Origin of the sequence: Neorhizobium huautlense, assembly GCF_030811685.1 — a bacterium.
Lineage (GTDB): Bacteria > Pseudomonadota > Alphaproteobacteria > Rhizobiales > Rhizobiaceae > Neorhizobium > Neorhizobium huautlense_A.
Map to the genome: position 1 here is coordinate 1 of NZ_JAUSRF010000021.1, position 56,795 is coordinate 56,795.

Genomic DNA, 56,795 nt, shown 5'->3' on the forward strand with positions numbered 1-56,795 from the left:
ATCTTCATTGCCTCATTCGAACGCGGCCGGCAAACTCGGTGGTTCGCATAAAACAAAACCCCGCCAAAAAATGACGGGGTTTGTCAGCAGTCTGAGCCCGGCGAAATGCCGGGCTTTCCGTTCGAACCTGAAAGATCAGATTAGAAGTTGCGCTGCAGACGAACGAAGCCGTCCCAACGATCGCCGTCGCCGGCAACACCGCTGTCGATGTCGACGTCGGTGTAGTTGACGGTGGTCTTGAACGCCAGGTTCTCGGTGATGGCGTAGTCAGCCGTCAGGCCTACGCGCCATGCGCTGCCGCCAACATAATCGCCGGAGACCGGCAGGATCTTGTCCCAATACTGTGCGCCCGGGGTGATCGACAGCTTGTCGGTGACCTTGATGGCGTATTCAGCGCCGATGGTCCATTCCGAGTAATCCCAGTAACGGTTCGGGCCGGTGGAGTAGACACCGAAGATGCCGAGCGAGCCGGGGCCGATTTCAGCCGTCAGGGTCGAAGCGATGACGCCGTCTTCGTTGTCGAACTCATAACCGCCGAAAACGTCGATGGAAACGCCGCCGAACTTGGCAGCAACGAGACCGTTGACGCCGATTTCGTCCTGACTGTCGTCGAGATCGGTCTTCCAGCCGGCTTCGGAGTTGAAGGCGTCAACGCCGACATAACCCATGAACGCGCCACCGTCGAAGGTGTAGCGGATGCCGTTGTTCAGGGTGTCGGTGGCCTGGTAGTCAACATAACCAGCGGCCGGACCAGCGTCGTGAAGGACGGTTTCGCCCGGAAGGCCCGTGTCGAAGTAGTTGTAGAACTGACCGACGCGCAGGCCGCCGAGTTCGATGTAGGTTTCTTCGAGGTAGAATGCGTCACCACGATCGGTGTCGTTGGTGTTGGCGCGCAGGGTGATGCGCGAAGCCAGCGTGCCGAGCTCGGTGTCGGACTTGGCTTCCAGACGCAGCTGGGCGCGGGTGTTGGTGTTGTAGCCGGCATCCTGAACGCGGCCAACGCCGTCGATATCGAAGTCGCTACGACCGCCAACCTGGGTGCGGACGTAACCACCGATCTTCAGGCAGGTTTCGGTGCCCGGGATGTAGAAGTAGCCGGTGCCGAAAGCGTCGCAGACGCGAACGTATTCCATCGGCTCAGGTTCAGCAGCAACGATGGCGTCGGCAGCCTGTGCGCCGGATACAGCAGCGAGAGCTGCTGCGGAGCCGAGAAGAAGGCTCTTGATGTTCATGGGGTGAGCTCCAGTCAGTGGTCCGGACGCGGTGTGCGTCCGATCTCAATCCGCGTTGAATCGCATTCGACGCAGTGGGTGCAATGTACGAACGGTCGTTCTGTTTGCAATCCCGGAAAGCGCTCTCAAGCGTTCTTGCCATCGTTCGATCATCACGCGTGACAGAAAAGGCACATTCGGGAGTGGCTCACATTCATGTGATTTTAGGCCGTTTTTTCGCCACAAATGCGACAAATTCAATGAAGTGAACCGTTTTTTGAGCCGTTTCGCGGGCATCCGTAAATTCATTGAGGAGCGCTTGCGGTTTTGAACGATCGTTCTTATTGTTCTGTCGTGCTGCGCTGTTTGGCGTGACGCGGGCCGATCGTTCCCCTCGGATGGCAGGCCTGACATTGTTGTGGCGATCGGAGAAAGTGCCGGCACATACCTCCACGTCGATCTCGGCCGCCCTTCTTCCCTGGAAGGGCGGCTTTTTTCGTCGTCGTGCGTTCGATTGTGTGATGTGGGAGCGTGCGGCTCGCTGCTCAGGACGGGTAGGAGGCGTAGATTTCCCTGATGTCCTCGAGGATGTCGATGCGCTCGGCATCTGTCCATGTATGGAAATTGAAGCGCTCGATGCAACTGAACCCGGTCAAGGCGAAATAGGCCATTCGTGCGGCTTTCGGCTTGGTGCCGCTCGAAATCGAATCGAGTTCGTTCGCCATCCAGTCCCGCATGAATGTCTGCAGGGCCTCGTCTCGTCCGAGCGAGACGCTGATGGTCATGGCGATTGCGCGGTCCCGTTCCAGCGGTCGTTTGCGTGCAGCCACCAGTCTGCCGAACAGTTCTGGATGGGACGATCCCGCCATGGCGCAATCTCGCACATGCGAATCGGTTGTCTGCTGGTCCCTGCGGATCTGACGTTCGACCAATGCTTCCAGAAGCGCGCATTTGGTCTTGTGGTCGTACACAACCTGCGACTTGCTGACGCCTGCCTCTTTGGCAACGGAGTCGATTGACAGGCTGGCAGCCCCCGTACGCGAAATAACGCGCTCGGCTGCGTCAAGGATATGCTCCGGATCGATCTTCCTAGGTCCCACGTATTCGTCTAGCCCCTCGTTTCTTTTGCGACCACTTATAGCAGTTATGACAACGAGTTGAATACGATTACGCAAGTGATTTCAATTTCTCGCGGACTGGTTGGGCTTTTTCCACGAGATCAGGTGCCGGCTGCGGGATATGCCTCGCAGGCATCGGCGCCGGCACCGCTTTCAGATGTCGGATCTTTATTGACGACCTTCCGGATCGTCTGGGCCGGGGCTTCCAAGCGGCCACCGTTCGCCATCGGACACGAAGGCGGTGCCGCTGCGTCGCGGAAAAAACTCGTAGGTGATGCCGACGACTTCGCCCGATGAACCGGGCCTGCTGCGGAACATGCCGACCGAGCGAAGAAAACGATAGGTCTCGCCTTCGGCGCCAACCCGGAAAATGCTGTGATAGGGGCGCTTTTCGACACTGGCGCGCTCGAAAGTCGACATGATGAAGCCGAGATCGTCCGGGTGGATCTGCGCCGACACCCGGGTCATGTCCATAGGGCCATCGCTATGTTCAAGCCCAAACAGATCGCTGAAATCGGAGCTGGCGAACATGTGGCCGCTGTCGAGGTCAAGCCGCCAGGAGCCGAACAGCCTGAAGGCGGTGATCAGTTCGATAGCTTCCGCATCGCTGATGCCGATTATGCGATGCTGATCGTTATCGCGATGTTCCTGCTCGACCCAGAAAGGCAAGACAGTGCTCCTTAACGCATGCCAGTGCCGGCTTAAGCAATCAGCTTGAGCCGGATGGCCTTAGCTACCAACTGCGTTCTGTTGACGCAATCGAGTTTGCGGATTGCATTGGTGAGATAGGCATTGATGGTGTGATCGGACAGCGAAAGGATGTTGCCGATCTCGTTGGAGGTCTTGCCCTGAGAGGTCCAGCGAACGACTTCCAGTTCGCGGGCGGTAAGGGCAGGGGCCGACGGGCGTGGCTCGTGACGGCGCAGGCGATCGAAGATATCAAAGCCATGCAGGGCAATCATGCCCAGTTCGTTCAGTTCCGCCTGGAACAAAGGCGGGCGCGTGCCGTCGAAGCGCATGATGAAGCGGTTGCCGTCGACCGAATGCAGCGGCATGGCAGCGCTGGAGGTGATGTCATGGCGCCGCAGCAGTTCTATTGTCTGCTCGTCGAATTCCAGGCTGTGATTATCGGCATGGTTGACCGACCAGCTGACCGGCAGTGCTGACCCGACAAGAAGAGAGGCGAGCGGGCAGCGGCGCATCAGCCGACGTCGATCGAATTCACGGATATAGTCGCGCGGCCATGTCGTCTCGATGACAAGTGGTGCCAGCAGAATATCATCCGGGTCCGGCGACGCGAGCAGCGTGACATGCCGGAAGCCGAATTCAATGGCGACCTTTTTCAAGGCGGAAATGACGTCCGCATGCGAATCCGACATGGAAATTTCCTTGTTCAGAGCCGCCTGCCGTTCGAGTGTGATCATGGTGGTCCCGGAACATGACACCCAGTTATGTTGGGGCGCAACGAATATACCAAAAAAGCTTTGCTGCCAGCATATTTTTTCGGATTTAAGGCTTCAAAAAGAACGTGTGTGGGCTTTTGCTCAAAATTTCATGTTATTTCAGCGATTTATGTTGAGCTTAGTTATACACTTTGGCAGTCGAAAACGCGATTTTCTGTATCCTGCAAAATATAACGGCGGATGATTCTTTCGATTGCTTTTTTCAATCGTTTAATCGCTGTTTGTGATTGATGGGGATGGCATTGCAGCGGCCCTTGCCGTAAGGGGCCGTTTCAGCGATTTTCCGCGCTCTCAGACCCAAGGAGATGCCTCTTGCCGACCGTAGCTTCCGATATCGAAATCGCGCGTGCCGCCACCAAGAAACCGATTTTCGAAATCGGTGCCCGGCTCGGTATCGCATCAGAAGATCTCGTTCCCTATGGTCACGACAAGGCGAAGGTGAGTGCGCAGTTCATTAACGCACAATCGAAAAAGCCGGACGGCAAGCTCATTCTGGTGACGGCGATCAACCCGACCCCGGCGGGCGAGGGCAAGACCACCACGACGGTGGGGCTTGGCGATGGTCTCAACCGCATCGGCAAGAATGCGATGATCTGCGTGCGCGAGCCGTCGCTAGGCCCCTGTTTCGGTGTCAAGGGTGGCGCGGCCGGCGGTGGCCACGCACAGGTCGTGCCGATGGAGGATATCAACCTCCACTTCACCGGCGATTTCCATGCGATCACCTCGGCGCATAATCTGCTGGCGGCGATGATCGACAACCACATCTATTGGGGCAATGCGCTCAATATCGATGTGCGCCGTATCACCTGGCGCCGTGTCATGGACATGAACGACCGGGCACTGCGCGAAATCGTCGGCTCGCTCGGCGGCGTTTCCAACGGTTTTCCGCGCGAAGGTGGCTTTGACATTACCGTTGCTTCGGAAGTGATGGCGATCCTCTGCCTGGCCAACGATCTGGAAGATCTGGAGAAGCGTCTCGGCGATATTATCGTTGCCTACCGCACCGACAAGACGCCGGTTTTTGCCCGCGACCTCAAGGCCGATGGCGCCATGGCCGTTCTTCTCAAGGACGCCATGCAGCCGAACCTCGTGCAGACGCTGGAAAACAATCCGGCATTCGTGCATGGCGGCCCGTTCGCCAATATCGCCCACGGCTGCAACTCGGTGATCGCCACCAGGACGGCGCTGAAGCTCGCCGACTATGTGGTGACCGAAGCCGGTTTCGGTGCCGATCTCGGTGCTGAGAAATTCTTCGACATCAAGTGCCGCAAGGCCGGTCTGAAGCCGGATGCCGCCGTTATCGTCGCCACCGTGCGGGCGCTGAAAATGAATGGCGGGGTTGCCAAGGACGATCTCGGCCAGGAAAATGTCGATGCACTTACGCGCGGTTGCTCGAACCTTGGCCGTCATGTCGCCAATGTCCGCAAATTCGGCGTGCCGGTGGTCGTTGCCATCAACCATTTCATTTCAGACACCGACGCCGAAGTGGCGGCCGTGAAGGAATATGTTGCGCATCTGGGTGCCGAGGCGATCCTCTGCCGCCATTGGGCCGAAGGGTCTGCCGGTATCGAGGAGCTGGCCTGGAAGGTCGTTGAGATGGCGCAGTCGGGGACTGCCAAGTTCGAGCCGATCTATCCCGACGCCATGCCGCTGATGGAAAAGATCGAGGCGGTTGCCGCAAAAATCTACCATGCCGGTGAAGTGACCGCGACCAAGGCGGTGCGTGACCAGCTGAAGGCCTGGGAAGAGCAGGGTTATGGCAAGCTGCCGGTCTGCATGGCGAAGACCCAATATTCCTTCTCGACCGATCCGACCCTGCGCGGCGCGCCGGAAGGCCATGTGGTGACGGTGCGTGAAGTGCGCCTCTCGGCCGGTGCCGGTTTCGTCGTCGCCATTACCGGCGAGATCATGACCATGCCGGGTCTGCCGCGCTCGCCGGCGGCAGAGCGGATAGTGCTCAATGAGCAGGGTTATATCGAAGGGCTGTTCTGAGGGTTTATCCGCGCGTGCATGAGAGGACTGCCCTTCACCCTAACCCTCTCCCGCCTGCGGGGAGAGGGGACGTGGCTTATTGAGCCTACATCTGTTGGGGCAAAGCTGTGCGGCGTATTCCCTTCTCCCCGCACGCGGCGAGAAGGTGGCGGCAGCCGGTTGAGGGGCAATTGCAACAGCGGATCACCGGCAATACCGGTAGCCGTTCTTGCGATCCAGCACGTCGAGATGCAGATGATCCTGATGCGTCGCGTCGCTTCCGGGTGAGAGCACGGTGGAAAAATACAGGCAGGCACTGGCTGTCGCGGTGCGCTGAAAAGCGCCTTCCAGCGTCGAATCCTCCTGCCGCGGTTTCATCTCCAGCGTTTCGCCATTGTCGAGCTTGAACGCGGCGACATCGATGGCGTTTCCTCGCGCGTGTTCCGACACCTTGCCGGTCGAGGCGCTGTTGCGCAGGCGGCAGGCATAGGTGGAGCCGGGCACGATGCCGGTGACCTTGCGGCCCGGCATGGCGACATTCATGGCGGGCTGGACATTGTCCTTCATCCAGGTGGCCAGCGCATGGGCGGTCTCGCAGCGCATCTGCGCGCCGCCGGTATCGACGCCGGGCAGGATTTCCTTCACCGCGATCGGCTGTTCGATGCCGCAGCCCGGTTCTTCACCGGTAATTGCCGGGATCGTCTCGAATTTCGTGCCGAGCGCCGTCAGATCGGCAAGGCAGGCCTTCAGTTCTTCCGGATCCTCCTTTTCGAGCGGCGGAGGGGGCGGGGTTTTGGCCTTGTCCTCTTCCTTCTTTTCGGCGTCCGTCTTGGGCTGGTCTGCCTTGTCCGGTTCCGCCGTTTTTGGCTCGTCATCCTTTGCTGAAGGCTTTTCTTCGGCCGGTTTGTCTGCGGTTTCCGGTTTTGCCAGTTTTTCCTTTGGTGTTTCGGGTTTCGGCAGCGGCTTTGGAACGTCTACCGCTTGCGTCTGTTCGGGGGAGGTTGCAGCAGGGTTTTCGGCCGGTAGAGGCGTCTTGTCCGCAAGCTCTGGCGGGGTCGGTTGGGTGGCCGGTGTTTCAGCCGTTACCGGTTTTGTGTCCTCTGCCTCTATTGCCGGCGAAGCGCTTTCTTCCGGCTTTGTGCCAGGCTTCGGCAGTGGAACGGGAACAGTGGCAAGCGCCGGAACGGATGGCGTTGCGTTTCGTGTTTTTGCCGGACGGGCGCGGCGGCGCTCGGAGGGTTTTGAACGGGATGATTGTTTTCTGACCCCGATATCCTTCATGAAGCGGTCAAGCGCGTTGACGGGCACCACATCCGTGCGCTCCATGGCCGGAGCCGGGAGATGGGGCGGCATGGCAGCGCCGAAGGCAAGCGGCAGGCAGGCAAAAACACAAAGGATTTGCTTCATCCTTCATTGGTCCTCTCATTTTCGGGTGAACCATTTTCGGACGCCCGGCGAGGAGGGGAACGCAAATGGCACCGATTTGGTCGCATCGAACCGGCAATAAAATTGCGGCAGGAATCCGCTTGCATGCGTTTCAAAGCCACGCTAACAATTCGCCCCATGATCAACTCGATGAACATTGCTAACTGGTGGTGGGCACGCTGACGCGGCCTTGACCAGTCATGTCCATCGACAAGACGACGACAAGCCGCCCGAACCACGAGGCGGCTTTTTTGTTGAGCCGCTTTAAGGGATCGGGCATCCAATCCAGAGGCGGAATATGGTTACGGTTATCGAAGACGACGGTTCGGAAAGCTATTCGACGCGGGGCGGCATCAATGTTCGTCGCCAGCGCCGGCCGGCGGAATATGCGACGGCGATCAGCAGCTATGTCGACCGTTTGGACGAGCGTCGCGGCGCGGTGTTTTCCTCCAATTACGAATATCCGGGCCGTTACACCCGCTGGGACACCGCGATCGCCGACCCGCCGCTGGGTTTCTCCTCCAATGGCCGAAAGGTATGGATCGAGGCCTATAACGGCCGTGGTGAAGTGCTGCTGGATTTCGTCGCAGACCGCCTCGCACGCGAAGCCGACCTGACGCTCGGTGAGCGCTCTGCTCGCCGCCTCGATCTCACCGTCAACGAACCGACCCGCGCCTTTACCGAGGAAGAACGCTCGAAAATGCCGACCGTGTTCACGGTCCTGCGCGCCGTGGTCGATCTATTCTATTCTGATGCCGACAGCGCCATCGGCCTGTTTGGCGCCTTCGGTTATGATCTCGCCTTCCAGTTCGATGCTATAAAACTGTCGCTGGCGCGCCCGGAAGACCAGCGCGACATGGTGCTGTTCCTGCCGGACGAAATTCTCGTCGTCGACCACCATGCGGCCAAGGCCTGGGTCGATCGTTATGATTTTTCGAAAGACGGCGTGACCACTGAGGGCAAGGATTCAGAGATCGCGCCCGATCCGTTCAAGCGCACCGACGTCATCCCGCAGAAGGGGGACCACAACCCCGGTGAATATGCAGCGCTCGTCACCCGCGCCAAGGAAAGTTTTCGTCGCGGCGACCTTTTTGAAGTCGTGCCGGGCCAGAAATTCATGGAGCGTTGCGACAGCAACCCGTCACAGATTTCCAATCGCCTCAAGGCGATCAATCCGTCGCCCTATTCCTTTTTCATCAATCTCGGCCATCAGGAATATCTGGTCGGCGCATCGCCGGAAATGTTCGTGCGCGTGTCGGGTCGTCGTATCGAGACCTGCCCGATTTCCGGCACGATCAAGCGTGGCGAGGATGCGATTGCCGACTCGGAACAGATCCTGAAACTGCTGAATTCAAAGAAGGACGAGTCCGAGTTGACCATGTGCTCGGATGTCGACCGCAACGACAAGTCCCGCGTCTGCGAGCCGGGTTCGGTGAAGGTGATCGGCCGCCGCCAGATCGAAATGTATTCGCGCCTGATCCACACGGTCGACCATATCGAAGGCCGTTTGCGGCCGGACATGGATGCGTTCGACGGTTTCCTTTCCCATGCGTGGGCCGTGACCGTGACCGGTGCGCCAAAATTGTGGGCGATGCGGTTTGTCGAGCAGAACGAGCGCAGCCCGCGCGCATGGTATGGCGGGGCGATCGGCATGGTCGGCTTCAATGGCGACATGAATACCGGGCTTACGCTGCGCACCATCCGCATCAAGGACGGCATTGCCGAGGTGCGGGCAGGGGCGACACTGCTCAACGACTCGAACCCAGAAGAGGAAGAGGCCGAAACCGAACTGAAGGCATCCGCCATGATTTCAGCGATCCGTGATGCGCGCGCCGGCAATAGCGGCAAGGTTGGCCGTGACGTGGCCAAGGTCGGCGAGGACGTCAAAATCCTGCTGGTCGATCACGAGGACAGTTTTGTCCACACGCTCGCCAATTATTTCCGCCAGACCGGCGCCGAGGTTTCGACCGTGCGCACGCCGGTGCCGCAGGAGATTTTTGACCGCATCGATCCCGATCTTGTCGTTTTGTCGCCCGGTCCCGGCAACCCCAAGGACTTTGACTGCAAGGCGACCATCAAGGCGGCGCGTGCCCGCAACCTGCCGATCTTTGGTGTCTGCCTCGGCTTACAGGCGCTTGCCGAAGCTTATGGCGGCGAGTTGCGCCATCTCGCTATCCCGATGCATGGAAAGCCTTCGCGTATCCGCGTGCTGGAGCCGGGCATCGTGTTTTCCGGACTGTCCAAGGAAGTGACGGTTGGTCGTTACCACTCGATCTTTGCCGATCCGGCGACGCTCGACCGTGATTTCATCATCACCGCCGAAAGCGAGGACGGGACGATCATGGGCATTGAACACGCCAGGGAACCGATCGCGGCGGTGCAGTTTCACCCGGAATCGATCATGTCGCTGGGCGGTGATGCCGGCATGCGGATGATCGAGAATGTCGTGGCGCATCTGGCGAGGAAGCGTGAGGCGGCGGTGGCGTGAGGTGACGGAAAACATCCTCATCGAACCGATCGGAGAAAATCATGTCGAGGGTTTTCGCGAGGCCCTCGACATCGTCGCGCGCGAGCGAAAATATCTGGTGTTTCAGGAGGCGCCGCCCATCGAGGCGATGCTGTCTTTCGTTCGCGACAATATTGCCGCCGGTCATCCGCATATGGTCGCGGTGGCCGATGGCAAGGTTGTCGGCTGGTGCGATATCCGCCGTGGCGCTCGGGATGCGGAAGCGCATAGCGGCGTGCTCGGCATGGGCATCATCCCCGGTTATCGCGACAGGGGATTGGGGCGCAAGCTGATGCTGGCCACGCTGGAGGCTGCGAAAGCTGCCGGCTTGCACCGGGTGGAACTGCATGCCCATGCGGACAATTTTCGAGCCATCGCCCTCTATGAGAAAGTCGGCTTCGTTCATGAGGGTGTCGCGCGTCATGCGATCAGGATCGAAGGACGTTATATCGACAGTGTGCTGATGGCCTTGATATTCGAGTGAAGCCGCTGCCTGACCCTTTGACAAATCGCCGGCCTTGAGCCATATCACCGCTCAATTCGAAACCGCCGCCGCGAGACGATCTCGCTGCGGCGGTTTCGTCGTTTCAGGCATGGCGTTCTGCAAATCATTCGCAGACGCATTTGGGGATTTTTCGACGTGGTGAAGGACGACAAAACCGTCGAGCGGCTGGCGATGTGGGGCATTCCGATCTCCATCGGCGTGCTCGGATTGAAGCTTGCAGCATGGTGGGTGACCGGTTCCGTGGCGCTTCTGTCCGATGGCCTGGAATCGCTGGTCAATGTGGCGGCGGCCTTCATCGCCTATTTCGTCATCCGTTATGCGCAGCGCCCGGCCGATGACGATCACCAGTTCGGACATCACAAGGCCGAGTATATTTCGGCGGTTCTCGAAGGTGTGCTGATCGTCGTTGCGGCGTTGCTGATCATTCAGGAAGCGTCTCAGGCTGTCATGCGACCTGCCATGCCGGACGCGCCATGGCTTGGTCTCGGCATCAACGCCATCGCGGGTGTCATCAATGCCGTTTGGGCGACGACGCTGATCCGCGCGGGCAGGGCGCATCGTTCGGTGGCCCTGACGGCAGATGGCCAGCATATCATGTCGGACGTGGTGACCTCGGCCGGGGTCTTTGTCGGTCTCGTTCTGGCAGTGCTGACCGGTTATGCCATCCTCGATCCGCTGCTTGCGATCTTTGTCGCCATCAACATTCTATGGCAGGGTTACAAGGTCATCACCCATTCACTGGGCGGCTTGATGGACAAGGCGCTGGAGCCGGAGGAAGAAGCGGCCGTGCGCGCGGCGATTGCCGCCCATTGCGGTGGTGCGCTGGATGTCCATGACCTGAAAACGCGCCAGGCCGGAAAAGCCGCCTTCATCGATTTTCATCTCGTGGTGCCGGAGAAAATGTCCGTTCGTGAGGCGCATGAAATCTGCGACCGCTTGGAAGATGCGATCAAAGAGGTTATTCCCGGCGCCACATTGGCGATCCATGTCGAGCCCGAGGGCGAAAATGCGCATGGACAGACGGTCTCAATCGAAGGACCTATGAGTTCGGAAGGAATGGGCAAATGACGATGACGGATGTCAGCGGGCTGTCGCAGCTCGGCAAACAGGTGGATGCACCCAAAAGCCCGGAAGAAGCCGTGCTGGAGCGCGTGCCCAACAGCAATCAGGGCATGGATTACGTGACGCGTTTCACCGCGCCGGAATTTACATCGCTTTGCCCGATGACCGGCCAGCCGGATTTCGCGCATATCGTCATCGATTACATTCCGGATGCCTATCTGGTGGAATCGAAGTCGCTGAAACTGTTTTTTACCTCGTTCCGCAATCATGGCTCGTTTCACGAGGATTGCTCGGTCTATATCGCCAAGCGGCTGGTCGAACTGCTCAATCCGAAATGGCTGCGGATCGGCGCCTACTGGTATCCGCGTGGCGGCATTCCGATCGACGTGTTCTGGCAGACGGGTGATGTTCCGGCCGGCGTCTGGCTGCCGGATCAAGGCGTGCCGACCTATCGCGGGCGTGGGTGAAAGCCGTGTGGCCTGCCGTTCGCGTCCGCGTGCGGGCGGCAGGCTTTCTGCCTGAGCCTTGGCCTGATCAGATATCCATGCATGCTGGGGATAAAGCGAGGATAAGGAATTCACCTTAAGCCCATTCGCACATTGTTTTAACGACGCGAACGCATTATGTCCGGTATCGACACGTCCATGCTGGAGACAATGATGAACGACGAAAACGACGACGACAAGACGAAGGAATTGCCGCTCGGCAAGGAGACTGAAGCCAATCTCTTCAAGTCCCGCTCGATCTTCATCTATGGCGGCATCACCCAGGAACTGGCGCAGAAGGTCTGCACCCAGCTGGTTGCCCTTGCTGCCGCCGGCGACGAAGACATCCGTATCTACGTGAATTCGCCCGGCGGTCACGTGGAATCGGGCGATTCGATCCACGACATGATCAAGTTCATCAAGCCGAAGGTCTGGATCATCGGTACCGGCTGGGTCGCTTCCGCCGGCGCGCTGATCTACGTTTCTGTTCCGAAGGAACGTCGTATCGCTCTGCCGAACACCCGCTTCCTGCTTCATCAACCGTCCGGCGGCACGCGCGGCATGGTTTCCGATATCGAGATCCAGGCCCGCGAAATCATCAAGATGAACCAGCGCCTGATCAAGATCTTTGCGAAGGCCACCGGCCAGTCGGAAGAAAAGATCGCCAAGGATATCGACCGCGATTACTGGCTCGGCGCAGAAGACGCCGTCGAATACGGTCTGGTTTCCAAGATCGTCACGAGCCAGTCGGAAATCTGATCCGGCCCGCGTCGAGCGAACAATAAAAATCCCCCGTCGGCATTGCTGGCGGGGGATTTTTTATGTCCGTAGATGGTGGCTGATCACGCCGAATGGCGGGCGTGGGAAAAGAGGTCGCCGCGTTCCGCCTGCCAGTTTTCGGCAAATTCCACGAAAGATTCGGCACACATCGGTTTTGCGAAGGCATAACCCTGCAGAACGTGACATCCGAGATTGCGCAGGATTTCGACATGCTCCGTCGTTTCGACGCCTTCCGCGACGATCTCGATGCCCTGGCTGCGGCCGATCTCGATGATCGAGGCCACAAGACGGTGTTGCGAACCGGAAGCCTGCAGCGGCATGATCAATCGGCGGTCGATCTTCAGGCGTTTGGGGTCGAGATCGAGCAAGCTGACAATCGAGGCATGGCCTGAGCCAAAGTCATCGATCTCGATATCGATACCGAGTTTTTTCAGCTGGCCGATGACCGAGCGCAGTGCCTTGTCCTGACCATCGAAGGAAATCGATTCCAGAAGTTCGAAGGACAGGCTGCCCTTGGGGATGTTGAGGCTTTCAACCTGCGCAAGCAGGGTTTCGTCTTTCAGGCGCTGCGCCGAGACATTGACCGACACATGCGGGATGTTGAGGTCGCGGGCCCGCCAGCGGGTGGCCTGGAACAGCGCTTTCTGCAGGATGATGGCGTCGATATCGCCCGAGCGATGAAGCCCCTCGGCGATATCGAGGAACTTGTCTGGCGTGAGGATGCCGCGGGTCGGATGTTGCCAGCGTGCCAGCGCTTCGACGCCGACGATATCGAGCGTCTGCGCATCGAACTGCGGCTGGAAGAAGGGTACGATCTGATCGTTCTCGATCGCCACCAGCAGCTCGTCGGAGCTGCGCTTGGTGTGGATGGCGGCCAGCAGCAGGTTTTCCGAAAAGATCTCGGCACGGTTGCGGCCGCGTTTCTTCGCTTCGTACAGGGCGACATCGGCATTGATCAGCAATTGCCGCGGATCCTCGCCTGCTGCCGTCTGTACCGCGACGCCGGCACTGCAGCCGACATGGCATTCATGCCCATCGATAACGATCGGCGTCGCCAGTGTTTTGACAATGGCGCGGCCCAGTTCCATCGCGCGTTCTTCCGGCTCGGCACCGCTGGTGACGAGAACGAATTCATCACCGCCGATACGCGAGGCGAATTCGTCGCCATGGAGAAGGGTCTGCAGCCGGGTCGTCGCCTGGCGCAGCACTTCGTCGCCGGCGGCATGGCCAAGCGTATCGTTGACTTCCTTGAAGCGATCCATGTCGAAATGGATGAAGGCCAGCTTGTGATTGGGGGAGGGCGAGCCGGATGCATCCATGAACTGGTCTAGGAAGCGGCGGTTCGGCAATCCGGTCAGGGCGTCGTGCAGAGACTGGTGTTCCAGCGTGCGGCGGGTGGCGCGCAACTGTTCGTTCTGTGCCTCGGCGCGGGTGCGGGCGTCGCGCAGTTCCGTCTGCAAAGTGATATCGCGGGTGACATCCCAATTGGCGCCGACCAGTCGCTCGATGCCGCCCTTGGTCATGTAGGACTTGCCGTTCGAGCGGATATGACGGATTTCGCCATCCGGCGTGACGATCCTGAATTCGGGCGTGTAGGGCACGGAGTTGTCCGGCCTGTTCAGGATCAGGGCCTCGATGGCTTCGATATCATCGGGATGAACACGTCTGCGCCAGTCTTCGTAGGAGAATATGTCGCGGTCCTCCGGCGCGGCATAGAGCTCGCGAAGTCGGCGGTCCCAGAACATGCGTTGAGTAGACGGTTCGTATTCCCACACGCCGACTTCCGATGCCTCAAGAGCAAGGGCGAGGCGATGATGCAGCCCTTCGAGCTGTTCTTCGCGTTGCTCCAGCGTTTCGACGTGGCCATGGCGCTGGCGCATCAACAGGCCGACCCAGATCATCGGGGCAATGACGGCGATGCCGATCAGGGCGCCATAGACATAGAGTTTGCCGATCCGCGGTGGTGTGGTCTGCCAACCGGCCTTCGGCACAGCCGCCAGATACCAGGTATCGTAACCGAGTTCGATCGTCGTGCGCACCGTATCCTGCGAGAACAGGGAGACATCGCCGAAAAACGCATCCCTGGCTTTCGGATGCGGACGGCGGGCGATGGTGATGTCCAGCTGTTGCCGCTGTGTGGTGATATCGCTGTCGCGCAGCAGGCGATCGACATCGATGACGGTGGAAATGATGCCCCAGAAATGACCGTTGGACGCGGTGAAGACCGGATAACGGGCAAACAGGCCCATGCTGCCGCCCTGAACCAGAGTGACCGGTCCGGCCACCGTCGTCTTGCGGCGCTTGATGGCTTCGAAGACAGAACCGGCCCGCTTGGGATCGGCCTGGTAATCCTGTCCGAGGATTTCCCTGTTTTCGGCAAGCGGATAGATCATCCGCACGACGAGATCGGGCGCGGCGGCAACATTCTTCAGCTGCGAGGGATTGGAGAAGATGTTTTCGGCAAGCGTTGCAAACTGTGCCTGGGTGATGGATGGATTGGACGAAATGGCCGCGACCAGACCCTGGATTAGATTGACATTGCCATGGATGTTGGTTTCCAGTTTCGCGGCAACCTGTGACAGTTGCTCCGACGCTGCAAGCCGTTGTGCGGACTGGAACCGCTCATGCTCGTCCTGGACCGCGCGCACAAAACCCAAGGCCACGATCATCACGACCAGGACGGTCGGCAGAAAGTAGCCCAGGTGGTACAGACGGCCGGAAAAGAGCGTTTTGAGCGTGGTCGTCGACGACAATAGAAACATCCAAATGTTCGATGAAATATGTCGGCAATATCGGGTAGAGAATTTAATTTATTCTGATGTTTGTTTGTCGGAACTGATATGCCCGCATGTATAAGGCGGCGCTGATGTTTCAGGCTGTGGAAAAGCTTTCTGTTCGGTCGGCGTACCCGAGCGTCTTCGGGCGGACTTGCCTGCCGTCAAATCCTGTGCTCCTGCTGTCTCCCTCTAGAGACGGATCCCCCCGATGCTGAAAGACTTTTCCGTACCCGCTCTGCTGATGGGCCTGTTGACCGCGTTTGTCGGTTTCGTCAGTTCCTTTGCCGTCATCGTGCAGGGGCTTGGCGCGATGGGCGCCACGCCCGATCAGGTGGCATCAGCGCTGCTTGCCGTCTGCGTGGCGCAGGCCGTGTTGGCCGTATTCTTTTCGGTTCGCCATCGCATGCCGATCATGATGGCGTGGACGACGCCGGGCGGCGCGCTTCTGGCAACGACCGGCATGATCGAGGGCGGATTTCCGGCGGCTGTGGGTGCCTTTGTCATCTGCGGCCTGCTGATTGCGCTGACAGGATTGTTTCCGATTTTCGGCCGGGCCGTGCGGCAGATCCCGACGCCGCTTGCCAATGCCATGCTGGCCGGCATTCTGCTGGGCCTGTGCCTTGCGCCGGTCAAGGCCGTGGCCTTCAATCCGTGGTTTGGCCTGCCGATCGTGCTGGCATGGATGCTGGTGGTGACCCGCTGGCGGCTATGGGCGGTGCCCTCGGCACTGGCGGCCTTCATTCTGGTGCTGATTTTCGGCGTCGACCTGCCGTCGGATGCGATGGCGCGGGTCGGAGCCGCCATTCATCCGCAACTGGAATTCGTGATGCCGGTGTTTACCTGGCACGGTTTCGTCTCGGTGGCCCTGCCGCTGTTCATCGTCACCATGGCATCGCAGAACATTCCGGGTATCGCCATCCTCAAAGCGCATGGTTATGAACCGCCGCCGGCGCCATTGTTTGCCTCGACGGGTATCTTTTCCAGCATCATTGCGCTGTTCGGCAGCGTGCCCGTCAATCTGGCCGCAATCACCGCTGCGATGTGTGCGAGCGAGGATGCGCATCCCGATGCGAAGCGGCGTTACTGGGCGGCGATCGTCGGCGGCAGCGCCTATATCGTGCTTGGCCTGATCACCGGCGGCATCATCGCCTTCGTGTCACTGGCGCCGCCGATCCTGCTGCAGGCGGTGGCGGGGCTCGCCCTGATCGGCGCGCTCTCGAATGCGGCACATGCCGCCTTTCATGACCCGGCGGCACGGGAAGCGGCGGCGATCACCTTTCTGGTGACAGCGTCGGGAACGACCTTTGCGGGCATTTCCGGGGCTTTCTGGGGGCTGGTGGCCGGTGGGCTGATGCTGGCTTTGCAGCGGGTGATGAAACGGCCGGTTTGACGTGAGCGTACCAAAAGTCAAAAAGCCGTTCTTGCCACATCCGTTCCTCACCGCTATAGATTCGCCCATGACCATGACAGGCGCGATCATGTTTGACCGTTTTGCCGCCCGCAGCACCGCTGCCGGGGCGACGGTTTTCGCGCCTCTCTCGCTTCTTAGCCTCGACCTTACACTCGGTTGCCGGGTCCGTTGAGGAGCGCCCGGCGGCCGACAAAGCCCGCCGGCGTAAGTGCTCCTCGCATCAAATCCCTGAAATGAAATAGGACCATAAGGTCCAGAATCCGCAGTCGGAATGCCGTTGATGGCATCGAGCAGATTGCTCCTGCGGAGAGTGAGCGAAGGACGAAAGACATGGACAGCAAGATTTCCGCATCCAACAAGGGCATGCAGTCGGCAGGCGTAAAATACCGCCCGTATCCGGCCATCAACATTCCTGATCGCACATGGCCCTCGAAGGCGATTGAGAAGGCTCCGATCTGGTGTTCCGTCGATCTGCGCGACGGCAACCAGTCGCTGGTCAACCCGATGGGCCATGACCGCAAGGCACGCATGTTCAAGCTGTTGCTGGACATGGGCTTCAAGGAAATCGAGATCGGTTTCCCATCTGCCTCGCAGACCGATTTCGACTTTGCCCGCTGGTGCGTGGAAGAGGGCGGTGTGCCGGAAGATGTGTCCCTGCAGGTGCTGGTGCAGTGCCGTCCGGAACTGATCACTCGCACGTTCGAATCGCTGGAAGGTGCGCACAAGCCGATCATCCATTTCTACAACTCCACGTCAGAATTGCAGCGTCGCGTGGTGTTCGCGAAGGATGTCGGCGGCATCAAGCAGATCGCTGTCGATGCAGCCAAGATGATCACCGACATGGCTGCCAAGGCCGGTGGCGGTTACCGTTTCGAATATTCGCCGGAAAGCTTTACCGGTACAGAGCTGGAAGTCGCTCTGGAGATCTGCAACGCGGTCATCGCTGAAGTGAAGCCGACGGCCGATAACAAGCTGATCCTCAACCTGCCGTCCACCGTCGAAATGGCGACGCCCAACATCTATGCCGACCAGATCGAATGGATGTGCCGCAATATCGACAACCGCGAAAACGTCATCATCTCGGTGCATCCGCACAATGACCGTGGCACGGGCATTGCCGCGACCGAACTGGCATTGATGGCCGGCGCCGACCGTGTCGAAGGCACGCTGTTCGGCAATGGCGAGCGCACCGGCAATGTCGACGTCGTGACACTCGCCTTGAACATGTTCACGCAAGGCATTGATCCGGAACTGGATTGCTCCGACATCGAACGTATCAAGGACGTCTACGAATATTCTAATGAAATGGTCATTCCGGAACGTCACCCTTACGTCGGGGAACTGGTCTATACCGCCTTTTCCGGCTCGCACCAGGATGCCATCAACAAGGGCATGAAGGCCATCAAGGTTGCCAACCATCCGGTCTGGGAAGTGCCTTACCTGCCGATCGATCCGCAGGATGTCGGCCGCTCCTATGAGGCGATCATCCGCATCAACTCGCAGTCGGGCAAGGGCGGTATCGCCTACATTCTGCAACAGGATTACGGCATCAACCTGCCGCGCAATCTGCAGGTGGAGTTCCGCGAGGAAATCCAGCGCATCACCGACGAAGAGGGCAAGGAGCTTTCTTCCAAGCGCATCTATGAGCGGTTCATCGAGCGTTATGTCGAGCAGCCTGAAGGTCGCCTGAAATTCATCGATCACCAGACCTTTCCGGCCGGTCTCGAGCACAAGGGCGTGCGCGTCGTTTCCGCCGAGATCACCGATAATGGCGTGGTGAAGACGATCGAGGGCAAGGGCACCGGTCCGATCGACGGCTTCATCAACGCGCTGTCCAACTATCTCGGCATCGAGCTGTCGGTGAACGACTATTCCGAACATTCGCTGCAGCACGGTTCGAACGCATCGGCCATCGCTTATGTGGACATGCAGCATCCGGGCGGAAAGCTGTTCGGTGCCGGCGTGAACACAAACATTGTCGCGGCATCGCTAGAAGCGATCGTTTCGGCGGCCAACCGGGTGATTGCCCAGCGCTGATCGTTGTCAGGAAGATTGAAACCAAAACGGCCCGGAATCACTTCCGGGCCGTTTTGTTTGAATATTGCAAATGTCAGATCTGGCCTGCCACCTTTGCGGCGATGGCATCGAGGGCCGGATCGGCCGATGGACCGGTGACGACATAATCCGTCTGGTCGCGATGCCATGCAATCAGGCCGATATCGTCGCGGATCTGTTCGGCCATGTTCTGTTCGTTGCCGATGAGGTTGCGGCCGAAGCAGATGGATATGACATTGCCGTCCTCGTCGCGGTAGACGAGTTGTCCGACGGGCCGTCCGGCTGCGGAAAACAGGCGCCCGCCGAGAAAATCCAGCTTGTCGGCGCTCAGATCCGGTACGCGGAAGGAGACACCGGTATTGGCCATCAACCAGTCGACCAGATGCGGGCTGTCGGACGCCGGCACTTCGACGAGGTGATCCGTCTGGCGTGAAAAGACCCGGTGATGGGTGGCAATGTCTTCCAGCCAGCCGCTGGTGACGGGCATGGCAAGCTGGGCAAAGGTTTCCATCTGCGGCCGGCTGCCGATCATGTAGCCGATGCCGCCGGCGGCCAGCACGAGCAAGGCGCAGGCCGCGTATGCCTGACGCTGTGTCGGCTTGAATTGAAAAGCGGGGCGCTGCGCCTGCGGCAGGCGCACGGCCTTGCGTGGCGGCGTCGCGGTCTTGATATTGCGCACCAGCGTCAGCGGCACCGGCTCGCGCAGAACTTCGGCAAAAGCGTGCATGCCGAAATCCGTTCCCCGCCGCATGTCGTCCTGCTCGGCCCGCAATTGCGGGTCAGTGGCCAGGCGTGCGTCGAGTTCGGCCTGTTCTGCCTCGCCGAGTTCACCATCCAGTGCGGAAGAGAGGTGTGTGTCCAGAGCTGCGTCGCGCTTATGCGGCATTGATCAGGCTCTCCGCTCGGCGTTGTCGACGGTCAGGCCGGCAAAATGCTGACGCGCGAGAAGCATGTTGGCGGCAACGGTTTCCGTATCTACCGCGAGAACCTCGGCGGCCTGAGCGTGGCTGTGTTCTTCCACGGCAACGAGCAGAAAGCTCGCCGCCGCCATGGCCGGAAGGCTGAGAATGCTCTGATGCTGCGCGAAGCCGTTTGCCTGCGCGTCCTCGCCACGGAACGTATTCTTTTTCGAGTCTTCGCCCCACGCAGTGCGAATGAGCGAAAACACCCAGCTTTCCAACCGGGTTTCCTGTGCGAATTGCGGTGCATTCAGCACCGCGCGGGCACAGGCCCGACGCACCAGTTCATCGACCGCAGCGGGCTGCCCGCAATAGGCCAGCGCAAAACGGCGCAGCCGTGGCAGGAGCGTTACGAGATCGCGTCTGATGTCTGTCGGGTCAGTCATGTCCGTCCGATGCATTGAGAGGGTGGTCTGGCATGGGAATGGGGAGAATTTGCGATATCAGAACATTTAAGGCTTTCGCCAAGCTGTAATATGGCGCCAGCCGGTCATGTGGATAACTGCGGCACCACTTCCGGCAACGGCATTGTCGGTGTCTGGCGCGGGTCATGGCCATAGAACAGTCTGGTGTGATCGAGCCCGATTGCGTCTGCGGCTTCGGTTAGCCCGTGACGTTCGCAAATCAGGTTCCATGCACCGGGCTCGCCGGTCAGCGTGAAAAGATTGTAGGCCGCGCGCGGCTTGTGTCCGCCCGGACCTTGTGAGGCCGATGCAATGCCGACGACCGGGATCTGCCCGCCGCTGTGGGTTTTCAGGAAATGGACGGTGTCGAGATGGGTGTGACCGTGCAGGATCAGTTCGGCACCGCCCATTGACATGGCCGCGTTGAAGCGGCGGATGCCGATCATCCGCTTGTGGCGCGCGGCGGCACCTCTGATGGGCGGATGATGAATAAGGACGACGCGAAAAAGACCTTCTTCACCGGCTTTTTTCAGGAGTTCGACGGTTTCACGCGCTTGTCGTGAGCTGAAAAAACCGGTGGCGGAAAAGGGTGGTGTCGCCAGCGAGGTTGAACAGCCGATGATCGCGATCGGTCCGCGACGGCGGTAGGTCGGAAAAACGTGGTCGTCGTCCGGCCAGTCCTTCGGGCTGTCGTCGCCGGCGATGAACGGGTACCAGCGCTTGACCGATTTGTCGTGCGCGCCGGGCACATAGGCATCGTGATTGCCGGGAACAACGGTGGTTGCCAGCGGTTCGCCAACGCTTTCCAGCCATTCTCCCGCCAAGCGGATTTCGATATCGGTCGCAAGGTTGACGAGATCGCCGGTGATCATCAGGTGGTCCGGGTGGTGATCTCTGATGTCGCTGAGCAGCAGATCCAGCGTGTTGACAAGCAGATGCTTGCGCCGGTTGCGGTGCCAGTTGATGAAGCCGGTTATCCGCTTGGAAAACAGCTCGCGCAAGGTTAACTGCGGAAGTGGGCCGAGGTGGATGTCGGAAATATGCGCGAACCTGTACATGGGGTCATGACATAGGGCTGTCTGGCCCAAGGAGCAAGCTTGATGAGTGACGAAGGCGTCCCGGAAATTTCCCGTAAAAGCACGCGAATGATGGTGTGGTTGCTGCACCGTTATTTCCTGCTGACCCGCAGCATGACGCTTGGCGTGCGGGCGGCGTGTTTCGATGATGAGGGGCGGATATTCCTGGTGCGCCATACCTATGTGCCGGGCTGGTATCTTCCAGGTGGTGGTGTCGAGCGTGGCGAAACAGTGCAGGCGGCGCTTGCGAAGGAATTGCACGAAGAAGGGAACCTGGAAATTCTTGGGAAGCCACAGCTTTTTTCAAGCTATTTCAATCGTAATGCCAGCAAGCGCGATCATGTTCTTTTGTATCGCGTGAATGTCAAGCAGACTTCTGTGCGTTTACCTGACAAGGAGATCGCGGAGAGCGGTTTTTACTCTCTCGACGCTTTGCCGGAAGGGATCACCAAGTCAACCTTGAAGCGTTTGAAAGAATTATCCGGCAAAATAGAAGTTGAAGACTACTGGTAGGATACTTAAGTCGATACATATTCAGCTAGCGGTTGCTTGCAACTGTAGGTGTCATTGATCATCATGTCCTAATAAGCGGGGAGCTGGACATGACCAAAATCGAGATGGCGATCGACCACCTGATGGCGACGCACAAGCTGGCAGTGCAGGAGCACGAGGTGATGCTGGCCTATTTCATCGGCCTTGCATTGGAAGAAGCGAGAGAGGAGCTGGCGCGCCGCCGCAGGACGCGCGTCGCGCTCAACTGAGCAAAATCCCGCTGCCCGGTTCGGTGCCTCTATCTGGTCCCCACTACACTTTCGCGTGTGTGGGGCAGGGAGAGGTCCATGGCAGGACCTGCCGGCACGATGCCGGTCGGGTTGATCGTCTTGTGGCTGCGGTAATAGTGGCCCTTGATGTGCTCCATGTTCACCGTATCGGCGATGCCCGGCTGCTGGTAGAGATCGCGCAGGTACCCTAAGAGATTGGGGTAATCGGCGATGCGGCGGATATTGCACTTGAAATGGCCGACATAGACCGGATCGAATCGCACAAGGGTGGTGAACAGCCGCCAGTCGGCTTCCGTTGTCTTGTCCCCGAACAGGTAGCGGCTTGAAGACAGCCGCTCTTCCAGCATGTCCAGCGTTTCGAACAGTTTGACGACGGCCTCTTCATAGGCGTCCTGCGTGGTGGCGAAACCGGCGCGATAAACGCCGTTGTTGACGGTGGTGTAAATGACCGCGTTCAGGGCATCGATCTCTTCGCGCAGGCCTTGCGGATAAAAATCCTCCGTCGAGCCGGTCAGGCCGTCGAAGGCGGTGTTGAACATGCGGATGATTTCCGCGCTTTCATTGGAGACGATGGTCTGCTGCTGCTTGTCCCACAGGACGGGCACCGTGACGCGGCCGGAATAGTTCGGATCGGCCTTCAGATAGATCTGGTAGAGATAATCGAGGCCAAAGAGATCGTCGCCGGTGGCGCCTGCCGGCTTTTTGAACTCCCAGCCGTTTTCCAGCATCAGATAATCCACGACCGACACGGAGATCAGGTCCTCGAGTTTCTTCAGCTTGCGAAAAATCAGCGTGCGGTGCGCCCAGGGGCAGGCCAGCGACACATAGAGGTGGTAACGTCCGGCCTCGGCCTTGAAGCCGGCCTGGCCCGTGGGGCCGGCAGATCCATTCGATGTCAGCCAGTTGCGGAACTGGGATTGCGACCGTTCGAACCGGCCCTTGGTCGCCTTGGTATCGTACCACACGTCCTGCCACTTGCCGTCGACGAGCATGCCCATGATGAAATCCTTGTGTGTCCTTTTGGTGTAGATACGACAACAGCCAGGAATATCGAGGCATGAAATTGCGAACGCTGTGTTTTTAGATTGGACGGGCGAAAAAAATCCTGCTACCCGGCTTTTCATAATTTTTCGGAAACCACACTTCATGACCCAAGCCAGAGCCCTGCGACGACGCTGATCCTCCGACAAGACGCTTATCAAGCGTCAACGAGATCACTTGTCCTGTCCGCTCTTTTTTCTACGGCTTCGGTTCATCATGGCTCCGCAACTCCTCGCAAAGCACGACCTCGTTTACCTCACGGAAGACGCATCTCATGACGACGTCATCGAACTGATAAATGCCGAGGCTTTTGGGCCCGGCCGGTTCGTCAAGGCGGCGGCACGTATCCGCGAGCAGGGGCCGCATGACCGGTCGCTGTCCTTCGTCTGCACCGATTATGGTGAAACCATCGGTTCGGTGCGGATGACGCCGGTTCTGGCCGGGGCTGTGAAGGCGCATATGCTTGGGCCCTTGGCCGTGCGGCCTTCCCACAAGAACATGGGCATCGGCCGGGAACTGGTGCGCATCGCCATTGAGGCGGCGCGGCGCAAGGGGTCTGAAGGTGTGATCCTTGTCGGTGATCCGCCCTATTATATGCCGCTCGGCTTCGAGAAAGTGCCTTGTGGCGCGCTGGAATTCCCAGGTCCCGTCGATCCCGGTCGCGTGTTGATCGTGCCGATGGCATCTGATCTCACCGAACGGTTACACGGCAAAATCGGCTGGCGCCCGTAAATCAAACCCTCTAAATCTTGCCGCGCATCACGTCGGGCGAAACGTCGCCGACGGATAATGCGCGCCGGAGGGGCTTTGGAATGACGGGAATTTCCATCGATGCGGCTTTGGATCGGGCAGGGACGGGGGCCTATCAGCGCCGCCTGCTCGGAATTTTTGGCCTCGTGTGGACAGCCGATGCCATGCAGGTTCTGGCGGTCGGTTTTACCGCCGCCTCGATTGCCAAGAGTTTTGGCCTGACGGTGCCGCAGGCCTTGCAGGCCGGCACTCTGTTCTTTCTCGGCATGCTGATCGGCGCTGCCGTCTGCGGCAAGCTGGCGGATCGTTACGGCCGCCGTCGTGTGCTGATCTTCACCGTCTGCTGTGACGCTCTGTTCGGCACGCTTGCCGTGTTTTCTCCCGATTTCACCAGCCTCGTCGTTTTGCGTTTCCTCACCGGTTTTGCCGTTGGTGGTACGCTTCCCGTCGATTACGCCATGATGGCGGAATTCTTGCCGGCGAAAAACCGCGGGCGCTGGTTGGTCATGCTCGAAGGTTTCTGGGCTATCGGTACGCTGATCGTGGCGCTGACGGCATGGGCCGTAAGCCTTGCCGGTCTGGAAGACGGCTGGCGCTACATTCTTGCCATCAACGCGGTGCCGGCGATCATCGGCATCGGCTTGCGTTTTCTCGTGCCGGAATCGCCGCTCTATCTTCTGCGCAGCGGGCGCGGGGAGGAGGCAAAAACCGTTCTCAACCAGATCCTGTCCGGCAATGGCAAGCCGCCGCTTGGGCCGGAACTCACCATTGTCAGTCCGCCACCGGTCAAGAACATCGGTCTGTTTTCGCCAAAACTGCGCCAGCGCAGCATCATGATGCTGGCGATCTGGTTCCTCGTGTCGATTTCCTATTACGGCGTCTTCACCTGGATGCCGCCGAAACTGGCGGCGGACGGATTTGGTTTTGTGCGCGGTTACGGCTTTCTGGTCCTGGTCGCGCTGGCCCAATTGCCGGGTTATGCGCTGGCCGCTTACGGTGTCGAGGCATGGGGAAGGCGGCCGACGCTGGTGGCCTTCTGCCTGCTTTCGGCGCTGGGCTGCCTTTTGTTCGTGGTCGGTAGTGGCATCATGATCGGAGCCGCGTTGCTGCTAATGAGCTTTGCGCTGCTCGGGACCTGGGGTGCGCTTTACGCCTACACGCCGGAACTTTATCCGACCGCATCGCGTGCCACCGGCATGGGGGCGGCGGGCGCGATGGCAAGGCTCGGAGGTCTTCTGGCGCCGTCGCTGATGGCGCTGGTGATTTCCGATGGGCTTGTGCTGGCGATCGGCATATTTGCCGGTCTGCTGGTGGTGGCCGCGGCTGCGGCGCTGATGATCGATGCCGAAACCAAGGATCTTTCGCTGACCTGATGTGATCCGTCAGTTGGGCGTCAGAGCGTTTTCGACAGCCATGTCAGCCCGTTGCCGGCACTGAACGGGCCGACACCGCCGGCGATTTCATAGCCGTATTTCCGATAGGCGGCCACGGCGTCGGGGTTCATGCTGTCGATATAGGCGCCGGTGCAGCCGCGCGCCTTGGCTTCGGCTTCTGCCTTGGAAAGCAGTTTCCCGGCCAGACCCTGACCGCGCAGGTGTTCGGGGATGAACAGCATCTGCGTGTAAAGCCAGCCGCGGCCGGTTTTGCCGATCAGCCCGCCTTCGATCTTCCCATCTGCATCACGCAGAAAAATGCCGATATTGGTGAATTCCGGCTGGCCGAAACGGGCGACATTGTAGGCGACGAGGCTGTCATGGATGAGTTTTTCATCCTCAGGCGCCCACGTGTCGGAAATTGTCAGTTCGTGGTCCACGCTGTTCTCCCCATCGCATCTTTGCCATCGGCGATACCAGAGCGTTGGGGCAGGCGTAAAGTGCCCGCCGTTATGGCGGACATTGCGTCGGGTCAGCGGCCTTCGCGCCACCACATGGCGGAGACGGCCAGCAGCAGGGCGGCAAGGCCTGCAAAACCGGCGAACAACGGCAGCGTGTTGATGCCGCGCAGCACGGTTTCATCGGTCATGCGGATGGTCATGCGGTTGGCATCGGCGACACGCACGGCACCGCGCACCGGCAGAATATCGGGCAGGCGGATACCGTCCTCACTGGCAACGCGGGTGACGAGACCACGGGTCTGTTGCGCATAGGGCGCCAGCGTCTCTTCGGTCGAGACCATGGCCTTGAACTCCGGCGCATCGACGGCACCGACGTGAACGAGCGTTGAAAACTCGCCGTTCGAGACTTCGAACAGGCCGGTTTCATCCATGCGCTTTTCGAGCCTGTAGAGGCCGGGGCCGGACTGGGTAAATGGCAGGCTTTCCGTCTTGCCCGACGGATATTTTATCGTTGCCGGACCCGGATCGTCGCCGATCGTCTGGCGGGTGGCTTCCAGCGTACGGCCGGATGCACGAGCCGTGAGCGCTTCCTCTTCCAGTTCCGGTTCCTTCATCAGCCAGTGGGCGATGCGTCTATAGAGATCCACATGCGGGCCGCCACCTTCGAAACCGCGCGCCCACAGCCAGCCCTGATCGGAGAGCAGCATGGCGACACGGCCTTCGCCCTGTCGGTTGAGGACGAGGAGGGGGCGATCACCATCGCCTTCCATCACCGTCTGGCCGCGCGGCTGGGAAACATCGACGGTGCGGAACCAGCGGCCCCAGGCCGGCGGATTTTGAGTCGCGCCTTCAAGGCCGCGTGTGACCGGGTGTTTCTGGCCGGCGGCAGAGAGGTGTGGATAGAAGCCGGCATTGTGCATTTCGCCCGTCGGCGACGCGGGCAGGACCTGTTCCAGCGGCGTCGAGGCGATCGAATCCTGCCCGGCATGTTCCGGACCGGCGGCGATCAGCAGCGCACCGCCCTTTTCGACATATTGGGCGATGTAATCGTAATAGAGGATCGGCAGCACGCCGCGGTGCTGATAGCGGTCGAAAATGATCAGATCGAAATCGTTGATCTTTTCGACGAACAGTTCGCGGGTGGGGAAGGCGATCAATGAGAGTTCGTTGATCGGTGTACCATCCTGCTTTTCCGGCGGACGCAGAATGGTGAAGTGGACGAGATCGACGGAAGCATCGGATTTCAGCAGGTTGCGCCATGCGCGTTCGCCGGCATGCGGTTCACCGGAGACGAGCAGCACGCGGAGATTCTGGCGGATGCCATCAATGACATGGACGGCGCGGTTGTTGGCAGTGGTGACTTCGCCGGGAAGCGCCGCGACCGAAAATTCCATGACATTGTTGCCGCCGCGCGGCACGGTGAAGCTGAATGGTGTTTCGGCACCCGGAGCAGCCTGCAGGGTCGTGACCTGTTCGCCGTTGATGCGCACCGTTACCTCGGCCGAGCCTCCCTGTTGACGGCCGTCGTCGAAGACGCGCAGCGTCATGTCCTGACGTTCGCCGACAATGCCGAAACGCGGGGCCTTCACCACTTCGATGCGGCGGTCGAATTCATCCGGCTGGCCGGTGATCAGGCCGTGGATCGGAGCGTCGAAACCGAGATCCTGATTGATGCCGGGCATGTCGTGAATCTGGCCGTCGGACAGGAAAATGGCACCACCGACGCGACCGGGCGGTACGTCGGAGAGCGCTGCCGAGAGTGCGCCAAAAAGCTGGGTGGAAGGCGAGTCGGAATCCGGGTTGTCGTTGACCTCGACGATACGCGGCTCGATGCGGGGGAAACGCGACAGGCGTTCCTTCAGGCCTTCCAAAGCCTGTTCGGTCTGCTCGGTGCGGTTGGCGGTCTCCTGGCTCTGCGAGCGATCGACGATGACCGGCACGATGGTCGACAGCTGGTCGCGGTCTTCCTGCGTCAGCAGCGGATTGGCGATGGCGAGCAGCAATGCCACGAGCGCAAGAGCGCGTAAAAGAGCGCCGCGCAGGCCGCGCCACAGGCTCAAGACGACGAGAATGGCGGCAAACACGCCGAGGCCGGCGAGGATGGGCCATGCGAAGAAGGGGGCGAATTCGATGGTCATCGGTAGCTCCCTTTATTGTCCGAGACGTTCGAGTAGGGCGGGCACATGCACCTGGTCGGCTTTGTAATTGCCGGTCAGCATGTACATCATGATGTTCACGCCGCTTCTGAACGCGTGTTCGCGCTGCATGTCGTCCGGCGGCACGGTCGGCAACACGGAATTTCCCTGCGTATCCACGGCCCATGCACCGGCAAAATCATTGCCGGTGATCAGGATCGGGGTCACGCCGTCGCCGGAAGACGAGAGGCCGGTGCCCTGATTGCGGGCATCCTGACGAGCTTCCACCCAAAGCGGGCTGCCATTGTAGCGGCCGGGGAAATTGTTGAGCAGGTAGAAGGAGCGGGCGAGAACGTGGTCGTTCGGCGTCGGTTCCAGCGGCGGGATATCGATATTGGCGAGGATCTGCTGCAGGCGTTCGCCATTGGGGCTGGTGCCGCCGCTATTGTCGAGTGAGCTGAACTGGTCACGGGTGTCGAACAGCACCGTGCCGCCGCTGCGCATGTAGGCGTCTATGCGGGAAATGGCGGCGGCCGACGGCATGGGGGCGGTGGCGGATACCGGCCAGTAGATGATCGGGTAGAAGGACAGTTCGTCCTTGGTGATATCGACGCCAACCGGCGCTCCGGGTTCCAGCGTGGTGCGATAGGTCATGAACTGACCGAGCCCATCCAGACCCTGTTCGGAAATGCGGTCGACATCGCCTTCGCCGGTGATGACATAAGCGAGATGGGTGGTGTCGAGGCGTTCGAGAATGGCCTCGTCGCCGGGTTTTGCGTGTTCGATCGGGGCGTTCGGATCGGGCGTCTGCTGGCTGGCTGCCGGGGGGGCGGGCTGCTGTGGCGTCTGGGCGTGCAGATCACCGGTCGGAGCGAAGGCAAACGCGCCGACCATCACGGCTAGCATGGCGGCGGAACGGCTGGCGCGGGGCAGGCGGGCAAAACCACCGTTCATGAACAGCACGATCAGCGTATCGAGGAGCAGCATGAAGAAGGCCGCGGCAAACAAGGCCGGGCGCAGTGACCATGCTTCACCACCGGCAAGACCCTGCCGGACGATCGGGAAAGTCGCGGCAGAGGGATCGAAGGGCGCAAGTGTGGTGTTGGCGGGCAGCAGGTTCACAGCGGTAAAACCTTCCTCCGAGCCGTAAAGGCCGGGGGGATTGTCGAGGCTGGCGACCGGCGTGACGCCGACCTTGACGGCCAGTGGACGGGCGCTGCCGACTTCGGTGGAGAGAATGCCGTCAGCGGTCAACAGGCGGTAGGGCGGCAGAGCCGGGGCACCTGCAGCGCCTGCCTGCGGTTCGGCGGCACCACCGGCGCGCGACAACTGTACGAGACGGCGCAGCATTTCGACAAAATTGCCGGAGATCGGCAGGTTCGACCATGTCGCATCGGCGCTGACATGGAACAGCACGATACGGCCGGCCTCGACATCGCGGGTGGTGACAAGAGGCGTGCCATCGGCAAGGCTTGCCCATGTGCGTTCGTTGAGATCCGGCGTCGGTTCGGCCAGAACCTGTCGCCGTACGGTTACATCTGTCGGCGACGCCATGCCTGCAAACGGGCCGAAATTCGGGAAGGCGGCGAGCGGCTGCGGCTCCGCCCATGACAGCGCACCACCCAGCGCACGTTCCCCCTGGCGCAGGCGTACAGGCACCAGTGGATCATCGGCGGGGGCGGCGGCAAGGCGCGGGCCGGCAAAACGGATCAGCGTGCCGCCACGGTTCAGCCATTGCTGCAGCGGTGCGTAACTTTCCTCCGGCAGGCGTCCGACATCGGCCATGACAATGGCGGATGGATTGCTGGTGAGGATTTCCCGCAGCGATGCGGCGAGATCGCCACCGCGCGGCTGGATCAGGTCGGCATAGGGTTCGAGCGCGCGGCTGATGTAATAGAGTGGCAGAAGCAGCGGCTGAAAATCATTGCCGCTGTCGCCGGAGAGGAGCGCGATTCGGCGACGCTTGAAGCCGTCGTCGAGCAGATGCGTGGCGCCGGCGGTGGCGATGCCTTCGACCGAGAGACGGGCGAAATCGTTGCGCAGTTCGAACGGGGCGTTGATCGTTGCCGTGGCGGTGTTGGCACCAGCCGCGAAATCGAGCGTGCCGGTGGCGAGCGAACGGCCCTGCTGGTCGAGTGCGTTGACGGAAAAGTTCTGGGCGGTTTCGGTTTTCAGGCGCGTCGCCGCGACCGACATGGCGGCGGCATTGTTGGTGGCGCCGGTGAGGGCCAGCGACTTCTGGCCGTCGCCTTCGATCAGCTGCATGTCTCGCGGTGACAGGCTTGCCAACGCCGTCAGCATGTCGCCATCGGTGGGCGTGGCTATGCCATCGGAAAGGTAAGCGAGCGTGCCGGGCTGCGTGCCGTTCAGCGCTTCGGCCACGGCGCGGGCGGCGCGCAGGCGGTCCGGCACAAGCGGTTTCGGGCGGGCAGCGGCGAGGCGTTCGCGGGCAATAATGGCGCTGGTCGGGACGGCGTCGTGGGTGGCTTCAGCGGTGAAGGTGAGCGAGACCGGGATTTCTGCATCGGCTGCGTCACCGATCATCAGATCGGCGGTCTGCACGCGGCGTTCCCAGTCCTCGGCGCTTGCCCAGCTGTTATCGACGATCATCACCAGTGGACCGCCGGATGCGAGCGGATTGTTGCGCGGGTTGATGACCGGATCGGCAATCGCAAGGATGACGGCGGCGGCGAGCAGGATGCGTAAAAGCGTCAGCCACCACGGGCTTTGCGCCGGGGTTTCCTCGCGTTTCAGCACGGTCGCAAGAATACGCAGTGGCGGAAACACTTCGGAGCGCGGACGCGGCGGTGTGAGCCGCAGCAGCCACCAAATGGCCGGCAGCGCGATCAGCGCGAACAGGATGGCGGGGCTGGCGAAAGCAAAACCACTCATGCGCCCACTCCGGCAGATGTATTCGGCACGATGCGCGGCGGATTGCCGGAGAGATAACCGTGGACGGCACCCAAGGCTTCCGAAGCCAGATGATCGGTGCGGTGGACGATAAAACTCCAGCCCATGCGGCGCAGTGCCTGACCCATGGTTTCGCGGCGCGCCAGATAGGCGGTGCGATAAATCTCGCGCACGGATTCGGCGCGGCCCGATGTCAGCTTTTCGCCGGTTTCGGGATCGGTGAATTCGGTGCGGCCGCTATAGGGAAAGATCTCTTCGGCCGGATCGGCGACTTCGATGACATGACCGCGCAGGCCACGACGGGCGAGCGGCGCGACACGCTGCATGATGCGGTCGGCATCGTCGAGAAAATCGCCGATCAGCACGATATCGCTCGCACCCCGGATCATCTCCGTCTGCGGCAGGCCGGTGGACGGCGGGGCGTGGACCAGCGCCGTCGCCAGCCGTTCGGCGGCGTTGCGGGCAGAGACCGGCTCCATGATGCCCGGACATCCGATGCGCTCACCCGAGCGGGCCAGCACTTCGGCGAGCGCCAGCATCAGCACCAGTGCGCGGCTTTCCTTGGAAACGGAAGCATAGGTGGATTTGTACATCATCGACGGCGACATGTCGGCCCAGAGCCACACGGTGTGGGCGGCTTCCCATTCCTTGTCGCGGATATAGGTATGGTCGTCGCGGGCCGAACGACGCCAGTCGATGCGGGCAAGGCTTTCGCCATCCGCATAAGGCCGGAACTGCCAGAAATTTTCGCCGATGCCGCGCTTGCGGCGACCGTGCCAGCCGGAAATCACCGTGTTGGCGATGCGGCGGGCCTCGACCATGCAGTCAGGCACGAGTATGGCCCGCTGGCGGGCACGGCTGAGGATTTCTGCGCTCGGCGTCTGGTCGACGATCTCACCGATGGATGCCACGCGTATTCCTTTCGGTCGAGACGGCGTCAGCCGCGAACCTGTTTTGCCAGGCCGGAAATCACATCACGCACGGTCATGCCTTCGGCGCGGGCCGAGAAGGTGAGCGCCATGCGGTGCTGCAGGACGGGTTCGGCAAGGGCTGCGATATCATCCAGCGACGGGGCAAGGCGGCCTTCGTAAAGCGCGCGGGCGCGGGCGCAAAGCATGAGCGCCTGACCGGCGCGCGGACCGGGACCCCAGGCGACGTGACGGTCGGTCATGGTATTGCCGTGGCCGGGGCGGGCGGAGCGGACGAGCGAGAGGATGGCATCGACAACCTTGTCGCTGACCGGCATCTGGCGGATGAGCGACTGGATTTCGAGCAGGCGGGCGGCATCGATGACGCCGGATGCGGTGGCTTCGGATATGCCGGTCGTGCCGAGCAGGATCTGTCGTTCGGCGTCGAGTTCCGGGTAAAGCACATCCACCTGCAGCAGAAAGCGGTCGAGCTGGGCTTCCGGCAGCGGATAGGTGCCTTCCTGCTCCAGCGGGTTCTGGGTGGCGAGAACGTGGAACGGGCCGGGCAGGTCATAACGCTGGCCGGCGACGGTAACGTGATATTCCTGCATCGACTGCAGAAGTGCCGACTGGGTGCGCGGCGAGGCGCGGTTGATTTCGTCGGCCATCAAAAGCTGGGCGAAAACCGGTCCCTTGACGAAGCGGAAGGAACGGCGGCCGTTGTCGTCCTGATCCATCACTTCGGTGCCGAGAATGTCTGATGGCATCAGGTCGGGCGTGAACTGGATACGGTTGCCATCGAGGCCCAAAACGGTGCCGAGCGTGGTGACGAGCTTTGTCTTGGCGAGGCCCGGCACGCCGACCAGCAGCGCATGACCGCCGGACAGAACGGCGAGAAGGGTGTTTTCGACCACCTGCTCCTGACCAAAGATCACCTTGCCGACTTCGGCGCGAATGGCGGCGATATCGGACAGCGCCTTTTCGGCTGAGGCGATGATGGCTTTTTCATCGAGTGGAGTTTCTGTGGACGTCATCACACCCATTTGGGTCTCCATCTATCGGTTTTTGTGCGGCTTCCGCCGAAGCTCGGTTCAGTAATCATATCGGGAATGCTGCACCTGCGCACTATCGCAATGAACTTATTCCCAGTTTGACGGCTGACAAGGACGTCATGAATGACTATCTCGTGACTCTTCTGTCCTTAACGGTGGAACCGGGACACAATCATGGCGACGGAACGGATAAATCAGGCGGCGGATGCCGCAGGTCTTGCGGCGATGATCGCACGTGCTTCCGAGCAGACGGGCGAAGGCGCACGCGGCCTGCCGCCGGTGGAACGCTGGAATCCGCCATTCTGCGGCGATCTCGACATGGAAATCCGCGCCGACGGCACATGGTTCTACATGGGCACACCGATCGGCCGCGCGCCGCTGGTGCGGCTGTTTTCCACGGTTCTGCGCAGGGACGAGGACGGAAAAACCTATCTCGTCACGCCTGTGGAAAAGGTCGGTATCCGCGTCATCGACGCGCCTTTCGTGGCGGTTGAGATGCAGGTGGGGGAACGGGAAGGTGCTGCCATCCTAACCTTCCGGACCAATGTCGGCGATGTGGTGGAGGCTGGTGCCGATAATCCGCTGCGATTCGAGATATCAGGTGAGAACCGCGAACTGAAACCCTATCTTCTGGTGCGTGGCCGGCTGGAGGCGCTGGTGTCGCGGGCCGTGATGTATGATCTGGTCGCGCTTGGCGAAACGCAGGATGTCGACAGTGTGGCGATGTTCGTGATCCGCTCCGGCGGCACGGTGTTCCCGGTCATGCCGCAGGCCGAACTGGATGCGCTTGTCCAATGACGCAATACCCGCTTTTTTCCGCAGCCGATTTTCGCGCCCGGGCGCAGGACCAGATAGGGCTTCCGCTTGAAGAGGCTTGGAAGGCGCATGGTGATCATGCGCTCAATCCGCTTTTCGTGGCGCGGGCGCAGGAACTGAAACTGCGCGATGCCGCCGTGCTGATCCCCGTTATCGATGATGGCGAAAAGGCCAGTATCATCCTCACCCAGCGCACCACGACCTTGCGAAAACATTCCGGCCAGATCGCCTTTCCGGGCGGCTCCATCGACCCGGAAGACAAGTCGCCGGAAGATGCGGCTTTGCGCGAGGCGGAGGAGGAGATCGGCCTGTCGCGCATGTTCGTGGAGCCGGTCGGACGTCTGCCGACCTATTTTACGCCGACGGGATTCCGCATCACGCCGGTACTTTCGGTGGTGAAGCGCGGTTTCGAGCTGAAACTCAATCCGGCCGAGGTGGATGATGTCTTTGAAGTGCCGCTGCCATTCCTGATGGACGAGGCCAATCACCAGCGCGGCAGCCGTGTTCTCGATGGCGTCGAGCGACATTTTTTCCTGATGCCCTATGGCGAACGCAATATCTGGGGCATTACGGCCGGGATTCTGCGCACGCTCTACGAAAGGCTTTATGCATGACCGGTCCGACACAGAAAAACATCGCCGACGAGGACTGGTTCAACAATCCGGCGCTGAAGCGTGTGCTTGATCTCCTGAACGTTGATGGTGGCGAAACCCGTATCGTCGGTGGTGCCGTGCGCAATGCGCTGATGGGCCTGCCTATCCAGGATGTGGATCTGGCAACGACGCTGCTGCCGGCCGAGACACAGGCGCGGGCGGAAGCGGCCGGCATCAAGTCGGTGCCGACAGGCATCGCCCATGGCACGGTGACGCTGGTGGTCGATGGCCAGCCTTTTGAGGTGACGACGCTGCGGCGGGATGTTTCGACCGATGGCCGTCATGCGGAAGTTGCTTTCGGCACCGACTGGCAGGCCGATGCGGAACGGCGCGATTTCACTATCAATGCGCTGTATGCGGATCGCAACGGTCATGTCGTCGATATGGTCGAGGGTTTGCCGGATATCGAGACGCGCACCATCCGTTTTATCGGCGATGCCGCGACGCGGATCGCTGAGGATCATCTGCGCAGCCTGCGCTTTTTCCGCTTTTTCGCCTATTACGGTTCCGGCCGTCCGGATGCCGACGGTCTGCGTGCCGTTGCCCGCGCCAAGGACAAGCTGTCGACGCTGTCCGCCGAGCGCATCTGGGCGGAAACGAAAAAACTGCTGACCGCCACCGATCCTTCAAGGGCGCTGTTGTGGATGCGCCAGACCGGCGTGCTGACGGAAATTCTGCCCGAGACGGAAAAATGGGGCATCGATGCCATTCATGGCGTGGTGGCAGCGGAAGCGGCGCTGGGCTGGAATCCGGATCCGCTATTGCGGCTGGCGGCTATCGTGCCGGTCGATGCTCCGCGCCTCGCCGATATGGCAAAACGATTGCGCATGGCCAATGCCGAAGCCGTGCGTCTGGAAAATTGGGCGACGGCGCCTGTTCTGCCGGATGAAGTGACCGATGTCGGTTTCGACCGCATTCTCTATCGTGCCGGCCGTGATGGTCTGGTCATGCAATTGAAGCTGGCGCTGGCTTCGGCGCGGGCGAATGCCGAGGGTGATCCCATCACCATGCGCAAGGCGGCGCGTCTATCGGTGCTGGTGACGCGGGCGGAAAACTTTGAGAAGCCGGTGTTTCCGTTGAGCGGCGGCGATGTGATCGCTGCGGGAATGGAGCCGGGGCCGAAGGTTGGCACCCTGCTGGCGGAAATGGAGACGCTCTGGGTCGAGCGCAATTTTTCCCTCGACCGGGCAGCGCTGACCGCCCGGCTGGCAGAGATGGTGGGCAAGGCGGATTAGGCTGCCTTGCTGCCCGGTTCGTCGCGCACACGGGCCTTGATATTATCGACCATGTTTTCGCGGATGAGGGTTTCGCCATGGGCGGAGCGCATGTGCTCGACGGCACGGCGCACCACTTCGGCATCCTCGTCAGCCCGCGTATGCCACTCGCATCCGGGAACCAGCGTTCCGCATTCGAACAGTCTCATGATGTTTCCTCCTTGGACGGGGCAGGGCCGTGTTTTTGTGTTCGGCCTGTCCTCCAAGGATAACTAGGAGCATGGTCGTTGGTTTCCATCGGCTCGCCGATTCAATCTACGATTGATTTTTATCATCTAATGGCAACTTGACGATTTTGGATGGAATCTGTACGTAAATCGGTACATGTTTTGCTGGAGATGATGATGGCAAGCGTTCGCTTCACCGAATTCCGACAGAATTTTGCAACGCATTTCGATGCGGTTCTGGAATCGCGCGCGCCACTGCTGGTGACACGGCAGGGCAAGGAAGCCGTCGTCGTTCTGGCGGAAGGCGAATATGAAAGCCTGCAGGAAACGCTGCATCTTCTTTCCACGCCCGCCAATGCTGATCGTCTGCGGGAAGGCCTCGAACAGTCGCGCGAGGGACAGTTCATAGACAAAGACCCGACCGCCGAATGAAGCTGGTCTGGACGCTGCACGCCTGGAACGATTACGAGTTCTGGCAGCGCAATGATCCCAAAATGGTGGAAAAGATCAACGAGCTGATCAGGAGTGCCAAGCGCACACCGTTTGTCGGCCCGGGAAAACCCGAGCCTCTCAAGGGCGATCTTGCCGGTTTCTGGTCCCGGCGGATTTCAGGCGAACACAGATTCGTCTATCGCCTGGCCGGCAGCGGTGACGACCAGCGGTTGGAAATCCTGCAATGTCGTTTCCACTACCGGAAATAGCGTCTGGTTGTCGCTATTCCGCCAGCGCCCAGGCGTGGAAAACGGAACTGTGTGTCGGTGCGATCGGTCCTTTTGGCAGGTCATTGGTCGCCGGCATCTGTGACGGTTTGCCGGCCAATTGCCGCCGCACCTGCGCGACATAAAAGGAATGCGGGAAATCCGGATCGCTGCGTGCCCGCAGATCGGCCGCCATGCGGTTGACCAATTCCTCGGTGGCAATGCTGCGTTCAGTCTTTTTATGCTGCTGCGGTATGCTCTGCGATGCGACCATGGCGACATCCTCCCTGTGCTACCGGCCTTGACAGCCATCAGGACGCTAGCACCGGAAGATGTGATTTGGATATCGCTTTTGTTAACTGATCGCTAAATTATGATCGAGGTATTTACGGTCAGGGCCAGCGCACCATCGGCGGCAGCGAGGAAAGGATGGCTTCGACATTGCCGCCGGTCTTCAGGCCGAACAATGTGCCGCGATCGTAAAGCAGGTTGAACTCGACGTAGCGGCCACGGCGGACAAGCTGCTCGTCGCGATCTTCCTGGGTGAATTCGGTGTTGAAATTGTTGCGCACGATCTGCGGGTAGACGGTTTCGAAGCTGCGGCCGACATCCTGCACGAAGGCGAAATTGGCGTCCCAGCCGCCTTTGCTTTGCGGCGGTGTCAGCCAGTCGAAAAAGATGCCGCCGATGCCGCGTGCCTCGTTGCGGTGGGGCAGGAAGAAATATTCGTCGCACCATTTTTTATAGCGATCATAATCGGCAATGCCGGCATGGCTGTTGCAGGTGTTTTCGAAGGCTTTATGAAACTGTTGGCTGTCGGCATCTTCCTGGGTGCGGCGACGGTCGAGCACCGGCGTCAGGTCAGCGCCGCCGCCGAACCACTGGCTGGATGTGACCACCATGCGGGTGTTCATGTGCACGGCCGGCACGTTGGGATTGACCGGGTGGGCGATCAGCGAAATGCCCGACGCCCAGAAACGCGGGTCCTCGTCGGCGCCCGGCATCTGCTTGCGAAAATCCTCCGAAAACTCGCCGTGGACCGTCGAGGTGTGGACGCCGACCTTCTCAAAAACGCGGCCTTCCATCATCGACATGCGACCGCCACCACCGGCGCCGCCATCACGTTGCCAGTCTTTTCCAACGAAGCGGCCGGGTGTGCGGTCGGCGAGGGGGCCGGAGACTTCGTCTTCCAGCGCCTCGAAGGTGGAACAGATCGTGTCGCGCAGGCTTTCGAACCACGCTCTTGCGGTCGCCTTCTTGTCCTCGATGCCCTCGGGCAGGCCCTTTTCGAGTTGCGGCCGTTCCATGTCGTTCCTTTCGGTCATGTTCAGTTCCCTTGGATGCTGCTGCCCGGAGGCGCTGCGCGGAAACGGTATTGCCCAGCCTATAACCCTTTCAGAATCGACTCGCAAAGCCTGCATTCTCGCATTACCTTGCATTCCGAGAGGTAGAGCGAATGACGAGAACGAAAGTCCCGCCGCTCGACGGCCTGAAGCGCAGGATGGATCGCCATCGCCTGGGAAAGGCGACGGCGGCGAACGGTCATTTCGTGCGCGAGACCTTTTGCCTCTCTAGGCCGGAAGCGCGCGAAAAGGCCAAGGAATGGTTCGATGCCTTTCCCAAGGCCGCTTACTGGACCGAAGTGGAAAGCTGGCGTCAACTCGAGGGCGACCAGATCGAGTTCACCATGCGGCGTTTGCCGACCGCCGACTGAGCCTCAAAATCCTGTCTGTCGCAGGGCCTCGCCGACGATCATTGCCGCCGACATGGCGACATTGATGGAGCGCTGACCTTCGCGCATGGGGATGAGCACGCGGGCATCGGCCGTGTCATGCACATTGTCCGGCACACCGGCACTTTCGCGACCGAACAGAAGAATGTCGCCCGGCTGATAGGCGAAATCGACATAGGGCAGGGCGGCCTTGGTGGAGCCGAGCACGAGGCGGCGGTTTTCCGTCCGGCGCCATTCGTCGAACGCCTGCCAGTTGACGTGACGCACCAGCGAGACCGCGCCGAGATAATCCATGCCGGCGCGTTTCAGGTTGCGGTCCGAAATGTCGAAGCCGGCCGGCTCGATGATATCGACACCGAAACCGAGGCAGGCGGCAAGCCGCAGGATGGTGCCGGTATTGCCGGGAATGTCGGGCTGGTAGAGAGCGATGCGCAGGTCTGTCATGGCCATCTCCTTAAGCGAAAATGGCATTTCGGCTCAAGTGGTGTGTTTACCGACCGGTTTTTCATTGTACGTGCAGGCATGTAGGCGTTTTTTGAACAATGGCGGCGGCTTTGCTCTTTCCAATTTGCTGATGTGAGGGTAAAAGACCATCCAACCGAAACGCCAGCCAGGGAGGCCCACATGGATATGACCGTGCGCACACGCCTTCAGGCCCGGATACTTTCCGCCTAGGCGTTTCGCGGTTCTCCTGAACTTTCCCATTCTGATCGTTGCGTGGCCGTTATAAGGCCGCGATATCTCGTTTTCCGGCTGTTCGCCGTCGCATGCATCGATGATGTGTGAAGCGGAACAGCCGTCTGACCGACGGAGCTTTTTTCATGTTTTCCTGGTTCGAACGGCGCATCAATCCGTATCCGGATGTCGCCCCGACCCTGCCGCCAAAAGGGCTTTTTGCCTTCTGCTGGCATTACACCAAGCCGGTCTGGCCGTGGCTTGTGCTGATGTCGATCCTGACGACGCTGATCGCGCTCGGCGAAGTGGCGCTGTACCGCTTCCTCGGCGATATCGTCGACTGGCTGTCGACGGCCGATCGCGAGACTTTTCTGGCGCAGGAAGGCATGAAACTCGTCATGATGGCGCTGGTCGTGCTTGTGGCGCTGCCGCTCGTCGCCACGCTCAACTCGTTGATCATGCACCAGATCATGATGGGCAATTTTCCGATGGTCGCCCGCTGGCAGATGCATCGGTATCTGCTGCGTCACTCGATGACCTTTTTTGCCAACGAGTTCGCCGGTCGCGTTTCGACCAAGCTGATGCAGACGGCGCTTGCCATCCGCGAAGTGGTGATGAAGATCCTCGACGTCTTCGTTTACGTTGCCGTCTATTTCGTCTCGATGATCGTCGTTGTCGCTGCCGCCGATATGCGGCTTGCGATCCCGCTGGTCGTGTGGATCATCGTTTACGGCCTGACGGTTGCCTATTACGTGCCGCGCCTGCGAAAAATTTCGGCGGCGCAGGCGGATGCGCGCTCGATGATGACTGGCCGCGTGGTCGACAGCTACACCAATATCGCCACCGTCAAACTGTTCTCGCATACCGGTCGCGAAGAAAGTTACGCGCGTGATGCCATGCAGATGTTCCTCGGAACGGTGCATGACCAGATGCGCAAGGTGACGATGTTCCAGGTGCTGGTCTATTTCTACAACTGCGCGGCACTGTTTGCCGTGGCAGCCCTGTCGATCTGGTTCTGGCTGGACAGCGCTATTTCCATCGGAGCGATCGCAATCGCCATCGGTCTTGCCATGCGTATCAACGGCATGTCGCAATGGATCATGTGGGAAGTCTCGGCGCTGTTCGAGAATATCGGCACGGTCTATGACGGCATGGAGATGATGACCAAGCCGCATGACGTGACCGACAAGCCGGCTGCGCCAAAGCTGAAAGTGCCGGAAGGGGCGATTTCCTACGACAACATTCGTTTCCACTATGGCAAGAACAAGGGTGTCGTCGAAAACCTGACGCTCAATGTCGCAGCCGGCGAGAAGGTCGGTCTGGTCGGTCGCTCGGGTGCGGGCAAAACGACGCTGATGAACCTGCTCCTGCGTTTCTACGATCTGGAAGGCGGGCGCATCACCATCGACGGGCAGGATATTTCGACGATCTCGCAGGAAAGCCTGCGGGCCAAGATCGGTGTGGTGACGCAGGATACTTCGCTGCTGCACCGTTCGATCCGCGATAATATCGCTTACGGTCATCCCGGTGCTTCGGATGAGGAGATTATTGTCGCGGCGAAACGCGCATCGGCCTGGGACTTCATCGAAACGCTGGCCGACATGCAGGGCCGGGTCGGTCTCGATGCCCATGTCGGTGAGCGCGGCGTAAAACTCTCTGGTGGCCAGCGCCAGCGTATCGCGATCGCCCGCGTCTTTTTGAAGGATGCGCCGATCCTGGTGCTGGACGAGGCCACTTCGGCACTGGATTCGGAAGTCGAGGCAGCCATTCAGGAGAACCTGTTCTCGCTGATGGAAGGCAAGACGGTGATCGCAATCGCCCACCGCCTGTCGACGCTGACCGAGATGGACCGTCTGGTCGTGCTCGACAAGGGCAAGATCATCGAGACCGGCACGCATCAGCAACTGTCCGTGAGCGGCGGCATCTATGCCGATCTGTGGCAGCGCCAGTCGGGTGGTTTCCTGGGCGATCACACGGAGGATGCCGCGGCGGAGTGAGATTTCGCCTTGCATCATGCTTCAAGAAAGGCCCGCAACATTCCGGTGTTGCGGGCCTTTTTGCGTCCGTTTGGCACGATTGAAACCATTGCCGGCGGGCCTTGTATCGCGCCATAATTTCGGGGTTGCTTAAATGGTTTTTCGCAACCAAAGCTAAGTCAAAAAGTAAGTCTTTGTTTATGGAATGGTGAAAGAACTGAACGTGTATTCCTTTTTGTGTCTCACGCTGCGGTTTTCACATGTTCAGATCCATCAAGATCAAGCTTCTTTTGCCCATTCTCTTCGGTTCGGTTGTTTTCGTCGCCATTTTGCAGGGCGCTCTTGCCATGCGTTCTGTCAATCAGATGGATATGCAGGCCGATAATCTCGGCCGCCGCATGGAACAGTCCGTCGCCATGGCCAACATGGATCGTTTGCTGGCCGATGTGCGCCGTCTGGTCCTGATGGCGCTTTCCGGCAGCAATGCCGGCGAACAGAAGAAGTGGCTTGGTCAGCTTCAGGAAAAGACACAGGAGCGTGCGGCGGCCTTTACCGCATTCGGCGCACAGATCACAGACCCCGCCGCCAAGGCGAAGTTCGATGACCTGCAGAAGGTCGTCGGCGAATATGACGTGATGGGCTCGAAGTTTATCGAGCTGATCAGCACGTCGCGCGTTTATGAAGCAAAAACCCTGATCGCACAGATGGTGCCGAAGGGCGGCGAGGCAGGCACGATCCTGACCCAGATGATCGAAGAGAACAATGCGCTCGGCAACGCGGACCGTCAGGCCGCAAATGCCGCCGCGCAGTTTTCTTCCATGTCCACGATGGTCGGCATCGTTCTGGCCGTGCTGGTTGCCGTCGCGGCCGCAGCTCTCAGCGTCTTCCGTATTGCCCGGCCGATCGACAACATCACCCGGGCGATGAACGTGCTTGCGTCCGGCGATACGCAGGCGCAGATCCCGCATGCCGGACGTCATGACGAAGTGGGCGAGATGGCCGCAGCCGTCGCCGTGTTCCGCGACAATGCGATCGAACGCGAACAGCTGGAGCGCGAGGCCGAGGCCAACCGGTCGATGAGCGAGAGCGAGCGCATGGCCCGCGAAGAGCAGAAGGCGCGGGAAGCCGCCGATGTCGCCTTTGCCGTCGATGGTCTCGCGCATGGGCTCAAGAGCCTTGCCGATGGCGACATGACCTATCGTCTGGCCCAGCCGTTTGCCGGCCAGCTCGATCAGTTGCGTGTGAATTTCAACGAATCCGTCTCCGGCCTTCAGCATGCCTTGCAGGCTGTCGGTGAAAATGCCCGCATGATCGATGCCGGTGCCAACGAGATCCGCGCGGCTGCCGACAATCTTTCCAAGCGCACCGAACAACAGGCCTCTTCTGTCGAGGAAACGGCGGCGGCGCTGGAACAGGTGACGACAGCGGTCAAGGATTCGGCGATCCGTGCCGGCGAGGCGGGTAATCTTGTCGATCATACCCGCGCCGATGCCGAGCGGTCCGGCGAGATCGTCAAGCAGGCGGTCAATGCCATGGAAGCGATCGAAAAATCGTCGAACGAGATCGGCAACATTATCGGCGTGATCGATGAGATTGCCTTCCAGACCAACCTTCTGGCGCTGAATGCCGGCGTGGAAGCCGCGCGTGCGGGCGATGCCGGCAAGGGTTTTGCCGTTGTGGCACAGGAAGTGCGCGAGCTGGCGCAACGCTCCGCCAACGCAGCGCGTGAGATCAAGGCGTTGATTTCCGCGTCTGGAGGCAAGGTGCGTGACGGCGTGAAGCTCGTCGATCAGACCGGTGAGGCCTTGGAAACGATCGTTGCCAACGTGCAGCGGATTAACGGCAATGTCGCCTCCATCGTGACCTCGACCCGCGAACAGTCGAACGGCCTCACCGAGATCAATACCTCCGTCAACCACATGGATCAGGGCACGCAGCAGAATGCCGCCATGGTCGAGCAGACGACGGCGGCAAGCCATCGTCTTGCATCGCAGGCGGCCGCGTTGAACGCGCTTCTGGCGCAGTTCAAGTTGGATGATGGCAGGGCGGAGGTTCGCGTGGCGTCTGCCGATACACGTCCCGTCTCTTCGCCGGCGCGTGCAATCAACAACCGTATCGCGGCTGCCTTCGGTGGCGGCGCGGCTGCTGCCAGACAGGAATGGGCGGAGTTCTGATCCGTCGCTAACGTGTTGAATGGAAACGGCGGCTTCGGCCGCCGTTTTGCGTTTCCGATGCTGCTTTTTTGATGCCTGCGGACATGTGATCGATTGTCAATATTTTACTACTTTTGATTTTATTGAAATCATCTGCAATTTATCGTCACCTCTATTATCCATTCGTTAAGCCTTATATTTGAACATCCTCATATCAACGCATGGTTTTGCTTCGTTGATTTTTGCAATCGCATGCCATAGGGCGTCGCGACGTTTCCCCCCCAACGTCCCGGCGCCCTTGGCGTTTCCAGGGGATGATCATGCGATACCTGTCACAGATGCGCATTCGGGTTCTTCTTCCGGCTCTGTTCGGGCTGGTTATCGTCATCGCCTTTGCCCAGGGCGGCATGGCACTTTTTTCACTTTCAACGCTGAAACAGCAGGTGCACGAGATCGGCCGGGAGCGCATGCCGCGCAACACGCTGATCGCCAAGATGGATCACTCGATCAGCGTCATTCGTCGTTCCTATGCCGATCTTCTGCTGGCCGATGATGCCGAGGAGATCAAGGTCAACGAGCAGACGATCGCGACGCGCATGAACGAGCGTGATGCTCTGATCAAGCAATATTCCGACATGATCACGTTGCCGAAAACACGCGAACTGTTCTCGACCTTGCAGAGCGGTGTGGGTGCATACGACGCCGCCGCCAAAACGCTTGTCGGACTGGTCGAGGCCGGTCGTCACGAGGAAGCGCAGTCTGTCTATCGCGGCCCGATGCGTGATGCGGCCAAAACGATGACCGATGCGCTGGATACGACTGCCGCCAACAATCAGGCGATCAGCGACGAAGCGCTGATCGCAGCGGATGCCGCCTATGACCAGGCGTTGGCAAGCACCTATCTGGCGCTTGCGCTGGCCGCCATCATCGCCATCGGTGCCGCCTGCATTTCCTTCTTCCGTGTTGCCAAGCCGATCGATGCCATAACCCGGTCCATGGGGCTGCTTGCCGGCGGTGACAACGAACGCCCGATCCCCTTTATCGAACGCCGCGATGAAATCGGTTCGATGGCGGCGGCTGTCGAGATCTTCCGCGTCAATGCGCTGGAGCGTATCCGTCTGGAGCGTGAGGCGGACGACAATCGCGATCTGATGGAACATGAACGCGGTGTTCGTGAACAGCAGAAGATGGTGGAGGCTGGCCATGTGAAAGTGGCGGTCGACGGACTCGGTTCGGGTCTGTCCAATCTCGCCGACGGCAATCTCGGTTATCGCATTGCCACACCGTTCCATGGCGAACTCGAAGCATTGCGGACCAACTTCAACGCCTCCATGAGCAAATTGCAGGCGACGATGGTGTCGGTGGGCGAAAACGCCCATGCGATCAATGCGGGCACAAACGAAATCCGCAGTGCCGCCGATGACCTGTCGCGCCGCACCGAGCAGCAGGCCGCTTCCGTGGAAGAAACCGCCGCCGCTCTCGAGCAGGTCACCACCGCCGTCAGTGACAGCAGCCGTCGTGCCCGTGAAGCTGGCCAGCTGGTCGAAAAGACCAAGAATGGCGCCGAACATTCGGGTGCCATCGTCCGGGATGCCGTTGCGGCCATGGAAGCGATCGAGCAGTCTTCGACCGAGATCGGCAACATCATCGGCGTCATCGATGACATTGCCTTCCAGACCAACCTTCTGGCGCTCAATGCGGGTGTCGAGGCGGCGCGGGCAGGGGAGGCCGGCAAGGGTTTTGCGGTCGTTGCTCAGGAAGTCCGCGAACTGGCCCAGCGCTCCGCCAATGCCGCCAAGGAGATCAAGTCTCTGATCAACCGCTCCGGCGAGCAAGTTCGCAACGGTGTCGCACTGGTTGGCGAAACCGGAACGGCGCTCAAGGAAATCGTCTCCGAGGTTCAGCACATCAATCGTCTGGTGGCAGAGATCGTGACAACCGCGCAGGAACAGGCGACCGGGTTGAAGGAGATCAACACCGCCGTCAACACGATGGACCAGGGCACTCAGAAGAACGCGGCAATGGTCGAGGAAACCACGGCTGCAACCCACAGCCTCGCTCGCGAGGCGGCTGGCCTGATCGATCTGCTCGGTCAATTCCGTCTCGGTGATGCGGCACCGCAAGCCCCGGTTCGGGCGGCGGCTCCGGTGGCGGCTTCCCCGGCATCGCGCCCGGCAGCATCGCCGGCCCGTGCGCTCGGTCACAAGGTTGCTGCGAGTTTTGGCGGGGCGGCACCGCGCGGCGAAGACTGGTCGGAATTCTGATCGGGTCTCGGCCGAGTGAAGTTCTCTTCATGTAATGCGCCGGTTCTGCAATCATCAGTCGAAATATAGACATGCAAAATGCCTCCACATCCAAGCGGGGGCATTTTGTCGCATTAAACTTTTATTTATGTAGATTTGATCGTTGTTGGCCAGTTTTTCGATGTTTCCTGCAATATTGATGGTTGGAAGGGCGGTGATTTCATCGAATTCTAGCGTTAATCATCCAGTCCGCAGATTTGTCGGTAATTTTTTGTTTAGGCAGCCCTGAGAGAAGCCCGGCTCCAATCGTTCGGGATTTTTCTTCACGGGGGTCGCCACATGTTGAAATCTGTAAAAATCAAAATTCTTCTGCCGTCACTGTTTGCCCTGACCGTCCTGCTCATCGTCCTTCAGGGCGTGCAGGGCATGCGGTCTGTCTCGGAGCTGGAAACTCAGGCCGACAATATCAGCCGCCGCATGGAGCGGTCGCTGATGGTCGCCGACATGTACAGTTCGATGGGCGATGTCAGGCGCCTCTATCTGATGGTGCTGGCGACCGACAGTGCATCCGAGCGCGCCAATCTCTTCCGGGAGATCGAGGCGGCGACGGCAAAGCGGGCTGCCGAATTCAACACCTATTCGGCCTCGATGAAGATCCCGGCCGCAAAGGCGAAGTTTGCCGAACTGGAGACGCTGGCTGCCGATTTCGACCGGCTGGGTGAAGAGTTTTCCGCCCATGTCGCCGCATTCAGAATGGCGGAAGCGCGTGGCGTTGTTGCGCGGATGTCGGACAAGGGTGGCGCTGTTGGAAAAGGTCTGCAGCAGCTGATTGCCGACAACAACCAGCGTGGTCAGGAAGACCGTACCGCTGCCAAGGATGCCGCGCAATTTGCCTTCTCCGCGACACTGGTCGGCATCGTGTTTGCCGTTCTGGTTTCCATCGGCGCCGCTATCGCCAGCATTTTCCGTGTCACCCGGCCGATCAGCGCCATCACCGCGTCGATGAACACACTGGCTGCCGGCAACAACAAGGTCGCAATTCCTTATGCCGACAATACCGACGAGATCGGTGACATGGCCGCAGCCGTTGCCGTATTCCGCGACAACGCCCTGGAGCGCGAGCGTCTGGAGCAGGAGACAGAAGCCAACCGTTCGATGAGCGAGCGCGAACGCATTGCCCGCGAGGAGCAGAAGGCACGCGAGGCCGCTGACGTGGCCTTTGCTGTCGATGGCCTGGCGAGCGGCCTGAAGAGCCTGTCCGATGGCGATATGACCTTCCGTCTGGCCCAGCCGTTTGCCGGCCAGCTCGATCAGTTGCGTGTCAACTTCAACGAATCCGTCGGCAAGCTGCAGGGCGCACTTCGCGCAGTCGGCGACAATGCCCGCATGATCGATGCCGGCGCCAACGAGATCCGTGCTGCCGCCGACGATCTGTCCAAGCGCACTGAACAGCAGGCCTCTTCCGTCGAGGAAACCGCGGCGGCTCTGGAAGAGGTGACTACGGCCGTCAAGGATTCGGCCGTGCGTGCTGGTGAAGCCGGCAAGCTGGTCGAGCACACACGCGTGGGTGCCGAGCGGTCCGGTGATGTCGTTCGTCAGGCGGTTTCCGCCATGGAAGCGATCGAGCATTCCTCGAACGAGATTTCCAACATCATCGGTGTCATCGACGATATCGCCTTCCAGACCAACCTGCTTGCCCTGAATGCCGGTGTGGAAGCGGCGCGTGCGGGTGAGGCCGGCAAGGGGTTTGCCGTCGTTGCACAGGAAGTGCGCGAACTGGCGCAGCGCTCCGCCACCGCTGCCCGTGAGATCAAGACACTGATCGGTGCATCCGGCGACAAGGTGCGTGATGGTGTGGATCTGGTCGGTCAGACCGGTGCAGCACTGGAAGCGATCGTTTCCGATGTGCAGAAGATCAACCAGAATGTCGGCACGATCGTGATGTCGGCGCGCGAACAGTCGACCGGCCTTGCCGAGATCAACACCGCCGTCAACCAGATGGACCAAGGCACGCAGAAGAATGCCGCCATGGTGGAACAGACAACGGCTGCCAGCCACAGCCTTGCCAAGCAGGCGGCGGCCCTGACGGAACTGCTCTCGCAGTTCAAGCTGGACGAGGGACGTGCGGATGTTCGTCACGCCACGCCGGCATCGCGCCCGGTCGCATCGCCGGCGCGCGCAATGGGTGCCCGCATCGCCTCGGCCTTCAGCGGCAATGCGGCGGTCAAGCAGGAATGGTCGGACTTTTAAGAACGGCAACATGAAATAGGGAAATGCCGGCCTCGCGCCGGCGTTTTTCGATTGAGGAAAAGAGTTTTAGACCTTACCGAAATGTAAGCCGCCCTGACCTTTGCCAGTCGCTCCGCAGCCGCTATATCGCTGGCATGGCCATTACCCGTCTCTTCCGCTTTTTCGAAAACTGGATTTCCCCATTCGCCCGGAAAGACGATCTGCGTCCGCCGGCAACGACGCTCGGTTTTATCTGGTTTTATCTCAACCAGGCGAAAGCGCCGTTTTTCGCCATGCTGGTTCTGGGCGGCCTGACGGCGGCAATCGAAGCGGCGCTGTTCTGGTTCGTCGGGCGGTTGATCGACATTCTGGCGACCATCAAACCGGCAGACGGCTGGGGCGGGCTTCTGGCCGCGCATGGCTGGGAACTGGCCGGCATGCTGGTGCTGATCGGCGTGGTGCGCTTCGTGGTCACGCTTTTGACCGCGCTCACCGACCAGCAGATCATCACGCCCGGTTTCTACAACATGGTGCGCTGGCAATCCTACATGCATGTGGCGCGGCAATCGCTGTCCTTCTTCCAGAACGATTTTTCCGGCCGCATCGTCAACAAGGTCTGGTCGGGCGGCCAGTCGGCCGGAGACCTCGTCACCTCGCTGATGGAAAGCGTCTGGTTCGTCGGCATCTATTCCGTTTCGATGCTGTTTCTGGTCGGCAGTCTCGACTGGCGTCTGGCCGTTGTCGTCTGCGTCTGGGTGTTCATCTTCTCGCTTCTGGCGCGGTATTTCGTGCCGCGCATCCGCCATCATTCGCGAGAGACGGCGGAAGCGGCATCCATGCTGAACGGCCGCATGGTCGATGCCTACAGCAATATCCAGACGCTGCGCCTGTTCGGCCATGACGATGCCAATGACCGCTACATGCTGCAGGGTTTCGAGACCTTTCAGAAAACCACCATCATGTTCACTCGGTTCATCACCGGGGTGAGGGCATCGATGGCGCTGCTGTCGGGCATCATGATCACCAGCATGGCGGCGCTCTGCATCGACCTGTGGCTATCGGGCAAGATCACCTCGGGTGCCGTTGCCTTCACGCTGGCGCTGGTGCTGCGGCTGAATTTTCTGCTCGGCCGGCTGATGACGCAGTTCAACGGCATCATGCGCAATTTCGGCGTCGTGCAGAATGCCGCCGAGCTGATCTCGCAGCCGATCGGTCTTGTCGATGCGCCGAACGCGGGGACGCTTTCGGTGAAACAGCCGGGTATCGTGTTCGACAATGTCAGTTTTCATTACGGGCGTGGCAAGGGCGTCATCGAAAACCTGTCGCTGGAAATCCGTCCGGGTGAGAAGGTTGGCGTGGTCGGGCGGTCCGGTGCCGGCAAGTCGACACTCGTCAATCTGCTGCTGCGTTTCTACGACGTCGAGAGCGGCCGTATTCTCATCGACGGGCAGGATATTTCGCAGGTTACCCAGGAAAGCCTGCGACGGCAGATCGGCATGGTCACACAGGATACCGCGCTTCTGCACCGCTCGATCCGCGAAAACATCCTGTTCGGGCGCGATAATGCCGGAGAGGAAGAACTGGTGGCGGCAACGCAGCGGGCCGAGGCGGATGAGTTTATTGCGCGTCTGGAAGATCAGCGCGGCCGCACCGGTTTTGACGCGCATGTGGGCGAGCGTGGTGTCAAATTATCGGGTGGCCAGCGGCAGCGTATCGCCATTGCCCGCGTCATGCTGAAGAACGCGCCGATCCTCGTGCTGGATGAAGCGACTTCTGCGCTGGACTCGGAAGTCGAGGCCGCGATCCAGGCCAATCTCGACCGGCTGATGGAAGGCAAGACGGTGCTGGCCATCGCGCACCGGCTGTCCACCATTGCCGCACTCGACCGGCTGATCGTCATGGATGGCGGGAAGATCGTCGAGCAGGGCACGCATGCCGAACTGATCGCGCGGGGCGGGCTTTACGCATCCTTCTGGGAGCGGCAGTCTGGCGGCTTCTTGGGCGCGGAAGACTGATCCCTATTCCGGAACGACGAATTCCGCCATCAGGCCGTAATGGTTGGAGCCCATCGAATCCGGGATACGGCTGACCGACTTCATGCCGAGCGGCGCGCGCACCATGACATGGTCGATGGCGATGCCGAAGCGGCCGAGACGCACCGGCCATGTGGGGATTTCCGGCGCGATGGTGCGCAGGTCCGTCCAGCGCATGAACTGCTGCACGTCAGGCGCAATGCTGGATGAGTTGAAATCGCCGGAGAGAAGCAGCGGTCCCTTGCGATTGTTGATGATCCGCGCGGCGTTGGTCAGTTCCATCTTGTGATAATTGTCGAAATACGGCTTGCTGAGATGCATGGCGACCACATGCACGGTGGTGCCGCCGACATCGACATCCGCCAGCATGAAGCGATCCTTACGCAATTCGCTGAGGCCCCCGACGCTCAGATTGCTGAGCGGCAGTTTCGACAACATCATCATGTCGCAGATATCCGTCTCGCGGCCGCAGCCGATGCGATAGGGATAGACCTTGTCGAGTTCGGCCAGATACGGCGCCAGAGGCGGCATTTCCATGATGTTGACGACATCGGCGCCGGAGTTGACGATCGCCTGATAGATGCGTTCACCATTGCGATAATTGCCGCCAAGGATGTTGAAATGCATCAGCCTGATCGTCTTGCCCGATTGCGGCGCCGGATCGGCGTCGAACTCGTAGGGCATGATCCAGGCATGCACGGCGATGCCGATCGAAGCGATAAGGAGAAGGCCGGTAAATACGTTGCGACTGATGAGCAGAGCGAGAATCATTGCCAGCGCACAGGCAATGGCGGCGTGAAGTTGCAGGCTGTGGAGTGTTGCAAGCATCCATTGCGGATGCACATAACGTGTGGCTATTGCGCCCAGCACAAGCGACACAATGACGCAGATGGCAACCGAGATCGTGTGTTTCATGTGCTCTTGCCCGGAAGTCGCCACGTCTGGGGACCGGTTAGCATAAAGCATGTGTGCGTTGCAACACGCGGAAGTGGCGGTGCTGCAAGGCGCTTGATTCAGATCAAGTTGGCATTTGATTCCTCTGCGTAAATCGCCCCGAGCGGCGTGATGACCGGTTTGTCATGGCGTGCACGAAGCAAAGCGGGGCGAAGCTGCCGGAATTCACGCGGTTTACTGGCCGCAGCCCTTGCCAAAACAGGAGTTTATCTGCGATCAAAAGGTGTATTGCGCCGACTTGCTGGGGACTCGTTGTTCGCATTATGGTGGACGCGATTTCGACCCAGCCTGGAGGAGGCTTTGTGCGGTTGATCGGGATGCGTGAGAGGATGGTAAAACCGTGAGTGAAAACACATCGAACGGACAGGCGTCCGGCGAGCCGACTCGCCGTGACTTTCTATATCTGACCACGGGCATGGCGGGCGCAGTCGGCGCCGTCGCTGTCGCGTGGCCCTTCATCGACCAGATGCGGCCGGATGCATCGACGCTGGCGCTGGCCTCGATCGAGGTCAATGTCGCGGCGCTGCAACCGGGCATGTCGTTGACGGTGAAATGGCGCGGCAAGCCCGTGTTCATCCGCAACCGGACGGAAAAGGAAGTGGAAGAGGCGAATGCCGTCGCACTGTCCGATCTGAAAGACCCGATTGCGCGCAATGCCAATCTGGGCGCAGATGCCGCAGCCAGCAGCATCGACCGTTCGGCCGGCGAGGGCAAGGAGAACTGGATCGTCATGATCGGTTCCTGCACCCATCTCGGCTGCGTACCGCTCGGCCAGGCCGGCGAATTCGGCGGATGGTTCTGTCCCTGCCATGGCTCGCATTACGATACGGCGGGTCGCATTCGAAAGGGCCCGGCGCCGGAAAACCTCGCCATTCCGACCTTCGCTTTCACCAGCGATACCGTCATCACGATCGGATAAGGGGGGATTTTCAACATGAGCGGTCATTCGTCTTACCAGCCATCCACCGGCATCGAAAAATGGATCGACTCGCGGCTTCCTTTGCCGCGCATGGTCTATGACAGTTTTGTCGCCTATCCGGTTCCGCGCAACCTCAACTACGCCTACACGTTCGGCGCCATGCTGTCGGTCATGCTGATCGTGCAGATCCTGACCGGTGTCGTGCTGGCCATGCATTATACGGCCTCTACCATCGGGGCATTCGACTCGGTCGAAAAGATCATGCGCGACGTCAACCACGGCTGGCTTCTGCGCTACATGCATGCCAACGGCGCGTCCTTCTTCTTCATCGCCGTTTATCTGCACATCGCCCGCGGGCTCTATTACGGCTCCTACAAGGCGCCGCGCGAAATCCTCTGGATCCTCGGCGTGGTCATCTACCTGCTGATGATGGCGACCGGTTTCATGGGCTATGTTCTGCCCTGGGGCCAGATGTCCTTCTGGGGCGCGACCGTCATCACCGGCTTCTTCACCGCCTTCCCCTTGGTGGGTGAGTGGATCCAGCAGTTCCTGCTCGGTGGCTTTGCCGTCGACCAGCCGACGCTGAACCGCTTCTTCTCGCTGCATTACCTGCTGCCCTTCATGATCGCGGGCGTCGTCGTCCTGCATATCTGGGCACTGCATGTGACCGGCCAGACCAACCCGACCGGTGTCGAGGTCAAGACCAAGACCGATACGGTGCCGTTTACGCCCTATGCGACGCTGAAGGACGCGTTTGGCGTGTCGGTCTTCCTGATCGTCTACGCATGGTTCGTGTTCTACATGCCGAACTATCTCGGCCACCCGGACAACTACATTCCGGCCAACGCGCTGAAGACGCCCGCCCACATCGTGCCCGAATGGTATTACCTGCCGTTCTACGCGATGCTGCGTGCCATCACCTTCAATGTCGGCCCGATCGACTCGAAGCTCGGCGGCGTTCTGGTGATGTTCGGTTCGATCATCATCCTGTTCTTCCTGCCCTGGCTGGACACGTCGAAGGTTCGTTCGGCAGTCTATCGTCCCTGGTACAAGCTGTTTTTCTGGCTTTTTGTCGTCAACGCCATCTTCCTCGGCTGGCTCGGCGCCATGCCGGCGGAAGGCAGCGGCCTTATCGGTCTTGTGTTCTTCGGCGATCTGGCTGGCAACTATGTCGGTTATTCGCAGCTCGGAACGCTGTATTATTTCGGCTTCTTCCTCGTCATCATGCCGGTTCTCGGCCTTGTCGAGACGCCGCGGCGCATTCCGAATTCGATCACCGAAGCCGTTCTTGAGAAAAAGAACGGTACGCCCAAGGCCGAAACGGTCGCCTGAGCCAGCGAACAAGGAAAATCATCATGAAAAAGCTGACCATGAGCTTCCTGTCGCTGGGCCTTCTGGCGGGGATTGCCATCCTCCCGGCCTCGGCGCAGGAGAACCACGATAATGCAGCTTCCGGCGGTGCTGCCGCCGAGGAGCACGGCGCAACCCCGCATTATCCGATCAAGAAGCCGCACCAGGTGGATTGGAGTTTTGCCGGCCCCTTCGGTCATTACGACAAGGGCCAGTTGCAGCGCGGGCTGAAGATCTACACGGAAGTCTGTGCCGCCTGTCATTCCATGAAACTGGTGTCTTTCCGCACGCTGGAAGACCTCGGTTATTCGGAAGCGCAGGTAAAGGCGTTTGCGGCCACGCATGAAGTGCAGGACGGGCCGAACGACGAAGGCGAAATGTTCACCCGCAAGGCCGTGCCTTCGGACCATTTCCCGTCGCCGTTCCCCAATGAACAGGCCGCCGCCGCCGCCAACAATGGTGCGGCCCCGCCGGACTTCTCGCTGATCGCCAAGGCGCGCGGCATCACGCGCGGCTTCCCGACCTTCATCTTCGACATGTTCACCCAGTATCAGGAGGGTGGCCCGGATTATATCCATGCGCTGCTGACCGGTTACCAGGAGCCGCCGGAGGGAACGGAAATCGCGGAGGGTACCCATTACAATCCGTATTTCGCCAATGCTGCGGCCCTTGCCATGGCGCCGCCGCTCTCTGCCGATCAGGTGACCTATGACGATGGTACGCCGCAGACGCTGGAGCAGTATTCGCAGGATATTTCCGCATTCCTGATGTGGGCGGCCGAACCGCATCTGGAAGAACGAAAGCGCACCGGCTTTATGGTCATGGTGTTCCTGGCGATCTTCACCATGCTGATCTATCTGACCAAAAAATCGGTCTATGCCAGCAAGGAGCACTGAGCGGCTCTTGATATACGGGAGAGGCGGCTGCGGCCGCCTTTTTCATGTCCGGCACCTGTCTGACTTGGGGACGGGGCGCCAGGGGAGGCCTGTGCGGCGATGCGGAACTTTACAGCGCGGCCATTGCACGCCAAGGTGCCGCCTCAAGAACACGGATACAAGGTTCCCATGACTGCCTCCACCAAAGACATCCTTTCCGCCGCCATCCGCTCGATCCCGGACTATCCGAAGCCGGGCATCATCTTTCGCGACATCACCACGCTGCTGGGCGATGCTCAGGCGTTCCGGCTGGCGGTGGATGAGCTTGTCAAACCGTATGAAGGTCTGGGCGTCGACAAGATCGCCGGCATGGAAGCGCGCGGTTTCATTCTCGGCGGCGCCATGGCGCATCAGTTGTCCGCCGGTTTCGTACCGATCCGCAAGAAGGGCAAGCTGCCTTACCGGACGGTCAGCATGGCCTATGCGCTGGAATACGGTACCGACGAGATGGAAATCCATGTCGATGCGGTGAGGCCCGGTGAAAAGGTCATCCTCTGCGACGACCTGATTGCGACAGGCGGCACGGCCGTGGGCGCCGTGCAGCTGCTGCGCCAGATCGGCGCGGAAGTCGTCTCCGCCTGCTTCGTCATCGACCTGCCGGATCTCGGCGGCCGCAAGAAGCTCGAGGCTCTTGGCGTCGAAGTGCGGGTGCTGGCGGAGTTTTCGGGTCACTGATTTCGATCAGGCCACGGACCCCTCGTTTTCCATGATTGCGCAGGTTTTTGCCCGCGTTATCCTGCATGTTCTGAGCCGACGGGGCCGGGACACCAGCTTGGGGGATTTTGCATGGACGTGGCGACGCTTGCGGCCTTTGCCGTGGCTTTCTTCGTATTCGCCGCAAGTCCCGGCCCGGACAACATGACCATCGTGGCAAGGACGCTGTCGCATGGCGCTGCGTCGGGCATTGCTTATGCCGCGGGCAAGGTGGCAGGTATTCTCGTGTGTCTGGCGCTTGCCGTTTTCGGCCTCTCCGTCATTGCCACCGAAATGGGTGGCGTGATGACCGTGCTGCGCTACGCCGGTGCCGCCTATCTGATCTGGATGGGGTATCGCCTATGGACTGCCGATCCGGTTCTTCCGGAGGCGTTGCCGGCCAGCGATCGGCGCGACCTGTTCAAAACCTTCATGACCGGTATTGCGCTCAATCTCGGCAATCCAAAAATGCCGCTGTTCTACATGGCGCTGTTGCCGCATGTGGTCGGGCCGCAATTGACGCTGGCTCAAGGCGCAATGCTGGCGCTGACTATCCTGCTGGTCGAGGTGGTGGTGATTGGTGTCCATGTGGCGGCCGCCAGCCGGGCGCGAAAAATGCTGCGCAGTCCGGTGGTGATGCGACGTGTTAACCGTGCATCGGGAGCGATGATGGTTGGCGCAGGCGTTGCGGTGGCGGCGTCGCGCTGAGCCGCCTATTCGAATTCCAGAACGCTGCCTTCATAACGCATCACCAGTTGGCTGTCCTGATTGACGCCCTCGTTGATCGTGCGGTTGATGAAGGTGCCCGGACGGGTGGCGAGCGGGCGGCTGTCCACCAGCGTCACCGAATAGGTGATCGTATCGCCGGCATAGACCGGGCGCAGCCATTGCAGGTTTTTGAAACCGGGCGAGGGGCCGAGTTTTGGCGGTACCTGACCCTCGCTGATCAGGCGGGCGCTCTCTTCTGCCCAATAGCCAAGAAACGTCTTCATCCAGCCAGCGCAGGTATGCCAGCCAGAGGCGCAGAGCGCGCCGAAAACATAGTTCTTCGCCGCTTCCGCATCGACATGGAACGGCTGTGGATCAAACTGTTTTGCAAACCGGATGATGTCTTCCGGCGTGAACAGCATCGTGCCGGTCACAACCTTTTCTCCGGGCGGGGAAAGCTCGATCAGCCGCATGCCGGCACCTCGGATGCAGGTGCGCGCAGACGCATCATGATCGGGTTTTCGCCGCGCATGACGACTTCGCCGCGCTGGTTCTCCACCTCGTGCAGGAATTTGACGAGGCCGATGCCGGGCTTGGAGCGCAGCGTGCGGGCCTCGATGACGGTGGAGCGGCCGGAAAGGGTGTCGCCGGCAAGAACCGGCTTTTTCCATTCCATATATTCGATGCCGGGCGAACCTTCGGATGATGAGCGCGACAGCCAGCCGTCATACATCATGCGCATGAACAGGCTCGCCGTGTGCCAGCCGGAGGCCGAAAGCCCGCCGAGAATGCTGGCCTTGCCGGCCTCTTCGCTCAAGTGCATGGGCTGCGGATCGAATTCCGAGGCGAAGGCGATGATCGCCTCCGCCGTAACCTTGGCGCTGGCCAGGGCGAAAACGCGACCTGTCTCGAAATCTTCGAAATGAAACTCGATCGCGCTCATGGTCCGTTCGTCCGCTTTTACGTGTTGAAGCGGAAGTGGATCACGTCGCCGTCGTTGACGACATATTCCTTGCCTTCGTCGCGGCCCTTGCCGGCTTCCTTGGCCCCGACTTCGCCCTTGAAGGCGATGTAGTCGTCATAGGAGATGGTGAAGGCGCGGATGAAGCCGCGTTCGAAATCCGTGTGGATGACGCCGGCGGCAGCAGGTGCCTTGGTGCCGCGGACGATCGTCCAGGCGCGGCATTCCTTCGGGCCGACGGTGAAGTAGGTGATCAGGTCGAGCAGGTTGTAACCGGCGCGGATCAGGCGGTCGAGCCCGGCTTCTTCGAGGCCGAGCGCGCCAAGAAACTCCTTGGCTTCTTCATCCGGCAACTGCGCGACTTCGGATTCGATCGCGGCCGAGATGATGACGCATTCCGCACCCTGCGCCTTGGCCATTTCGGCGACGGCCTTGGTGTGGTCATTGCCATCGACGGCATCGCCTTCGGCGACGTTGCAGACGTAGAGGACCGGGTGCGAAGTGAGGAGGTTCAGACCCTTGAGGATCTCGATCTCGTCTGCGGCAAGCTTCTTCAGAAGAAGACGGGCGGGCTTGCCATCCTGCAGAAGCGCGATGACCGCTTCCATGACCGGCAGCTGGGCAACCGATTCCTTGTCATTGGTCTTGGCGCGCTTCCGGGTCTGTTCGACGCGGCGCTCCAGGCTTTCGAGGTCGGCGAGCATCAGCTCGGTCTCGATCGTGTCCGCGTCACCGACCGGATTGATCTTGCCTTCGACATGGGTGATGTCGTCGTCTTCGAAGCAGCGCAGTACATGCACGACGGCATCGACTTCTCTGATGTTGGCCAGGAACTTGTTGCCGAGGCCTTCACCCTTCGAAGCACCGCGCACGAGGCCGGCGATATCAACGAAGGAGATGCGCGTCGGGATGATTTCCTTGGAGCCGGCGATCGCCGCCAGTTTTTGCATGCGCGCGTCTGGAACTGCGACTTCGCCGGTGTTCGGCTCGATCGTGCAGAAGGGAT

51 protein-coding genes (1 of these 51 running past the window's edge) are annotated in these 56,795 nt (G+C 60.2%); 28 read left to right on the forward strand and 23 right to left on the reverse strand.

Annotation, left to right across the window (positions count from 1 at the left end; all coding sequences use genetic code 11):
* Window positions 1–140 precede the first annotated feature (140 nt).
* The 4 genes from J2T09_RS23285 to J2T09_RS23300 form a co-directional block, all read right to left on the reverse strand.
* Window positions 141–1,232: a porin gene (locus J2T09_RS23285; protein ID WP_306839084.1), complete on the reverse strand. Its 1,092-nt coding sequence runs from the start codon at window positions 1,230–1,232 to the stop codon at window positions 141–143.
* Between the two features lie 524 nt (window positions 1,233–1,756).
* Entirely contained in the window at window positions 1,757–2,311 is a 555-nt protein-coding gene (locus J2T09_RS23290) for a TetR/AcrR family transcriptional regulator (RefSeq protein WP_306839086.1), read from the reverse strand.
* Between the two features lie 186 nt (window positions 2,312–2,497).
* A complete protein-coding gene (locus J2T09_RS23295; RefSeq protein WP_306839088.1) occupies window positions 2,498–2,998 on the reverse strand; it encodes a PAS domain-containing protein in 501 nt (166 codons plus the stop codon).
* A gap of 32 nt (window positions 2,999–3,030) precedes the next feature.
* A complete protein-coding gene (locus J2T09_RS23300; protein ID WP_306839090.1) occupies window positions 3,031–3,753 on the reverse strand; it encodes a helix-turn-helix transcriptional regulator in 723 nt (240 codons plus the stop codon).
* A gap of 351 nt (window positions 3,754–4,104) precedes the next feature.
* On the opposite strand from J2T09_RS23300, the gene J2T09_RS23305 reads away from it, so the two are divergent.
* Complete coding sequence (locus J2T09_RS23305) at window positions 4,105–5,784, forward strand: formate--tetrahydrofolate ligase (protein ID WP_306839092.1); 1,680 nt, start codon at window positions 4,105–4,107, stop codon at window positions 5,782–5,784.
* Window positions 5,785–5,967: 183 nt separating this feature from the next.
* Here the strand turns inward: J2T09_RS23305 and J2T09_RS23310 are convergent, their stop codons facing one another.
* Window positions 5,968–7,170, reverse strand: a complete 1,203-nt coding sequence (locus J2T09_RS23310; RefSeq protein ID WP_306839093.1) for an extensin family protein — start codon at window positions 7,168–7,170, stop codon at window positions 5,968–5,970.
* 316 nt (window positions 7,171–7,486) lie between these two features.
* Between J2T09_RS23310 and J2T09_RS23315 the strand changes: the two genes are divergently transcribed.
* From J2T09_RS23315 to J2T09_RS23335, 5 genes are all read left to right on the forward strand, one after another.
* Window positions 7,487–9,676 (forward strand): anthranilate synthase, encoded by a 2,190-nt coding sequence (locus J2T09_RS23315; protein ID WP_306839095.1) that lies wholly within the window; start codon window positions 7,487–7,489, stop codon window positions 9,674–9,676.
* A 1-nt stretch (window position 9,677) separates the two neighbouring features.
* The gene (locus J2T09_RS23320; RefSeq protein WP_306839097.1) at window positions 9,678–10,178 is read left to right on the forward strand and encodes a GNAT family N-acetyltransferase; all 501 of its coding nucleotides are present in this window, start codon (window positions 9,678–9,680) and stop codon (window positions 10,176–10,178) included.
* Window positions 10,179–10,370: 192 nt separating this feature from the next.
* Window positions 10,371–11,267 carry a cation diffusion facilitator family transporter gene (locus J2T09_RS23325; RefSeq protein WP_306839262.1) on the forward strand — a complete coding sequence of 299 codons (897 nt, stop codon included), beginning with the start codon at window positions 10,371–10,373 and terminating at the stop codon, window positions 11,265–11,267.
* Entirely contained in the window at window positions 11,264–11,728 is a 465-nt protein-coding gene (gene queF / locus J2T09_RS23330) for a preQ(1) synthase (RefSeq protein WP_306839099.1), read from the forward strand. Before J2T09_RS23325 ends, queF begins: the two co-directional genes overlap by 4 nt.
* Window positions 11,729–11,920: 192 nt before the next feature.
* A complete protein-coding gene (locus J2T09_RS23335; RefSeq protein WP_306839101.1) occupies window positions 11,921–12,505 on the forward strand; it encodes an ATP-dependent Clp protease proteolytic subunit in 585 nt (194 codons plus the stop codon).
* 83 nt (window positions 12,506–12,588) lie between these two features.
* On the opposite strand, the gene J2T09_RS23340 is transcribed toward J2T09_RS23335, so the two are convergent.
* A complete protein-coding gene (locus J2T09_RS23340) occupies window positions 12,589–15,279 on the reverse strand; it encodes a bifunctional diguanylate cyclase/phosphodiesterase (protein ID WP_306839103.1) in 2,691 nt (896 codons plus the stop codon).
* A 232-nt stretch (window positions 15,280–15,511) separates the two neighbouring features.
* Here J2T09_RS23340 and J2T09_RS23345 point away from each other — a divergent pair, with 232 nt between their 5' ends.
* Window positions 15,512–16,693 carry a benzoate/H(+) symporter BenE family transporter gene (locus tag J2T09_RS23345; RefSeq protein WP_306839105.1) on the forward strand — a complete coding sequence of 394 codons (1,182 nt, stop codon included), beginning with the start codon at window positions 15,512–15,514 and terminating at the stop codon, window positions 16,691–16,693.
* 351 nt (window positions 16,694–17,044) lie between these two features.
* On the forward strand, window positions 17,045–18,751 hold the full coding sequence (gene leuA / locus J2T09_RS23350; RefSeq protein ID WP_306839107.1) for a 2-isopropylmalate synthase: 1,707 nt from the start codon (window positions 17,045–17,047) through the stop codon (window positions 18,749–18,751).
* 73 nt (window positions 18,752–18,824) lie between these two features.
* Here leuA and J2T09_RS23355 read toward each other — a convergent pair whose 3' ends face one another.
* From J2T09_RS23355 to J2T09_RS23365, 3 genes are all read right to left on the reverse strand, one after another.
* Window positions 18,825–19,655 (reverse strand): anti-sigma factor family protein, encoded by an 831-nt coding sequence (locus tag J2T09_RS23355; RefSeq protein ID WP_306839108.1) that lies wholly within the window; start codon window positions 19,653–19,655, stop codon window positions 18,825–18,827.
* Between the two features lie 3 nt (window positions 19,656–19,658).
* A complete protein-coding gene (locus J2T09_RS23360; RefSeq protein ID WP_306839110.1) occupies window positions 19,659–20,114 on the reverse strand; it encodes a sigma factor in 456 nt (151 codons plus the stop codon).
* Window positions 20,115–20,218: 104 nt separating this feature from the next.
* Complete coding sequence (locus J2T09_RS23365; protein ID WP_306839111.1) at window positions 20,219–21,190, reverse strand: metallophosphoesterase family protein; 972 nt, start codon at window positions 21,188–21,190, stop codon at window positions 20,219–20,221.
* A 42-nt stretch (window positions 21,191–21,232) separates the two neighbouring features.
* Between J2T09_RS23365 and J2T09_RS23370 the strand changes: the two genes are divergently transcribed.
* Window positions 21,233–21,721 (forward strand): NUDIX domain-containing protein, encoded by a 489-nt coding sequence (locus tag J2T09_RS23370; protein WP_306839113.1) that lies wholly within the window; start codon window positions 21,233–21,235, stop codon window positions 21,719–21,721.
* A gap of 89 nt (window positions 21,722–21,810) precedes the next feature.
* Entirely contained in the window at window positions 21,811–21,969 is a 159-nt protein-coding gene (locus J2T09_RS23375) for a hypothetical protein (RefSeq protein ID WP_306839115.1), read from the forward strand.
* A 29-nt stretch (window positions 21,970–21,998) separates the two neighbouring features.
* Here the strand turns inward: J2T09_RS23375 and J2T09_RS23380 are convergent, their stop codons facing one another.
* Entirely contained in the window at window positions 21,999–22,988 is a 990-nt protein-coding gene (locus J2T09_RS23380; RefSeq protein ID WP_306839118.1) for a glutathione S-transferase family protein, read from the reverse strand.
* Window positions 22,989–23,247: 259 nt separating this feature from the next.
* Here J2T09_RS23380 and J2T09_RS23385 point away from each other — a divergent pair, with 259 nt between their 5' ends.
* Together J2T09_RS23385 and J2T09_RS23390 are read left to right on the forward strand one after the other, a co-directional pair.
* A complete protein-coding gene (locus tag J2T09_RS23385) occupies window positions 23,248–23,763 on the forward strand; it encodes a GNAT family N-acetyltransferase (protein ID WP_306839120.1) in 516 nt (171 codons plus the stop codon).
* 80 nt (window positions 23,764–23,843) lie between these two features.
* Window positions 23,844–25,154, forward strand: a complete 1,311-nt coding sequence (locus tag J2T09_RS23390; RefSeq protein ID WP_306839122.1) for an MFS transporter — start codon at window positions 23,844–23,846, stop codon at window positions 25,152–25,154.
* Window positions 25,155–25,174: 20 nt separating this feature from the next.
* On the opposite strand, the gene J2T09_RS23395 is transcribed toward J2T09_RS23390, so the two are convergent.
* The 5 genes from J2T09_RS23395 to J2T09_RS23415 form a co-directional block, all read right to left on the reverse strand.
* Window positions 25,175–25,594 (reverse strand): GNAT family N-acetyltransferase, encoded by a 420-nt coding sequence (locus J2T09_RS23395; protein ID WP_306839124.1) that lies wholly within the window; start codon window positions 25,592–25,594, stop codon window positions 25,175–25,177.
* A 92-nt stretch (window positions 25,595–25,686) separates the two neighbouring features.
* Window positions 25,687–27,753, reverse strand: a complete 2,067-nt coding sequence (locus J2T09_RS23400; protein ID WP_306839126.1) for a hypothetical protein — start codon at window positions 27,751–27,753, stop codon at window positions 25,687–25,689.
* A 12-nt stretch (window positions 27,754–27,765) separates the two neighbouring features.
* Entirely contained in the window at window positions 27,766–30,642 is a 2,877-nt protein-coding gene (locus J2T09_RS23405; RefSeq protein ID WP_306839128.1) for a DUF4159 domain-containing protein, read from the reverse strand.
* The gene (locus J2T09_RS23410) at window positions 30,639–31,571 is read right to left on the reverse strand and encodes a DUF58 domain-containing protein (protein ID WP_306839131.1); all 933 of its coding nucleotides are present in this window, start codon (window positions 31,569–31,571) and stop codon (window positions 30,639–30,641) included. The genes J2T09_RS23405 and J2T09_RS23410 overlap by 4 nt, the downstream gene beginning before the upstream one ends.
* A 26-nt stretch (window positions 31,572–31,597) precedes the next feature.
* A complete protein-coding gene (locus tag J2T09_RS23415) occupies window positions 31,598–32,611 on the reverse strand; it encodes an AAA family ATPase (protein WP_306839133.1) in 1,014 nt (337 codons plus the stop codon).
* Window positions 32,612–32,794: 183 nt separating this feature from the next.
* Here J2T09_RS23415 and J2T09_RS23420 point away from each other — a divergent pair, with 183 nt between their 5' ends.
* From J2T09_RS23420 to J2T09_RS23430, 3 genes are read left to right on the forward strand one after another with little or no spacing between them, the layout of a single operon-like run.
* Window positions 32,795–33,418 carry a DUF1285 domain-containing protein gene (locus J2T09_RS23420; RefSeq protein ID WP_306839135.1) on the forward strand — a complete coding sequence of 208 codons (624 nt, stop codon included), beginning with the start codon at window positions 32,795–32,797 and terminating at the stop codon, window positions 33,416–33,418.
* On the forward strand, window positions 33,415–34,050 hold the full coding sequence (locus J2T09_RS23425; protein ID WP_306839137.1) for a CoA pyrophosphatase: 636 nt from the start codon (window positions 33,415–33,417) through the stop codon (window positions 34,048–34,050). The genes J2T09_RS23420 and J2T09_RS23425 overlap by 4 nt, the downstream gene beginning before the upstream one ends.
* The gene (locus J2T09_RS23430; protein ID WP_306839138.1) at window positions 34,047–35,324 is read left to right on the forward strand and encodes a CCA tRNA nucleotidyltransferase; all 1,278 of its coding nucleotides are present in this window, start codon (window positions 34,047–34,049) and stop codon (window positions 35,322–35,324) included. The genes J2T09_RS23425 and J2T09_RS23430 overlap by 4 nt, the downstream gene beginning before the upstream one ends.
* Here J2T09_RS23430 and J2T09_RS23435 read toward each other — a convergent pair.
* Window positions 35,321–35,512, reverse strand: a complete 192-nt coding sequence (locus J2T09_RS23435) for a DUF1059 domain-containing protein (RefSeq protein WP_306839140.1) — start codon at window positions 35,510–35,512, stop codon at window positions 35,321–35,323. The two genes, J2T09_RS23430 and J2T09_RS23435, sit on opposite strands and share 4 nt — an antisense overlap.
* A gap of 195 nt (window positions 35,513–35,707) precedes the next feature.
* Here J2T09_RS23435 and J2T09_RS23440 point away from each other — a divergent pair, with 195 nt between their 5' ends.
* Both J2T09_RS23440 and J2T09_RS23445 read left to right on the forward strand, forming a co-directional pair.
* Window positions 35,708–35,962: a type II toxin-antitoxin system Phd/YefM family antitoxin gene (locus tag J2T09_RS23440; protein WP_306839143.1), complete on the forward strand. Its 255-nt coding sequence runs from the start codon at window positions 35,708–35,710 to the stop codon at window positions 35,960–35,962.
* A complete protein-coding gene (locus tag J2T09_RS23445) occupies window positions 35,959–36,231 on the forward strand; it encodes a Txe/YoeB family addiction module toxin (RefSeq protein WP_306839145.1) in 273 nt (90 codons plus the stop codon). The genes J2T09_RS23440 and J2T09_RS23445 overlap by 4 nt, the downstream gene beginning before the upstream one ends.
* A gap of 13 nt (window positions 36,232–36,244) precedes the next feature.
* Here J2T09_RS23445 and J2T09_RS23450 read toward each other — a convergent pair whose 3' ends face one another.
* The gene (locus J2T09_RS23450; protein ID WP_306839147.1) at window positions 36,245–36,502 is read right to left on the reverse strand and encodes a hypothetical protein; all 258 of its coding nucleotides are present in this window, start codon (window positions 36,500–36,502) and stop codon (window positions 36,245–36,247) included.
* A 118-nt stretch (window positions 36,503–36,620) separates the two neighbouring features.
* A complete protein-coding gene (gene hemF, locus J2T09_RS23455) occupies window positions 36,621–37,535 on the reverse strand; it encodes an oxygen-dependent coproporphyrinogen oxidase (protein WP_306839265.1) in 915 nt (304 codons plus the stop codon).
* A gap of 149 nt (window positions 37,536–37,684) precedes the next feature.
* Here hemF and J2T09_RS23460 point away from each other — a divergent pair, with 149 nt between their 5' ends.
* On the forward strand, window positions 37,685–37,942 hold the full coding sequence (locus J2T09_RS23460) for a hypothetical protein (RefSeq protein ID WP_306839149.1): 258 nt from the start codon (window positions 37,685–37,687) through the stop codon (window positions 37,940–37,942).
* 3 nt (window positions 37,943–37,945) lie between these two features.
* Here the strand turns inward: J2T09_RS23460 and J2T09_RS23465 are convergent, their stop codons facing one another.
* Complete coding sequence (locus J2T09_RS23465; protein WP_306839151.1) at window positions 37,946–38,404, reverse strand: tRNA (cytidine(34)-2'-O)-methyltransferase; 459 nt, start codon at window positions 38,402–38,404, stop codon at window positions 37,946–37,948.
* Window positions 38,405–38,781: 377 nt separating this feature from the next.
* Between J2T09_RS23465 and J2T09_RS23470 the strand changes: the two genes are divergently transcribed.
* From J2T09_RS23470 to J2T09_RS23490, 5 genes are all read left to right on the forward strand, one after another.
* Window positions 38,782–40,632 carry an ABC transporter ATP-binding protein gene (locus J2T09_RS23470; RefSeq protein ID WP_306839154.1) on the forward strand — a complete coding sequence of 617 codons (1,851 nt, stop codon included), beginning with the start codon at window positions 38,782–38,784 and terminating at the stop codon, window positions 40,630–40,632.
* 239 nt (window positions 40,633–40,871) lie between these two features.
* Window positions 40,872–42,785 (forward strand): methyl-accepting chemotaxis protein, encoded by a 1,914-nt coding sequence (locus J2T09_RS23475; RefSeq protein ID WP_306839156.1) that lies wholly within the window; start codon window positions 40,872–40,874, stop codon window positions 42,783–42,785.
* 299 nt (window positions 42,786–43,084) lie between these two features.
* Entirely contained in the window at window positions 43,085–45,028 is a 1,944-nt protein-coding gene (locus J2T09_RS23480; protein WP_306839160.1) for a HAMP domain-containing methyl-accepting chemotaxis protein, read from the forward strand.
* Window positions 45,029–45,346: 318 nt separating this feature from the next.
* On the forward strand, window positions 45,347–47,257 hold the full coding sequence (locus J2T09_RS23485; RefSeq protein ID WP_306839161.1) for a HAMP domain-containing methyl-accepting chemotaxis protein: 1,911 nt from the start codon (window positions 45,347–45,349) through the stop codon (window positions 47,255–47,257).
* Window positions 47,258–47,391: 134 nt separating this feature from the next.
* Window positions 47,392–49,251 (forward strand): ABC transporter ATP-binding protein, encoded by a 1,860-nt coding sequence (locus tag J2T09_RS23490; protein WP_306839163.1) that lies wholly within the window; start codon window positions 47,392–47,394, stop codon window positions 49,249–49,251.
* 3 nt (window positions 49,252–49,254) lie between these two features.
* On the opposite strand, the gene J2T09_RS23495 is transcribed toward J2T09_RS23490, so the two are convergent.
* Entirely contained in the window at window positions 49,255–50,184 is a 930-nt protein-coding gene (locus J2T09_RS23495; RefSeq protein WP_306839166.1) for an endonuclease/exonuclease/phosphatase family protein, read from the reverse strand.
* 379 nt (window positions 50,185–50,563) lie between these two features.
* Between J2T09_RS23495 and petA the strand changes: the two genes are divergently transcribed.
* The 5 genes from petA to J2T09_RS23520 all read left to right on the forward strand — a co-directional run bounded on the left by petA (window position 50,564) and on the right by J2T09_RS23520 (window position 54,828).
* Complete coding sequence (petA, locus tag J2T09_RS23500; protein ID WP_306839167.1) at window positions 50,564–51,142, forward strand: ubiquinol-cytochrome c reductase iron-sulfur subunit; 579 nt, start codon at window positions 50,564–50,566, stop codon at window positions 51,140–51,142.
* Between the two features lie 15 nt (window positions 51,143–51,157).
* Window positions 51,158–52,474, forward strand: a complete 1,317-nt coding sequence (locus J2T09_RS23505) for a cytochrome b (RefSeq protein WP_306839169.1) — start codon at window positions 51,158–51,160, stop codon at window positions 52,472–52,474.
* A gap of 23 nt (window positions 52,475–52,497) precedes the next feature.
* A complete protein-coding gene (locus J2T09_RS23510) occupies window positions 52,498–53,388 on the forward strand; it encodes a cytochrome c1 (RefSeq protein ID WP_306839171.1) in 891 nt (296 codons plus the stop codon).
* Between the two features lie 168 nt (window positions 53,389–53,556).
* The gene (locus J2T09_RS23515) at window positions 53,557–54,102 is read left to right on the forward strand and encodes an adenine phosphoribosyltransferase (RefSeq protein WP_306839173.1); all 546 of its coding nucleotides are present in this window, start codon (window positions 53,557–53,559) and stop codon (window positions 54,100–54,102) included.
* A 111-nt stretch (window positions 54,103–54,213) separates the two neighbouring features.
* Entirely contained in the window at window positions 54,214–54,828 is a 615-nt protein-coding gene (locus tag J2T09_RS23520) for a LysE family translocator (protein WP_306839175.1), read from the forward strand.
* 5 nt (window positions 54,829–54,833) lie between these two features.
* Here J2T09_RS23520 and J2T09_RS23525 read toward each other — a convergent pair whose 3' ends face one another.
* The 3 genes in view from J2T09_RS23525 to ychF are tightly spaced (at most 17 nt apart) and all read right to left on the reverse strand, a layout consistent with a single transcriptional unit that may run on beyond the window.
* Window positions 54,834–55,301, reverse strand: coding sequence for a MaoC family dehydratase (locus J2T09_RS23525; RefSeq protein WP_306839177.1), 468 nt, complete (start codon window positions 55,299–55,301; stop codon window positions 54,834–54,836).
* On the reverse strand, window positions 55,292–55,771 hold the full coding sequence (locus J2T09_RS23530) for a MaoC family dehydratase (RefSeq protein WP_306839179.1): 480 nt from the start codon (window positions 55,769–55,771) through the stop codon (window positions 55,292–55,294). Before J2T09_RS23530 ends, J2T09_RS23525 begins: the two co-directional genes overlap by 10 nt.
* Before the next feature lie 17 nt (window positions 55,772–55,788).
* Window positions 55,789–56,795, reverse strand: the 3' portion of a protein-coding gene (ychF, locus tag J2T09_RS23535) for a redox-regulated ATPase YchF (RefSeq protein ID WP_306839181.1). The gene runs 97 nt beyond the window's last position; only the last 1,007 of its 1,104 coding nucleotides appear in the window; its start codon lies beyond the right edge, outside the window — the gene reads right to left on this strand; the stop codon is at window positions 55,789–55,791.

Excerpts from the sequence above, each read along its gene's own strand:
- J2T09_RS23285 (WP_306839084.1), bottom strand. The coding sequence starts at position 1,232 with ATGAACATCAAGAGCCTTCTTCTCGGCTCCGCAGCAGCTCTCGCTGCT.
- J2T09_RS23300 (WP_306839090.1), bottom strand. The coding sequence starts at position 3,753 with ATGATCACACTCGAACGGCAGGCGGCTCTGAACAAGGAAATTTCCATG.
- J2T09_RS23310 (WP_306839093.1), bottom strand. The coding sequence starts at position 7,170 with ATGAAGCAAATCCTTTGTGTTTTTGCCTGCCTGCCGCTTGCCTTCGGC.
- J2T09_RS23315 (WP_306839095.1), top strand. The coding sequence starts at position 7,487 with ATGGTTACGGTTATCGAAGACGACGGTTCGGAAAGCTATTCGACGCGG.
- J2T09_RS23325 (WP_306839262.1), top strand. The coding sequence starts at position 10,371 with ATGTGGGGCATTCCGATCTCCATCGGCGTGCTCGGATTGAAGCTTGCA.
- queF (WP_306839099.1), top strand. The coding sequence starts at position 11,264 with ATGACGATGACGGATGTCAGCGGGCTGTCGCAGCTCGGCAAACAGGTG.
- J2T09_RS23335 (WP_306839101.1), top strand. The coding sequence starts at position 11,921 with ATGAACGACGAAAACGACGACGACAAGACGAAGGAATTGCCGCTCGGC.
- J2T09_RS23345 (WP_306839105.1), top strand. The coding sequence starts at position 15,512 with ATGCTGAAAGACTTTTCCGTACCCGCTCTGCTGATGGGCCTGTTGACC.
- leuA (WP_306839107.1), top strand. The coding sequence starts at position 17,045 with ATGGACAGCAAGATTTCCGCATCCAACAAGGGCATGCAGTCGGCAGGC.
- J2T09_RS23355 (WP_306839108.1), bottom strand. The coding sequence starts at position 19,655 with ATGCCGCATAAGCGCGACGCAGCTCTGGACACACACCTCTCTTCCGCA.
- J2T09_RS23360 (WP_306839110.1), bottom strand. The coding sequence starts at position 20,114 with ATGACTGACCCGACAGACATCAGACGCGATCTCGTAACGCTCCTGCCA.
- J2T09_RS23365 (WP_306839111.1), bottom strand. The coding sequence starts at position 21,190 with ATGTACAGGTTCGCGCATATTTCCGACATCCACCTCGGCCCACTTCCG.
- J2T09_RS23370 (WP_306839113.1), top strand. The coding sequence starts at position 21,233 with ATGAGTGACGAAGGCGTCCCGGAAATTTCCCGTAAAAGCACGCGAATG.
- J2T09_RS23375 (WP_306839115.1), top strand. The coding sequence starts at position 21,811 with ATGACCAAAATCGAGATGGCGATCGACCACCTGATGGCGACGCACAAG.
- J2T09_RS23380 (WP_306839118.1), bottom strand. The coding sequence starts at position 22,988 with ATGGGCATGCTCGTCGACGGCAAGTGGCAGGACGTGTGGTACGATACC.
- J2T09_RS23385 (WP_306839120.1), top strand. The coding sequence starts at position 23,248 with ATGGCTCCGCAACTCCTCGCAAAGCACGACCTCGTTTACCTCACGGAA.
- J2T09_RS23390 (WP_306839122.1), top strand. The coding sequence starts at position 23,844 with ATGACGGGAATTTCCATCGATGCGGCTTTGGATCGGGCAGGGACGGGG.
- J2T09_RS23400 (WP_306839126.1), bottom strand. The coding sequence starts at position 27,753 with ATGACCATCGAATTCGCCCCCTTCTTCGCATGGCCCATCCTCGCCGGC.
- J2T09_RS23405 (WP_306839128.1), bottom strand. The coding sequence starts at position 30,642 with ATGAGTGGTTTTGCTTTCGCCAGCCCCGCCATCCTGTTCGCGCTGATC.
- J2T09_RS23415 (WP_306839133.1), bottom strand. The coding sequence starts at position 32,611 with ATGGGTGTGATGACGTCCACAGAAACTCCACTCGATGAAAAAGCCATC.
- J2T09_RS23420 (WP_306839135.1), top strand. The coding sequence starts at position 32,795 with ATGGCGACGGAACGGATAAATCAGGCGGCGGATGCCGCAGGTCTTGCG.
- J2T09_RS23425 (WP_306839137.1), top strand. The coding sequence starts at position 33,415 with ATGACGCAATACCCGCTTTTTTCCGCAGCCGATTTTCGCGCCCGGGCG.
- J2T09_RS23430 (WP_306839138.1), top strand. The coding sequence starts at position 34,047 with ATGACCGGTCCGACACAGAAAAACATCGCCGACGAGGACTGGTTCAAC.
- J2T09_RS23435 (WP_306839140.1), bottom strand. The coding sequence starts at position 35,512 with ATGAGACTGTTCGAATGCGGAACGCTGGTTCCCGGATGCGAGTGGCAT.
- J2T09_RS23440 (WP_306839143.1), top strand. The coding sequence starts at position 35,708 with ATGGCAAGCGTTCGCTTCACCGAATTCCGACAGAATTTTGCAACGCAT.
- J2T09_RS23445 (WP_306839145.1), top strand. The coding sequence starts at position 35,959 with ATGAAGCTGGTCTGGACGCTGCACGCCTGGAACGATTACGAGTTCTGG.
- J2T09_RS23450 (WP_306839147.1), bottom strand. The coding sequence starts at position 36,502 with ATGGTCGCATCGCAGAGCATACCGCAGCAGCATAAAAAGACTGAACGC.
- hemF (WP_306839265.1), bottom strand. The coding sequence starts at position 37,535 with ATGGAACGGCCGCAACTCGAAAAGGGCCTGCCCGAGGGCATCGAGGAC.
- J2T09_RS23460 (WP_306839149.1), top strand. The coding sequence starts at position 37,685 with ATGACGAGAACGAAAGTCCCGCCGCTCGACGGCCTGAAGCGCAGGATG.
- J2T09_RS23465 (WP_306839151.1), bottom strand. The coding sequence starts at position 38,404 with ATGACAGACCTGCGCATCGCTCTCTACCAGCCCGACATTCCCGGCAAT.
- J2T09_RS23470 (WP_306839154.1), top strand. The coding sequence starts at position 38,782 with ATGTTTTCCTGGTTCGAACGGCGCATCAATCCGTATCCGGATGTCGCC.
- J2T09_RS23475 (WP_306839156.1), top strand. The coding sequence starts at position 40,872 with ATGTTCAGATCCATCAAGATCAAGCTTCTTTTGCCCATTCTCTTCGGT.
- J2T09_RS23480 (WP_306839160.1), top strand. The coding sequence starts at position 43,085 with ATGCGATACCTGTCACAGATGCGCATTCGGGTTCTTCTTCCGGCTCTG.
- J2T09_RS23485 (WP_306839161.1), top strand. The coding sequence starts at position 45,347 with ATGTTGAAATCTGTAAAAATCAAAATTCTTCTGCCGTCACTGTTTGCC.
- J2T09_RS23490 (WP_306839163.1), top strand. The coding sequence starts at position 47,392 with ATGGCCATTACCCGTCTCTTCCGCTTTTTCGAAAACTGGATTTCCCCA.
- J2T09_RS23495 (WP_306839166.1), bottom strand. The coding sequence starts at position 50,184 with ATGAAACACACGATCTCGGTTGCCATCTGCGTCATTGTGTCGCTTGTG.
- J2T09_RS23505 (WP_306839169.1), top strand. The coding sequence starts at position 51,158 with ATGAGCGGTCATTCGTCTTACCAGCCATCCACCGGCATCGAAAAATGG.
- J2T09_RS23510 (WP_306839171.1), top strand. The coding sequence starts at position 52,498 with ATGAAAAAGCTGACCATGAGCTTCCTGTCGCTGGGCCTTCTGGCGGGG.
- J2T09_RS23515 (WP_306839173.1), top strand. The coding sequence starts at position 53,557 with ATGACTGCCTCCACCAAAGACATCCTTTCCGCCGCCATCCGCTCGATC.
- J2T09_RS23520 (WP_306839175.1), top strand. The coding sequence starts at position 54,214 with ATGGACGTGGCGACGCTTGCGGCCTTTGCCGTGGCTTTCTTCGTATTC.
- J2T09_RS23525 (WP_306839177.1), bottom strand. The coding sequence starts at position 55,301 with ATGCGGCTGATCGAGCTTTCCCCGCCCGGAGAAAAGGTTGTGACCGGC.
- J2T09_RS23530 (WP_306839179.1), bottom strand. The coding sequence starts at position 55,771 with ATGAGCGCGATCGAGTTTCATTTCGAAGATTTCGAGACAGGTCGCGTT.